Origin of the sequence: Paraburkholderia ribeironis (genome assembly GCF_900019265.1) — a bacterium.
Lineage (GTDB): Bacteria > Pseudomonadota > Gammaproteobacteria > Burkholderiales > Burkholderiaceae > Paraburkholderia > Paraburkholderia ribeironis.
Genome location: NZ_CYGX02000007.1, coordinates 1 through 57,298, shown reverse-complemented (window position 1 = coordinate 57,298; position 57,298 = coordinate 1). Strand labels below are relative to the sequence as shown.

Annotated in this window: 49 protein-coding genes and 2 pseudogenes (1 of these 51 cut by a window edge); 27 read left to right on the top strand and 24 right to left on the bottom strand. The window is 64.2% G+C overall.

From position 1 onward, the window contains the following. From aspS to BN2475_RS02855, 9 genes are all read left to right on the top strand, one after another. Positions 1-388 carry the end of an aspartate--tRNA ligase gene (gene aspS, locus BN2475_RS02895; RefSeq protein ID WP_094778075.1) on the top strand. The gene continues 1,412 nt to the left of window position 1, outside the view, so only the last 388 of its 1,800 coding nucleotides appear in the window; the start codon falls outside the window, past its left edge; it ends in the stop codon at positions 386-388. 141 nt (positions 389-529) lie between these two features. Then, entirely contained in the window at positions 530-1,069 is a 540-nt protein-coding gene (gene nudB, locus BN2475_RS02890; RefSeq protein WP_425435460.1) for a dihydroneopterin triphosphate diphosphatase, read from the top strand. Beyond that, a complete protein-coding gene (gene clsB / locus BN2475_RS02885) occupies positions 1,066-2,325 on the top strand; it encodes a cardiolipin synthase ClsB (protein ID WP_094778074.1) in 1,260 nt (419 codons plus the stop codon). The genes nudB and clsB overlap by 4 nt, the downstream gene beginning before the upstream one ends. A 299-nt stretch (positions 2,326-2,624) precedes the next feature. Further along, positions 2,625-4,184 carry a tetratricopeptide repeat protein gene (locus BN2475_RS02880; protein WP_094778073.1) on the top strand — a complete coding sequence of 520 codons (1,560 nt, stop codon included), beginning with the start codon at positions 2,625-2,627 and terminating at the stop codon, positions 4,182-4,184. A gap of 447 nt (positions 4,185-4,631) precedes the next feature. Continuing rightward, positions 4,632-5,231 (top strand): TetR/AcrR family transcriptional regulator, encoded by a 600-nt coding sequence (locus BN2475_RS02875; protein ID WP_094778072.1) that lies wholly within the window; start codon positions 4,632-4,634, stop codon positions 5,229-5,231. Between the two features lie 96 nt (positions 5,232-5,327). Beyond that, on the top strand, positions 5,328-7,115 hold the full coding sequence (locus BN2475_RS02870; RefSeq protein WP_094778071.1) for an acyl-CoA dehydrogenase C-terminal domain-containing protein: 1,788 nt from the start codon (positions 5,328-5,330) through the stop codon (positions 7,113-7,115). Between the two features lie 123 nt (positions 7,116-7,238). After that, positions 7,239-9,674, top strand: a complete 2,436-nt coding sequence (locus BN2475_RS02865) for a 3-hydroxyacyl-CoA dehydrogenase/enoyl-CoA hydratase family protein (protein ID WP_094778070.1) — start codon at positions 7,239-7,241, stop codon at positions 9,672-9,674. 21 nt (positions 9,675-9,695) lie between these two features. Further along, positions 9,696-10,895, top strand: coding sequence for an acetyl-CoA C-acyltransferase (locus BN2475_RS02860; protein WP_094778069.1), 1,200 nt, complete (start codon positions 9,696-9,698; stop codon positions 10,893-10,895). Positions 10,896-11,017: 122 nt separating this feature from the next. Continuing rightward, complete coding sequence (locus BN2475_RS02855; RefSeq protein ID WP_094778118.1) at positions 11,018-11,788, top strand: enoyl-CoA hydratase; 771 nt, start codon at positions 11,018-11,020, stop codon at positions 11,786-11,788. A 174-nt stretch (positions 11,789-11,962) separates the two neighbouring features. Here the strand turns inward: BN2475_RS02855 and fdhD are convergent, their stop codons facing one another. Continuing rightward, positions 11,963-12,802 carry a formate dehydrogenase accessory sulfurtransferase FdhD gene (gene fdhD, locus BN2475_RS02850; protein ID WP_094778068.1) on the bottom strand — a complete coding sequence of 280 codons (840 nt, stop codon included), beginning with the start codon at positions 12,800-12,802 and terminating at the stop codon, positions 11,963-11,965. A gap of 161 nt (positions 12,803-12,963) precedes the next feature. On the opposite strand from fdhD, the gene BN2475_RS02845 reads away from it, so the two are divergent. After that, positions 12,964-13,440 (top strand): nitrate reductase associated protein, encoded by a 477-nt coding sequence (locus BN2475_RS02845; RefSeq protein WP_094778067.1) that lies wholly within the window; start codon positions 12,964-12,966, stop codon positions 13,438-13,440. 305 nt (positions 13,441-13,745) lie between these two features. Continuing rightward, the gene (locus tag BN2475_RS02840) at positions 13,746-16,856 is read left to right on the top strand and encodes a sensor domain-containing protein (protein ID WP_094778066.1); all 3,111 of its coding nucleotides are present in this window, start codon (positions 13,746-13,748) and stop codon (positions 16,854-16,856) included. Positions 16,857-17,026: 170 nt separating this feature from the next. Here BN2475_RS02840 and BN2475_RS02835 read toward each other — a convergent pair whose 3' ends face one another. Then, positions 17,027-17,641 (bottom strand): glutathione S-transferase, encoded by a 615-nt coding sequence (locus tag BN2475_RS02835; protein WP_094778065.1) that lies wholly within the window; start codon positions 17,639-17,641, stop codon positions 17,027-17,029. 158 nt (positions 17,642-17,799) lie between these two features. Between BN2475_RS02835 and BN2475_RS02830 the strand changes: the two genes are divergently transcribed. Then, positions 17,800-18,732, top strand: coding sequence for a LysR substrate-binding domain-containing protein (locus tag BN2475_RS02830; protein WP_094778064.1), 933 nt, complete (start codon positions 17,800-17,802; stop codon positions 18,730-18,732). Positions 18,733-18,854: 122 nt separating this feature from the next. Here BN2475_RS02830 and BN2475_RS02825 read toward each other — a convergent pair whose 3' ends face one another. Beyond that, positions 18,855-19,250, bottom strand: coding sequence for an acyl-CoA thioesterase (locus BN2475_RS02825; protein ID WP_094778063.1), 396 nt, complete (start codon positions 19,248-19,250; stop codon positions 18,855-18,857). Between the two features lie 294 nt (positions 19,251-19,544). Between BN2475_RS02825 and BN2475_RS02820 the strand changes: the two genes are divergently transcribed. After that, the gene (locus BN2475_RS02820) at positions 19,545-21,431 is read left to right on the top strand and encodes an ABCB family ABC transporter ATP-binding protein/permease (protein ID WP_094778062.1); all 1,887 of its coding nucleotides are present in this window, start codon (positions 19,545-19,547) and stop codon (positions 21,429-21,431) included. A gap of 126 nt (positions 21,432-21,557) precedes the next feature. Here BN2475_RS02820 and murU read toward each other — a convergent pair whose 3' ends face one another. Further along, positions 21,558-22,271, bottom strand: a complete 714-nt coding sequence (murU, locus tag BN2475_RS02815; protein ID WP_094778061.1) for an N-acetylmuramate alpha-1-phosphate uridylyltransferase MurU — start codon at positions 22,269-22,271, stop codon at positions 21,558-21,560. Between the two features lie 3 nt (positions 22,272-22,274). Next, entirely contained in the window at positions 22,275-23,366 is a 1,092-nt protein-coding gene (locus tag BN2475_RS02810) for an aminoglycoside phosphotransferase family protein (protein ID WP_094778060.1), read from the bottom strand. 222 nt (positions 23,367-23,588) lie between these two features. Here BN2475_RS02810 and BN2475_RS02805 point away from each other — a divergent pair, with 222 nt between their 5' ends. The 4 genes from BN2475_RS02805 (at position 23,589) to rsmA (ending at position 29,352) form a co-directional block, all read left to right on the top strand. After that, positions 23,589-25,958 (top strand): LPS-assembly protein LptD, encoded by a 2,370-nt coding sequence (locus tag BN2475_RS02805; protein WP_094778059.1) that lies wholly within the window; start codon positions 23,589-23,591, stop codon positions 25,956-25,958. A gap of 67 nt (positions 25,959-26,025) precedes the next feature. Next, complete coding sequence (locus BN2475_RS02800; protein WP_094778058.1) at positions 26,026-27,390, top strand: peptidylprolyl isomerase; 1,365 nt, start codon at positions 26,026-26,028, stop codon at positions 27,388-27,390. 5 nt (positions 27,391-27,395) lie between these two features. Then, positions 27,396-28,406 carry a 4-hydroxythreonine-4-phosphate dehydrogenase PdxA gene (pdxA, locus tag BN2475_RS02795; RefSeq protein WP_094778057.1) on the top strand — a complete coding sequence of 337 codons (1,011 nt, stop codon included), beginning with the start codon at positions 27,396-27,398 and terminating at the stop codon, positions 28,404-28,406. A 115-nt stretch (positions 28,407-28,521) separates the two neighbouring features. Next, entirely contained in the window at positions 28,522-29,352 is an 831-nt protein-coding gene (rsmA, locus tag BN2475_RS02790) for a 16S rRNA (adenine(1518)-N(6)/adenine(1519)-N(6))-dimethyltransferase RsmA (RefSeq protein ID WP_094778056.1), read from the top strand. A 28-nt stretch (positions 29,353-29,380) separates the two neighbouring features. Here rsmA and BN2475_RS02785 read toward each other — a convergent pair whose 3' ends face one another. After that, positions 29,381-30,322, bottom strand: coding sequence for a DMT family transporter (locus BN2475_RS02785; protein WP_094778055.1), 942 nt, complete (start codon positions 30,320-30,322; stop codon positions 29,381-29,383). 281 nt (positions 30,323-30,603) lie between these two features. On the opposite strand from BN2475_RS02785, the gene BN2475_RS02780 reads away from it, so the two are divergent. Together BN2475_RS02780 and gloA are read left to right on the top strand one after the other, a co-directional pair. Next, positions 30,604-31,722 carry a porin gene (locus tag BN2475_RS02780; protein WP_094778054.1) on the top strand — a complete coding sequence of 373 codons (1,119 nt, stop codon included), beginning with the start codon at positions 30,604-30,606 and terminating at the stop codon, positions 31,720-31,722. A gap of 87 nt (positions 31,723-31,809) precedes the next feature. Then, positions 31,810-32,196 (top strand): lactoylglutathione lyase, encoded by a 387-nt coding sequence (gene gloA, locus BN2475_RS02775; protein ID WP_094778117.1) that lies wholly within the window; start codon positions 31,810-31,812, stop codon positions 32,194-32,196. Positions 32,197-32,353: 157 nt separating this feature from the next. Here the strand turns inward: gloA and BN2475_RS02770 are convergent, their stop codons facing one another. From BN2475_RS02770 to BN2475_RS02735, 8 genes are all read right to left on the bottom strand, one after another. After that, entirely contained in the window at positions 32,354-33,244 is an 891-nt protein-coding gene (locus BN2475_RS02770; RefSeq protein ID WP_094778116.1) for a M48 family metallopeptidase, read from the bottom strand. Between the two features lie 42 nt (positions 33,245-33,286). Next, a complete protein-coding gene (locus BN2475_RS02765) occupies positions 33,287-34,045 on the bottom strand; it encodes a lysophospholipid acyltransferase family protein (protein ID WP_094778115.1) in 759 nt (252 codons plus the stop codon). A gap of 38 nt (positions 34,046-34,083) precedes the next feature. Continuing rightward, positions 34,084-34,638 carry a D-glycero-beta-D-manno-heptose 1,7-bisphosphate 7-phosphatase gene (gene gmhB / locus BN2475_RS02760; RefSeq protein ID WP_094778053.1) on the bottom strand — a complete coding sequence of 185 codons (555 nt, stop codon included), beginning with the start codon at positions 34,636-34,638 and terminating at the stop codon, positions 34,084-34,086. Positions 34,639-34,648: 10 nt separating this feature from the next. Beyond that, positions 34,649-36,748, bottom strand: a complete 2,100-nt coding sequence (gene glyS / locus BN2475_RS02755) for a glycine--tRNA ligase subunit beta (RefSeq protein WP_094778052.1) — start codon at positions 36,746-36,748, stop codon at positions 34,649-34,651. Between the two features lie 15 nt (positions 36,749-36,763). Next, positions 36,764-37,771, bottom strand: coding sequence for a glycine--tRNA ligase subunit alpha (gene glyQ, locus BN2475_RS02750; RefSeq protein ID WP_094778114.1), 1,008 nt, complete (start codon positions 37,769-37,771; stop codon positions 36,764-36,766). A 283-nt stretch (positions 37,772-38,054) separates the two neighbouring features. After that, positions 38,055-39,665 carry an FMN-binding glutamate synthase family protein gene (locus BN2475_RS02745; protein ID WP_094778051.1) on the bottom strand — a complete coding sequence of 537 codons (1,611 nt, stop codon included), beginning with the start codon at positions 39,663-39,665 and terminating at the stop codon, positions 38,055-38,057. A 269-nt stretch (positions 39,666-39,934) separates the two neighbouring features. Continuing rightward, positions 39,935-41,122 (bottom strand): tRNA 2-thiouridine(34) synthase MnmA, encoded by a 1,188-nt coding sequence (gene mnmA / locus BN2475_RS02740; protein ID WP_094778050.1) that lies wholly within the window; start codon positions 41,120-41,122, stop codon positions 39,935-39,937. Positions 41,123-41,180: 58 nt separating this feature from the next. Continuing rightward, positions 41,181-41,672 carry an NUDIX hydrolase gene (locus BN2475_RS02735; RefSeq protein ID WP_094778049.1) on the bottom strand — a complete coding sequence of 164 codons (492 nt, stop codon included), beginning with the start codon at positions 41,670-41,672 and terminating at the stop codon, positions 41,181-41,183. Positions 41,673-41,964: 292 nt separating this feature from the next. Here BN2475_RS02735 and BN2475_RS02730 point away from each other — a divergent pair, with 292 nt between their 5' ends. The 3 genes from BN2475_RS02730 to BN2475_RS02720 are packed head-to-tail and all read left to right on the top strand — an operon-like array spanning position 41,965 to position 44,929. Further along, entirely contained in the window at positions 41,965-43,107 is a 1,143-nt protein-coding gene (locus BN2475_RS02730) for a Re/Si-specific NAD(P)(+) transhydrogenase subunit alpha (RefSeq protein WP_094778048.1), read from the top strand. 26 nt (positions 43,108-43,133) lie between these two features. Next, on the top strand, positions 43,134-43,475 hold the full coding sequence (locus BN2475_RS02725) for an NAD(P) transhydrogenase subunit alpha part 2 (protein WP_094778047.1): 342 nt from the start codon (positions 43,134-43,136) through the stop codon (positions 43,473-43,475). Next, on the top strand, positions 43,475-44,929 hold the full coding sequence (locus BN2475_RS02720; RefSeq protein ID WP_094778046.1) for an NAD(P)(+) transhydrogenase (Re/Si-specific) subunit beta: 1,455 nt from the start codon (positions 43,475-43,477) through the stop codon (positions 44,927-44,929). The genes BN2475_RS02725 and BN2475_RS02720 overlap by 1 nt, the downstream gene beginning before the upstream one ends. 48 nt (positions 44,930-44,977) lie before the next feature. Here the strand turns inward: BN2475_RS02720 and BN2475_RS02715 are convergent, their stop codons facing one another. The 5 genes and pseudogenes from BN2475_RS02715 to BN2475_RS02695 form a co-directional block, all read right to left on the bottom strand. Beyond that, positions 44,978-45,718 (bottom strand): helix-turn-helix transcriptional regulator, encoded by a 741-nt coding sequence (locus BN2475_RS02715; RefSeq protein ID WP_094778045.1) that lies wholly within the window; start codon positions 45,716-45,718, stop codon positions 44,978-44,980. A gap of 72 nt (positions 45,719-45,790) precedes the next feature. Continuing rightward, positions 45,791-46,174 (bottom strand): VOC family protein, encoded by a 384-nt coding sequence (locus tag BN2475_RS02710; protein ID WP_094778044.1) that lies wholly within the window; start codon positions 46,172-46,174, stop codon positions 45,791-45,793. Between the two features lie 323 nt (positions 46,175-46,497). Then, on the bottom strand, positions 46,498-47,790 hold the full coding sequence (locus BN2475_RS02705; protein WP_094778043.1) for a THUMP domain-containing class I SAM-dependent RNA methyltransferase: 1,293 nt from the start codon (positions 47,788-47,790) through the stop codon (positions 46,498-46,500). Positions 47,791-47,951: 161 nt separating this feature from the next. Then, a pseudogene (locus BN2475_RS02700) lies at positions 47,952-48,059 on the bottom strand (hypothetical protein); the annotation flags it as partial. 196 nt (positions 48,060-48,255) lie between these two features. Next, positions 48,256-49,023 (bottom strand): FkbM family methyltransferase, encoded by a 768-nt coding sequence (locus BN2475_RS02695; protein ID WP_094778113.1) that lies wholly within the window; start codon positions 49,021-49,023, stop codon positions 48,256-48,258. A 212-nt stretch (positions 49,024-49,235) separates the two neighbouring features. On the opposite strand from BN2475_RS02695, the pseudogene BN2475_RS36165 reads away from it, so the two are divergent. Then, positions 49,236-49,334 (top strand): annotated as a pseudogene (locus BN2475_RS36165) (Tn3 family transposase); the annotation flags it as partial. A gap of 16 nt (positions 49,335-49,350) precedes the next feature. On the opposite strand, the gene BN2475_RS34165 reads toward BN2475_RS36165, so the two are convergent. Genes BN2475_RS34165 through BN2475_RS02670 form a run of 5 tightly spaced genes read right to left on the bottom strand, consistent with a single transcriptional unit; the run spans position 49,351 to position 53,350 of the window. Then, positions 49,351-49,527 (bottom strand): hypothetical protein, encoded by a 177-nt coding sequence (locus tag BN2475_RS34165; protein WP_159444519.1) that lies wholly within the window; start codon positions 49,525-49,527, stop codon positions 49,351-49,353. A 45-nt stretch (positions 49,528-49,572) separates the two neighbouring features. Continuing rightward, complete coding sequence (locus tag BN2475_RS02685; protein WP_094778041.1) at positions 49,573-50,307, bottom strand: PqiC family protein; 735 nt, start codon at positions 50,305-50,307, stop codon at positions 49,573-49,575. Further along, complete coding sequence (locus BN2475_RS02680) at positions 50,304-51,965, bottom strand: PqiB family protein (RefSeq protein WP_094778040.1); 1,662 nt, start codon at positions 51,963-51,965, stop codon at positions 50,304-50,306. Before BN2475_RS02680 ends, BN2475_RS02685 begins: the two co-directional genes overlap by 4 nt. Continuing rightward, positions 51,958-52,608: a paraquat-inducible protein A gene (locus tag BN2475_RS02675; protein WP_094778039.1), complete on the bottom strand. Its 651-nt coding sequence runs from the start codon at positions 52,606-52,608 to the stop codon at positions 51,958-51,960. The genes BN2475_RS02680 and BN2475_RS02675 overlap by 8 nt, the downstream gene beginning before the upstream one ends. A 7-nt stretch (positions 52,609-52,615) precedes the next feature. Beyond that, entirely contained in the window at positions 52,616-53,350 is a 735-nt protein-coding gene (locus BN2475_RS02670) for a paraquat-inducible protein A (protein WP_094778038.1), read from the bottom strand. A 416-nt stretch (positions 53,351-53,766) separates the two neighbouring features. Between BN2475_RS02670 and BN2475_RS02665 the strand changes: the two genes are divergently transcribed. From BN2475_RS02665 to BN2475_RS02650, 4 genes are all read left to right on the top strand, one after another. Continuing rightward, complete coding sequence (locus BN2475_RS02665) at positions 53,767-54,327, top strand: cytochrome b (RefSeq protein WP_094778037.1); 561 nt, start codon at positions 53,767-53,769, stop codon at positions 54,325-54,327. A gap of 8 nt (positions 54,328-54,335) precedes the next feature. Next, entirely contained in the window at positions 54,336-54,902 is a 567-nt protein-coding gene (locus BN2475_RS02660) for a YceI family protein (RefSeq protein WP_094778036.1), read from the top strand. 140 nt (positions 54,903-55,042) lie between these two features. Further along, positions 55,043-55,612, top strand: coding sequence for a YceI family protein (locus BN2475_RS02655; protein ID WP_094778035.1), 570 nt, complete (start codon positions 55,043-55,045; stop codon positions 55,610-55,612). Between the two features lie 295 nt (positions 55,613-55,907). Beyond that, positions 55,908-57,185: an MFS transporter gene (locus BN2475_RS02650; RefSeq protein WP_094778034.1), complete on the top strand. Its 1,278-nt coding sequence runs from the start codon at positions 55,908-55,910 to the stop codon at positions 57,183-57,185. The last annotated feature ends 113 nt before the right edge of the window (positions 57,186-57,298 follow it).

The window sequence follows — 57,298 nt, the reverse complement described above, 5'->3', positions numbered from 1 at the left end:
CGAAACGGACCCGGCGCGTTGCCTCGCGAAGGCCTACGACATGGTGCTGAACGGTTGGGAAATCGGCGGCGGTTCGGTGCGTATCCACCGTGAAGAAGTGCAGAGCAAGGTGTTCCGCGCGTTGAAGATCAACGCGGAAGAAGCGCAAGCCAAGTTCGGCTTCCTGCTCGACGCGCTGCAATACGGCGCGCCGCCGCACGGTGGTATCGCGTTCGGCCTGGACCGCATCATCACGATGATGGCCGGTGCCGATTCGATCCGCGACGTGATCGCGTTTCCGAAGACGCAACGCGCGCAGTGTCTGCTCACGCAGGCGCCGAGCGAAGTGGACGAGCGCCAGTTGCGCGAGTTGCACATCCGTCTGCGTACGGCGGATCCGAAGGCTTAAGCTCAAGCCAGTCCCCGCTGTCTGAAAACGGCAGCGCGAGCGGACAAAGAGCGAAGCGAAAAAAGCGCGGGAGGAAACTCCCGGCGCCTTTTTCGTTTTTTGCGTTACAGTCGAACCAACTGCTTTCGACCGTCATCCGACATGTACCGCGCCAACGTTGCGCCCCGTTTTTACGCCATGCCGAAACCGCCGAAGATTCCGCAATCCGTGCTTGTCATCATTCATACACCTGCGCTCGACGTGCTGCTGATCGAGCGCGCCGATCATGCCGGGTTCTGGCAATCGGTGACGGGTTCCAAGGATCGGCTCGATGAACCGCTCGTCGAAACGGCCACGCGCGAAGTCGGCGAGGAGACCGGCATCGTGGTGGGTGGAGCGCAGGTGCCGCAGAGCGCGTTGTTCGACTGGGAGTATTCGATCGAATACGAGATCTACCCGGAGTTCCGCTATCGCTATGCCGAAGGCGTGATCCACAACACGGAGCACTGGTTCAGCTTGCAGGTGCCCGAGCAGCTCGAGGTGACGCTGGCGCCGCGCGAGCACACCGCGTTCCTGTGGCTGCCTTATGAAGAGGCGGCGTCGCGCTGTTTTTCATCGTCGAATGCCGATGCGATCCTGCAGTTGCCCCGGCGGCTCGGCGGGCGCCAGGCCGATGTGCCACCCGGGGAGCGTAGCCGGTGAGCGCAGGCGGCGCGAGCCGTTTCGCCCGACTGCGGCACACGCTGCTCGGCCGACGCTATTGGCAGCGTTACCGCTTCACGAGCGACAACGATGTCCGACTGCTGCGCTCGGGCGATGAGTTCTTTGCTGCGCTGATCGAGCGTATCGATGCCGCACAGCGCGACGTGGTTCTCGAAACCTATATCTTCTGCGACGACGACGCCGGCCAGGCGGTCAGCGCGGCGATGCTGCGCGCCGCCTCGCGCGGCGTGAGGGTGCGCGTGATCACCGACGGCATTGGCACCGCGCGTCTGCCGATGTTCGTCGAGTGGGCCGCCGCCGGCATCGATCATCGCATCTACAACCCTCATCTGTTTGGCCGCTTCGGCTTTTCGCGCACGCACCGCAAGCTGGCGGTTATCGACGACCAGTATGCGTACTGCGGCGGGATCAATATCGTCGACGACTACGAGAACAACGGTGCGATGCTGCCGTTCCGGCGTTGGGATTTCGCGGTTCAATTGCATGGGCCGGTGGTCGCCGACGTCCGCCAGGCGTTCGAGGTGCAGTGGCGCCGGATTCGACTCGGGCATCGGCCACTCGATTCGTTGCAGCCAGACCTGGGACAGCAGACCAATGCATCGCTCGGCAGTTTGCGACGGCGCAGGAGTCGCCGCAACGAGGAATTGTGGGCGGGTGGTCAGCCGTGCGTGGCATTCGTCGCACGCGACAATCTGATCAATCGTCGCGCGATCGAAAAGGCGTATCTGGCCGCGATCGGCCAGGCGCGTCACGAAATACTGCTCGCCAATCCGTACTTCATGCCGGGGCGCAAACTGCGGCGCGCGCTGGTGTTCGCGGCGCGGCGCGGCGTCGCGGTGAAACTGATCATCGGGCGCAAGGAGTTCAAGGCGCTCGATTACGCGGTGCCGTTCCTGTATCACGCGTTGCTGCGGGCCGGCGTGCAGATCGCCGAGTACGAGAAGACGCTGCTGCATGGCAAGGTCGCCGTGGTGGATTCGAGCTGGGGGACCGTGGGCTCGTCGAATCTGGATGCGCTGAGCCTGATGCTCAACAACGAAGCCAACGTGGTGCTGGTGAACGATCCGTCGATCGACGCGTTGCGCGAGGCGATCCTCGACGCATTCGAGGAGGCCCGCGGTATCGACGAGGCGCACTACGAATCGCGTCCGGCGGGCGAGCGGGTGCTCAGCTGGCTTGCATATACGAGCTATCGGGTGGCGATGAAGCTGTTGACGGTCGGCGGCTACGACTAGCACGAACGGGCAGGCCGCGTTTCGGAACGATCCTAGAGACTGCCCGCGGTGGCTCGAAGATACTCTTTGCTCGATTGATATCGAGCGGCGCAATGCAGCGCCATCGCATGGGCCGCCGAAATCGTTTCCTCATCAATCCGTGCGTGCCGGCTGTAGTGCTGGTTGTAGTGCCGGTTGTAGTGCCGGTTGCAGTGCCGATTGCGTGTGTCGGTCGCGCGTGTGTCGCTCAGGCTGAGTCGTCCAGTGTGAACCGTTCACCGCGTCCGGACCGGCGCGTCACGGCCGCTCGTTCATTGCCCATGTCCGTTCCACCGCCAGCCCACTCCCACGACACTTCGCAGCTTCACGACGACGCAGTCGCGGCTTATCAGGCCGGTCGCCTCGACGCGGTGCAGACGCTGATCGATCGAATCCTCTTGCTGGACGGCGAGCACGTCGGCGCTCTCCACCTGCAAGGCTTGCTTGCGCTGGCGGCAGGCCAGCTGCGCGACGCACAACACTGGCTCGAACGCGCACTCCAGATTCGCCCCGAGCCGATCCTGTACAACACGCTCTACGCGATCCGTTTGCGATTGAGCGACTTTGCGGGCGCGGTCCACAGTTTGCGCGAGGGGCTCGCGATGCAGCCGGACTTCGTGGCGCTCCACTACAACCTCGCGTTGACGCTGCAACATCTCGACCGTCTCGAGGACGCGGCGCTCAGCTACCGTCGAACGCTCGAACTCGACCCTCACCATTCGGCGGCACACAACAATCTCGGCCGCATTTACGCGGACCTCGGCGCTGCGGAAGACGCGGAGCGACACTACCGGCGTGCGATCGAACTGGCGTCCGCCAACTTCGTCGCGCGCAACAACCTCGCGATGCTGTTGCTCGCTGCCGGCCGCTACACAGAGGGGTGGCCGTATTTCGAAGACCGCTGGGTCAGCTTCAGGCAAGCCGACGGACGGCCCGCACGGGTGCCGGTGCAGGTCGCGCTGCCGCGCTGGTCTGGCGAAGAGCAGTGCGTGAGCCACGGCACGCAAGCGGGCCGTGCACCGGCAGAGCGTCTGCTCGTGCTCGATGAACAAGGCTATGGCGACAGCCTGCAATTCGTGCGCTACCTGCCGTTGGCACTCGCGCGTTTTTCCCATGTCGGCTATGTGTGTCCGCCGCCTTTGCGTCGGCTTTACGAGCAGTCGTTGTGCGCACGCTGGCCTCGCCTCGTGCTGCTCGACGCGGTGCCGGCCGACTTGCGCGGCTGGGATTGCTACTGTCCGTTGATGTCGTTGCCGATGGCGTTCGCAACACGCGTTGCCACCATCCCCGCGCCGCTGCCTTACCTGTACGCCGATGCCGCCCGCACGGCCGCATGGCGTGCGCGATTCGACGCGCTACCGGCGGAGCACTTGCCGCGCGTTGGTGTGGTGTGGGCGGGCGGTCATTCGGGCATTGCAGTGGACCGGCTGCGCAGCCTCGCGATCGCGCAGATCGCGCCGCTGCTCGCGCTGCGGCAGGTGCGCTGGGTCAGTCTGCAAAAGACCGACGATCCCGCGAAACTGGCCGACGCCGCCAGCAAGGCGCGTCTAATCGACTGGACCGACGAGCTCGCGGACTTCGCGGATACCGCGGCGCTGATCGACAACCTCGATCTGGTGATTTCCGTTGACACATCGGTGGCGCATCTGGCCGCCGCGATGGGCAAGCCGGTCTGGCTGCTCAACCGCTTCGCGGGTTGTTGGCGTTGGCTGCGCGGGCGCGACGACAGTCCCTGGTATCCCGGCCTGCGTCTTTTCACGCAGACACAGCGAGGCGACTGGGACGATGTGCTGGTACGTGTCGCTGCTGCTCTGCAGCAGAGCTTTCCGCCGATTGCATGATCTCGCGTCCTGAGGTCGGATTTCGCGTCTGACCTCACGCGTCGCGATTTTTCTGGGCGAACCCGGCAGCGTGGGGGTCCCATTGTGTCCTGCGCCAGCCATCACAACGAGCTGCGCAGCCGTCGCCCCGACCCGCCTCGACAACGCAACGCAGCGCCGCACCGCACCGCACCGCGTCAAATCAAGTTCTTCTTGGTTTGCGCCAAGTTGCTGCATCATGTCGGCCGGCTGCGCCAATCAGAGAACACGAGCGCTCCAATCAGCAACAATTGCCTCAAGGCAAACGCCTCTAAAAAATCTGATTCGTCTGATTGACGGATGTCGCAAAATTGAAACCAGGTTAGAAACCGGTTTCTAATAAAGTCCTTGTTTCGCGGACGGCAGCACTCAATAATAGTACGGCCGTTCGATTTTCTTTCGGTCACATTAGAACGGTAAAAAACAGCTATGCGAAAAGGCGAACAAACACGAGCCGCGATTCTCGACGCAGCACTCGATCTGGCAAGCCGTGACGGACTGGAAGGTCTGACGATCGGCTTGCTGGCCGAGCGCATGCAGATGAGCAAAAGCGGAGTGTTCGCGCATTTCGGGTCGCGCGAGGATTTGCAGGTCGAAGTCGTGCGCGAATATCACCGGCGTTTCGAAGACGAGGTGTTTTTCCCGAGTCTGCGCGAGCCTCGCGGTCTGCCGCGCTTGCGCGCGATGATTTCCCGCTGGATCGAGAAGCGCATCCAGGAAGTCACCACTGGGTGCATCTACATCAGCGGTGCCGTCGAATACGACGACCGCGCCGACAACCCGGTGCGCGAGCAACTGGTGTCGAGCGTGACGATCTGGCGTGCGGCGCTCACGCGTGCGATTTCGCAGGCGATGGAAGAAGGGCATCTGCGTGCCGATACCAACCCGCAGCTGATGCTCTTCGAACTGTATAGCGTCACGCTCGGCCTGCATCACGACGCGCGCTTCCTGCACCTGCCGGACGCCGTGCCTCTCACGTGGGCCGCGCTGGAAAAATTGATTGTTTCATATCAGAGCGAAAGTCGTTAGCAGCGTCGTCCGAAACCAAACGGATTCAGCGGCGCAGAAGGGCCATCCACGGACTCAGCTAACGGCCTCGCTTCTTGTCAAATTTTGGAGAGAGTCATGGGACAGTACGCCGCGCCGCTGCGCGACATGCAATTCGTGTTGCACGAACTGCTTAACGTCGAAGCCGAAATCAGGCAAATGCCGAAGCACGCGGATCTCGATGCAGATACGATCAACGCGGTGCTCGAGGAGGCCGGCAAGTTCTGCTCCGACGTGTTGTTCCCGCTCAATCACAGCGGCGACGAGGAAGGCTGCACATACGCCGGCGATGGCGTCGTGACCACACCCAAGGGCTTCAAGGAAGCCTATCAACAGTACGTCGAAGCCGGCTGGCCGGCACTGGGCTGCAGTCCGGCATACGGTGGCCAGGGCTTGCCCATTTTCGTCAACAATGCGCTCTATGAAATGCTGAACTCGGCAAATCAGGCGTGGGCGATGTACCCGGGTCTCTCGCACGGTGCGTATGAATGTCTGCACGCGCACGGCACGCCCGAGTTGCAGCAGCGTTATCTGCCGAAGCTGGTGGCGGGCGTGTGGACCGGCACGATGTGTCTGACCGAGCCGCATTGCGGCACCGACCTCGGCATTCTGCGCACCAAGGCCGAGCCGAACGGCGACGGCTCGTATGCGATCAGCGGTACGAAGATCTTCATCTCCAGCGGCGAACACGACCTCGCGGAGAACATCGTTCACCTGGTGCTCGCGCGCCTGCCGGATGCGCCCAAAGGCACCAAGGGCATTTCACTGTTCATCGTGCCGAAGTTCGTGCCGAACGAAGCGGGCGAGCCGGGCGAGCGCAACGGCGTGAAGTGCGGCTCCATCGAACAGAAGATGGGCATTCACGGCAACGCGACCTGCGTGATCAATCTCGACAACGCCAAAGGCTGGCTCGTCGGTGAGCCAAACAAAGGCCTGAACGCGATGTTCGTGATGATGAACGCCGCACGTCTGGGCGTCGGCATGCAGAGCCTCGGGCTGACCGAAGTCGCGTATCAGAACTCGCTCGCGTACGCGAAAGAGCGTCTGCAGATGCGTTCGCTGACCGGCCCGAAAGCGCCGGACAAAGCCGCCGACCCGATCATCGTGCATCCCGACGTGCGTCGCATGCTGCTCACGCAGAAGGCCTATGCCGAAGGCGCGCGGGCGTTCTCGTACTGGTCCGCGTTGCATATCGACAAGGAACTGTCGCACGGCGACGAAGCGGTGCGCAAGGAAGCGGCCGACCTTGTCGCGCTGCTCACGCCGATCCTGAAAGCGTTCCTGTCGGACAACGCGTTCGAAGGCACCAACCACGCGATGCAGATCTACGGCGGTCACGGCTTCATCGCCGAGTGGGGCATGGAGCAGTACGTGCGCGACGCGCGTATCAACATGATCTACGAAGGCACCAACGCGATCCAGGCGCTCGACCTGCTGGGCCGCAAGATCCTCGGCGACATGGGCGCGAAGTTGAAGAAGTTCGGCAAGCTCGTGACGGAGTTCGTCGAAGCCGAAGGCATCAAGCCGGAAATGCAGGAGTTCATCAACCCGCTCGCCGACATCGGCGAGAAGGTGCAGAAGCTGACGATGGAAATCGGCATGAAGGCGATGCAGAACCCGGACGAAGTGGGCGCCGCGGCCGTGCCGTACCTGCGCACCGTTGGCCATCTGGTGTTCTCGTATTTCTGGGCGCGCATGGCGCGTATCGCGCTGGACAAGCAGGCATCAGGCGACCCGTTCTACAAGGCCAAGCTCGCCACCGCGCGTTTCTACTTCGCGAAGCTGCTGCCGGAAACGGCGATGACGATCCGTCAGGCGCGCGCCGGTTCGAAGCCGCTGATGGACGTCGAAGAAGCGCTGTTCTAAGTCCAGTACAAGCACACCAACGCAGGCGCCGCGCGTATCGAAGCTGCGGCGCCTCATCCCAGCCACACATCGCGAAGCGTTCATGAACCTTCGCGACATCGCACAACTCCCCGGAGGAACGACGTGAGCAATCTGATCATTCGCAAGGTAGCCGTGCTCGGCGCCGGCGTGATGGGCGCGCAGATCGCCGCGCACCTGATCAACGCCAAGGTGCCCGTGCTGCTGTTCGACCTGCCCGCAAAGGAAGGCCCGAAGAACGGGATCGCGCTGAAGGCGATCGAGAATCTGAAGAAGCTGTCGCCCGCACCGTTCGGCGTGAAGGACGACGCGCAATACATCCAGCCGGCGAACTACGACGACGACATCGCGAAGCTCGGCGAATGCGACCTCGTGATCGAAGCGATCGCCGAACGGATGGACTGGAAGCACGATCTGTACAAGAAGGTCGCGCCGCACATCGCGCCGGACGCGATCTTCGCGACCAATACGTCGGGGCTGTCGATCACGGCGTTGTCGGATGGTTTTCCGGATGAACTGAAGGCGCGCTTTTGCGGCGTGCACTTCTTCAATCCGCCGCGCTACATGCATCTGGTCGAGCTGATTCCGACCGCGGCGACGCGCCCGGCCATCCTCGATCAACTCGAAACGTTCCTGACCAGCGTGGTCGGCAAGGGCGTCGTGCGTGCGAAAGACACGCCGAACTTCATCGCCAATCGCGTCGGCATCTTCTCGATCCTCGCTGTGATTACGGAGGCCGCGAAGTTCGGCCTGCGTTTCGACGAAGTGGACGACCTGACCGGCGCACGTCTGGGCCGCGCGAAGTCGGCGACGTTCCGCACCGCCGACGTGGTCGGTCTCGACACGATGGCGCACGTCATCAAGACGATGCAGGACACGCTGAAGGACGACCCGTTCTTCCCGGTCTACGAAACGCCGGCGGTGCTGGCCGAACTGGTGAAGAAGGGCGCGCTGGGTCAGAAGACCGGCGGCGGTTTCTACAAGAAGGAAGGCAAGGCAATCAAGGTGCTCGACCCGAAGACGGGCGAATACGTCGACGGCGGCGCGAAGGCCGACGAACTGATTGGTCGCATCCTGAAGCGCCCGCCGGCCGAGCGTCTGAAGCTGCTGCGCGAATCGGAGCACCCGCAGGCGCAGTTCCTGTGGTCGATCTTCCGCGACGTATACCACTACATCGGCGTGCATCTGGAATCGATCGCCGATAACGCACGCGACGTTGATCTGGCGATCCGCTGGGGCTTCGGCTGGAACGAAGGCCCGTTCGAAGGCTGGCAGACGGCCGGCTGGAAGCAGGTCGCCGAGTGGGTGCAGGAAGACATTGCGGCGGGCAAGGCGCTCTCCAATGTGCCGCTGCCGTCGTGGGTGCTGCAAGGCGTGGTCGCCGAGAAGGGCGGCGTGCATACCGACGACGGTTCGTGGTCGCCCGCATCGCAGACGTTCGTGCCGCGCTCGTCGCTCGGCGTGTACGACCGGCAGGTGTTCCGTGCGCCGCTCGTCGGCGAAACCGCCGCCGATCCGAAGACCTACGGCAAGACGCTGTTCGAGACGGACTCGGTGCGCGCATGGGTCGACGATCGCGCGGGCGAGGACGACGTGTTGATCGTGTCGTTCAAGAGCAAGATGAACACGATCGGGCCGTCGGTGATCGAAGGTCTGACGCAGGCAATCGAGCTGGCCGAAAAGGACTACAAGGGTCTGGTGGTGTGGCAGCCGACGTCGCTGAAGCTCGGCACGCCGGGTGGCCCGTTCTCCGCGGGCGCCAACCTCGAAGAAGCGATGCCCGCGTTCATGATGGGCGGCGCGAAAGGCATCGAGCCGTTCGTGAAGAAATTCCAGCAAGGCATGTTGCGCGTGAAGTACGCGAACGTGCCGGTGATCTCGGCGGTGTCGGGCATCGCGCTCGGCGGCGGCTGCGAACTGGCGCTGCATAGCGCGAAGCGTGTCGCGCACATCGAAAGCTACATGGGTCTGGTGGAAGTCGGCGTGGGTCTGGTGCCCGCGGGCGGCGGTCTGAAGGAAGCAGCGCTGCGCGCGGCCGAAGCCGCCACGCAAGTCGGCGCGGTGAGCGACCTGCTGAAGTTCCTGCAGAAGTCGTTCGAAAACGCGGCGATGGCGAAGGTCTCAGCCTCCGCGCTCGACGCCCGCGCAATGGGCTATCTGAAGCAGTCCGACCCGATCGTCTTCAACGTGTTCGAACTGCTCGACGTCGCGAAGAAGGAAGTGCGCGCGCTCGCCGCCGCAGGTTATCGTCCGCCGCTGCGCGCGACGCAAGTGCCGGTCGCGGGCCGCTCGGCGATCTCGACCATCAAGGCTTCGCTCGTCAACATGCGCGACGGCCGTTTCATCAGCGAGCACGATTTCCTGATCGCGAGCCGCATCGCGGAAGCGGTGTGCGGCGGTGACGTGGAAGCGGGCAGTCTCGTCGACGAAGAATGGCTGCTGCAACTCGAACGTCGTGCGTTCGTCGATCTGCTCGGCACGCAAAAGACGCAGGAACGGATCATGGGCATGCTGCAGACTGGGAAGCCGGTGCGGAACTAGGCGACGACAAAGGAGAATCAAATGGCAAAGCAATTGCAAGACGCATACATCGTCGCCGCGAGCCGTACGCCGATCGGCAAGGCGCCGCGCGGGATGTTCAAGAACACGCGCCCGGACGAACTGCTGGTGCACGCGATCAAATCGGCCGTGGCGCAAGTGCCCGGTCTCGACACTAACGTGATCGAAGACGCGATCGTCGGCTGCGCGATTCCGGAAGCGGAACAGGGGCTCAACGTCGCGCGGATCGGCGCGTTGCTGGCCGGCTTGCCGAATACGGTCGGCGGTGTCACGGTGAACCGCTTCTGCGCGTCGGGTCTGACCGCGCTGGCGATGGCCGCGGACCGCATCCGCGTCGGCGAGTCGGATGCAATGGTCGCGGGCGGCTGCGAATCGATGAGCATGGTGCCGATGATGGGCAACAAGCCGTCGCTGTCGCCGCATATCTTCGATCGCAATGAAGACATCGGCATCGCCTACGGCATGGGCCTGACTGCCGAGAAAGTCGCCGAGCGCTGGAAGATCAGTCGCGAAGCACAGGACGCGTTCTCGGTCGAATCGCACCGCCGCGCGATCGCCGCGCAGCAGGCCGGCGAGTTCAACGACGAAATCGCCGCGTACACGATCAGCGAGCGCTTCCCCGATCTGGCCACCGGCGAAGTGCGCGTGAAGACCCGCGAAATCTCGCTCGACGAAGGTCCGCGCGCAGACACGTCGCTCGAAGGTCTCGCCAAGCTGCGCGCGGTGTTCGCGAACAAGGGCTCGGTGACGGCGGGCAACAGCTCGCAAACGTCGGACGGCGCGGGCGCGTTGATCGTGGTGTCGGAGAAGATCCTCAAGCAGTTCAACCTGACGCCGCTCGCGCGCTTCGTCAGCTTTGCGGTGCGCGGCGTGCCGCCGGAAATCATGGGCATCGGTCCGAAGGAAGCGATTCCGGCCGCGCTGAAGGCCGCCGGCCTGAAGCAGGACGACCTCGACTGGATTGAACTGAACGAGGCCTTCGCCGCGCAATCGCTCGCGGTGATTCAGGACCTCGGTCTCGATCCATCGAAGATCAACCCGCTGGGCGGTGCGATCGCCCTTGGCCACCCGCTCGGCGCGACGGGCGCGATTCGTGCGGCGACCGTCGTGCATGGCCTGCGCCGCCGCAATTACAAGTACGGCATGGTGACGATGTGCGTCGGCACCGGCATGGGCGCGGCGGGCATTATCGAGCGTCTTTGATCGGTACGCTGCGGTCCTCGCGGTGATCCATTAATCCATTGAGGGGACCACAGAATGGTTCGCCGGCCGTGTGGCTTGCGAACCGTTTTCACATTCAGCACGAGCGAGAGGAGATGATGGAGATGACGATGGATATTCTGGTCGAACGCGCCGACGGTGTGCTGACGATAGCCTTCAACCGGCCAGGCAGGAAGAACGCGATCACCGCCGCGATGTATCAGACGATGGTCGACGCGTTGGTCGACGCGCACAGCGACGCCTCGGTGCGCGCGATCCTGATTCGCGGTAGCGCGGGCATTTTCAGCGCCGGCAACGATCTCGAAGATTTCATGAAGACGCCGCCGATGGGCGAAAACGCGCCGGTGGTCCAGTTCATGCGCGCGATCAGCTCGGCGGAGAAGCCGGTGGTGGCGTCGGTGGCGGGGCCGGCGGTAGGCATCGGCACGACCCTGCTGCTGCACTGCGATCTGGTCTACGCAGCCGACACGGCGAGCTTCTCGCTGCCGTTCACGCAACTTGGCCTGTGCCCGGAAGCGGCGTCGAGCTTGCTGTTGCAGCGGGTGGGCGGCTATCAGGCGGCGGCGGAAAAGCTGCTGCTCGGCGAAACCTTCGACGCCGTCGAGGCGCAGCGCATGGGCTTCGTGAATCGCGTGCTGCCGGCCGCGGAAGTCGACGCGTTCGCCGCTGCGCAGGCCATGAAACTGGTCGCATTGCCGGCGTCGTCGTTGCGCGTGACGAAGAGCTTGATGAAGCGCGCGAGCCACCAGGAACTGCAAACGCAAATCAGCGAGGAAGCCGTGCACTTCGGCAAGATGCTGCTCGCGCCGGAAGCGCGCGAGGCGTTCAAGGCGTTCTTCGAGAAGCGCAAGCCGGACTTCCGGCAATTCGACTGAGCCGTTTGCGGCGATTCGAGCAAGCCGTTTGCGGCGATTCGAGCAAGCAGCTTGCGGTGATTCGAGCAAGCCGCTTCCGGCGATTCGATTAAGCAGCTTGCGACTGATTCGAGCAAGCCGCCGCCCTGGGCTGTCAGGTGTCCCGGCGCTCGGGCATCCGGGCGCTTCAGCCGCTCAGGGCTGCGTCGGTTGCAGCGTGTCGTAATCGACGTAGCTGGTTTCGCGGCAGAAGCTGACTAGCCGCACGCCTGCTTTGCGGGCGATCGCAATCGCCAGCGACGAGGGCGCCGAGATCGTCGCGACCATCGGCACGTCGACACGCGCGGCCTTGCGCACCAGCTCGTAGCTCGCGCGGCTCGACAGAAACACGAAACCGTCGCGGGTGTCCGCGCGTTCGAGCACGAGCTGGCCGATCAGCTTGTCGAGCGCGTTGTGGCGGCCGACGTCTTCGAACGCGTAGCGGATCGCGCCCGTTGCATCGCACCAGGCGGCGGCGTGCAGCCCGCCGGTCAGACGTGTCAACGCCTGGTGTTGCGGCAACGCACGGGCGGCGCGCGCGATCGCATCCGGCGCAAGCCGTTGCAGAAAGCCGGTGTCGGGTACCCGCTGCGGCTGCAGGTCCAGCAGGTCGATGCTTTCGATTCCGCAGACGCCGCAACCGGTGCGCCCGGCAAGCGCCCGGCGTTTCTCCTTCAGCGCGACGAACGCCTGCTGCACCACTTGCAGTTGCACTTCGGCATGCGGCAAGTCGCCCTCGTCGTGCAACTCGACCTCGATGTCCTGAATGTCGCTGCCACGCTCCACGATCCCTTCTGAAATCGCGAATCCGACCGCGAAGGCTTCGAGATCGCGCGGCGTGCACATCATCACCGCATGCGAAATGCCGTTGAAGACGAGCGCGACCGGCCACTCCTGGCCGATGTGATCGGTGACGGTTTCGACCGCCGCACCGCGATGCCGGCGCACCTGGCGTTCCACCGTGCCGGGCTGGCCGGCGGTTTCCTGTTCGTTCAAGCTACGTCTCTCCTGCGTTGAGCTGCGCGGCCGTGAGCGGCTTTTCGCCCCCGGCATGCGCCGGTTGGCGCCACCCGGGCATGCCGCCGGCGCGCGAATAAGGTTCTAAAATACCTCAAGCTGCGCCTGCATGCTGTCCGCCATCCGGGAGGAACACTGTCATGGGACTCAACGAAGCACCGCTCCTGTTTAACTTCGAGGTCGAGTCTTCGGAGAATTTCACCTATATCCCGATGTCGGTGCGCTTCAATCTCGACCGTTTTGGATTGCGTATCACGCTCGCGCAGTGGCAGATGCTGCCGCTCGAAGACCGCAAGCTGCTCGCGCGTTTCCCGGTCGAGGAAGACACCGAGATCGAACCGAACTTCGATCACGCGCTGTTCGAAATGCTGCGCACCCACGCGAATGTCGAGCCGGAATGGTTTACGCCCGAAGAAGCGCCCGCATGGCGCTGCACGGATAGCGTGCCGGACGGCGTCGCGCTTCAGGCGGGGCTGGCTGGTCTCGCGACGCCGAGCGTCGCCCGCTGGGCCGAGCTCGATCCATTCAAGCGCTACGTGCTCGCCAAGTTGTCGCGCAAGCCGGAGGCCAATCACGACTTCGTACCGGCGATGAGGGAATTTGGCGCGGCCGGCTAGGTGCGGCCGGCCAGGCGCGACCAGCCAAGTGCGACCGACCAAGTGCGACCGACCAAGTGCGACCGACCAAGTGCGACCAGCCAAGTGCGACGGTCCGGGCGCGATCAGCGAAGCGCGGCTCGCTTGATACGCCCAGCCAGGCGCCCAGCGCTCCCCCAAAAATTTTTTTCACATCCCACCCTCAACCCGCTCCCGAACCTGCCGTTATCCATGGGTTGGCGCGTAAAAGAACTCGCATCGATGGGCCCGATGCAATGAAAGCGACCGCGCGCTCCCGCCCTCGGAACGATTGACGTTCGGAATCCATGACTTCTTTTTTATCGAAGCGGCTGCTGATCAATCTGGCGGTCGTGGTCGCCGCGATTGGCGCGAATGCGTTCGTCGTCTACACGCAGATTTGCGGTCAACGCGATGCCGACGCGCGCATGCTGCGTTCGACGAGTGTGCGCCAGAACCTCGACGCCTATCACACGGCGCTCGACGACGCGCTGGCCGCGCTCGGCCGCTTCGAGGCATCGGGCGAGCCGGCGCCGGTCGACGCGGCCGCCGCGATGACCACGGCGCTCGCTGGTCTGGAGCGCGATCTGCGTGCGGAGCTTGCCGGCGAGCCGCCGATGCTCGACGCGCTGGCGAGGCTGAGCGCGGACAGCCATGCGCTGCAACACGACATCGACGACGCGCTGCTAAAGAGCGCCAACGCCGAACCCAATGCCTCGCGTGCGTGGGCCGCGTCGGCCTATACGCGTCTCGGGCTCGAGCTCGATCGCGTGGAAGCCGCGGTAGCCAGATTGCGCCGCGCGGAGAACCAGGCGCTGCACACGCCGCTCGCGGTGTCGGCGAAGCAAACCCAGCGCGCGATGTTCCTGTTGATCGTGACGATGGTGGTCGGCAGCGCCCTGCTGATCTTCACGTTCGGCGCGCGTGAGAGCCGTGCGCGTGAAAAGCTGCGCATGGTTCGCGCGCTGCGCCGTAACGACGAGCGCTTTCGCGGTCTGTTCGACGACCATCCGGTGCCGATGTACATCTTCGATCGGGAGACGCTACGGTTTCTCGCCGTCAACGCGGCCGCGATCCAGCAGTACGGCTATTCGGAGGCCGAATTTTTCGACCTGACGATTCGCGCGATCCGCTCGCATGCCGAGATCGCGCGGCTCGAATCGTATCTTCAACGCATGGACGCGGTCCTGCATGGGCGCACCATGGCGGGCATCTGGCATCACCGGCGCAAGGACGGGTCGACGATCAGCGTCGACATTTCATATCACGCGCTTCACTTCATGGGCCGCTCGGCACTGTTCGTGCTGGCCGATGACGTCACCGACCAGATCAACGCCGAAGCCGAAGCGCAGCGTTCGAACCAGATGCTCGAAGCGGTGATCGACAACATTCCGCAGCGCATTTTCTGGAAGGATCTGAATTCGCGCTATCTCGGCTGCAACATGGCGTTCGCACGCGATGCGGGCCTCGCGTATCCCGAGCAGGTGGTCGGCAAGAGCGACGCCGATCTGCCGTGGCGCGCGTTCGCCGACCTGCTGAACGACCACGACAGCGAGGTGGTCAGCACCGGCATGCCGAAGATGAACTTCGAAGTCGACGTGGTGATCGACGGCGTGCATCGCACCACGGTCACGAGCAAGCTGCCGTTCACCGACGGCGACGGCCGCGTGATCGGCGTGCTCGGTTCATACACGGACATCACCGAGCGCAAGCGCGCCGATCTGGCGTTGCGTTTGCAAAGCCGGGCGCTCGACGCGAGCGTCAATGCCATTCTGATCACCGCGCCATCGCCGACGGGCAATCTGATCGAGTACGTGAACCCAGCGTTCATGCGCATCACCGGCTACGATCCGGCCGAGGTGATCGGCCAGGATTGCCGCGTGTTGCAACGCGATGACCGCGATCAGGAAGGCGTCGCGCTGATCCGCGAGGCGCTGGCGGCGAACCGCGAAGTCAGCGCGGTGGTGCGCAACTATCGCAAGGACGGCGCGCTATTCTGGAATCAGCTGTTCATCGCGCCGGTGCCGAACGCCGAGGGCATGATCACGCATCACATCGGCGTGATCAACGACGTGACCGACCTGATCCGCTATCAGGAGCAGCTCGAATACCAGGCCAACTACGACGGCCTCACACGCCTGCCGAACCGCAATCTGCTGCGCGACCGGCTGGAGCATGCGCTGGTCGTCGCGCAGCGGCATCACTCTGGCGTCGCGGTCGTGTTCCTCGATCTGGACGGGTTCAAGAACGTCAACGACAGCCTCGGCCATAGCGTCGGCGACCGTCTGCTGGAGGTGGTCGCCGAGCGCCTCGCGCGCTGCTCGCGCACGAGCGATACCGTGGCGCGGCACGGCGGCGACGAGTTCGTGATCGTGATGACCGACACCGTCGACGAACAGTCGCTGATCGCATGGATGGAGCGCGTGCGCTCGTCGATTGCCGAGCCGGTGTGGCTCGACGGCACCGAGCTGTATGTGGGCTGCAGCATGGGCGCGAGCCTCTTCCCGCAAGACGGCGACGACGCCGAAACGCTGATGAAAAAGGCCGACCTCGCGATGTATCGCGCGAAGGACATGGGCCGCAATACGTTCCAGTTCTATCAGCCGGAGATGAACGCGAGCGCGGGTGCGCGCCTGAATCTCGAACGGCGTTTGCGCCGCGCGCTGCGTGACCAGGAGTTCCTGCTGCATTACCAGCCGCAAGTGGACATTGGCAGCGGGCAGATCGTCGGTATCGAGGCGCTGGTGCGCTGGCGCGATCCGGAAGTCGGCCTGGTGCTGCCGTCGTCGTTCATTCCGGTCGCGGAAGAGTGCGGTTTGATCGGACCGCTGTCGGAGTGGGTGCTGCGTGAAGCGTGCCGCCAGAACAAAGCCTGGCAGGACGAAGGGCTGCCGCCGGCGCGGGTGTCGGTGAATCTGTCGGCGCGGGTGTTCCAGCAACGCGATATCGCCAAGCTGGTGATGCAGGTGCTGGCCGAGACGGGCCTCGAGGCGAAGTACCTCGAACTCGAACTGACCGAAAGCACGATCATGCGCAATGCCGAAGAAGCGGTGTCGATGCTCAACGAGCTGCACGCGCTCGGCATCGGCCTCGCGATCGACGACTTCGGCACCGGCTATTCGAGCCTCAGCTATCTGAAACGCTTCCCGGTGGACCGGCTGAAGATCGACCGCTCGTTCGTCTCGGACATCGGCGTATCGGGCGACGACGAGACGATCACGTCGGCGATCATCGCGCTCGCGCATTCACTGAAGTTGCAGGTAATCGCGGAAGGCGTGGAGACATCGGCGCAACTGGACTTCCTGAAACAGCGCGCGTGCGACGAGATGCAGGGCTTCTACTTCGCGAAGCCGTTGTCGACGGATGCGATTTCCGAGTTGCTGCAAGGTGGCGTGGGGCGCGAGCTGGAGATGGCGTGAGCGGCCGGTGCAGTAGACAGGATAGGGCGACGTCGCGGCGAGATTGCGCAACATGGCGCGACATGGCGCAACATGCCGCGACACAGAGCAATGCCCTGCTACACGCGCCATACGCCGCGCTCATACAGCGCCGGCTCATACAGCGCCTGAATACGCGCTAACCGCCGCGCTCAAACCGGCGGCGTAGCCACGAACACCGGCAACTTCTCCGCCGACGCGGAAAACGCCTGCAAGTGCGGGTACGCCACTTGGTCGACGATCTGCGGCAGCATCATCTGCGTGAAACGCCAGGCGACCGCCACGGTGACGTCCGCCGCGTCGAGCTGTTGCTCGTCGACCGGCAGCGCGACTGTGGCCAGGTCGCGTTCGAGTTCGGCGTAGGCGGCCAGCAGTTGCGCGCGCACGCGCTCGACCCACGGCTCGTGCTGCTTGTCGGCCGGCCGCAGATTGCGTTCGTAGACGATCTGCACGGTCTTCTCCGACGCCGCGAGCGCGAGGCCGGTGAGATGGGCGGCGCGCAACGCGTCGTCCGGGCGCGTGGAAAAGAGTCGTTGCCCGGGACCGGCGAGCGTCGCGAGATACTGGAGAATCACCGTCGAGTCCATCACGGAGCGGCCATCGTCGACGATCAGCGTCGGCGCCTTGACGACCGGGTTGATCTTCGCGAATTGGTCGTAGGTGCGGAACACCGAGATCGACTCGTGTTCGAAGTCGACTTTCAGCAACTTGAGGCAGATAGCAACCCGGCGCACGTAGGGCGAGTCGAGCATTCCGATCAGTTTCATTTGATTCCCGTTAGAAGTTCTATCATCGCGCGCCTAGGTCGATGCACTGCAGCGTTTCGCTGTCGGCACGGCTTGTCGCACGTCAGACCGATAGCTTAAGCATCTCCGCGCCGCAAAAAAAGCGACAATTACCGACGATTTGCGTCAGAATTTCTTACATGAAACCGATCCCGCCTTTAACCGCGCTGCGCTGCTTCGAGGCCGTTGCTCGCCTCGGCGGTGTCACCCAGGCCGCGCGAGAATTGCACGTGACTCACTCGGCGGTGAGCCAGCAGATCAAGGTGCTGGAAGACACGATGGGCGTCGCGCTGTTCGTGCGCGAGGCGCGCGGGCTGCGGCTCACCGAGGAAGGGCGCCTGTACGCGCTCGACATACGCGCTGCGCTGCGCGACATCACCCAGGCCACGCGCCGCGCGCAAGCGCGCCCGCACGAAAGCGAGCTGGTGATCTCGACCGTGCCGTCGTTCGCGCAGCATTGGCTGGTGCCGCGCCTCGCAAGCTTTCGCGAGGTGCACCCGTACTATCGGGTGCGTCTCTTGACCAGTCTGCAGGTCGAGGATTTTCGCCAGGGCGTGAGCGACATCGGCATTCGGATGGGGCAGGGGCATTGGCCCGACGTCGCGCAACAGAAGCTGTTCGACGACGACATGGTGGTGGTCGCGGCGCCGCATTTCGCGCTCGCGCCGAATGGCCGCTTGCCGGTGAGCGCCGAGGAGGTGGTCGCCTGCCCGCTGATCGCGAGCCCCGACGCGCCGTGGGCCGACTGGTGCCGGGCGGCGCAGGTGGAGCCGCCGCCGGCCGACGCGGTGGTGCTGTCGGCCAACGATTCGAACATCGTGATCGGCGCGGTGCTGCTCGGTCAGGGCATTGCGCTCGAACGGCGCAGTCTGGTCGCGCATGCGCTCGCGCAGCACGCGCTGGTACAGATCACCGATATCGGCGTGCCATACCGCTTTCCGTACTGGCTCGTGTGGCAGCAGCGCGACGTGCTCAACGCTCGCCAGGCGCATTTCGCGCAGTGGATCGAAGGCGAGGTCGACGCTTATCTGCGCAGCAGCGGTTCGGCGGCGGCGTCGGTTCGTGTGGCGTGATGGATGCGGCCGGTTTGCGGCGCTGCGCATAAACCCGCGCCGAAACCCGCGCCTAAGCCCGCGCATGAAACGGAACGAGGCGCCAGCGCGCCTCGTTTTCGTCGTGCGGGCACTTTGGCCGCTCAGTCGAGCACGGGCAACGCACGCGGGCGACGGTCGCTGTCGGTGGCGACGTAGGTGAGGATCGCCTCGGTGACCTTCACGAGGTCTTCGGCGAGGCTCATGCGCTGCGCGTAAACCTCGACCGACACCGTCACCGACGTATTGCCCGTCTTGACGATATCCGCGTAGAAGCTCAGCAGATCGCCGACGAACACCGGCTGTTTGAACACGAACGAATTGACCGCGATGGTCGCCACCCGCCCGTTGGCGCGGCGGCTCGCCGGAATCGAGCCGGCAATATCCACCTGCGCCATGATCCAGCCGCCGAACACGTCGCCGTGGACATTCGCGTCCGACGGTTGCGGCATGACGCGCAGCGCACAGGGCTTGGACGGAAGTTGAAGAAGATCGGACATCGGGGCACCCTCGAGAAACGGATTGGCTCGGTCGCTTCGACCAGCAGGCGCGCAATTCACGACGACGTACCGGTCAGCGGTACGAGCCGGCCTCACGACCCGCCTGCAACCAACCGCCGGGACAGCCCATGGAAAGCGGCGCCAGCCGGCTTCTGCGACAATAGAAAGATCAGGAATTGTACGGGAAAGCGCCCAGCCGGGTCGCCCGATCATCAGCCGTGTGCCGGGTCGGCATGGGATGGTCGGCGCGCCGCTGCGAACTCCGGCATTCCACACTCTCCCCAGCCGATTCCCATGCGCCGCTCGCCTTCGTCCGAACCCTCGCCGATTTCCACCCAGCCTCGCAACGACTGGCAAACGATCCTGTCGCTGCTGCCGTACCTCGCCACCTATAAGTGGCGGGTCGGATTCGCGCTGGCTTGCCTGATCGGCGCCAAGATTGCCAATCTCGGTGTGCCGATCGTGATGAAACGTATCGTCGACGGCCTCGCGTCGGTGCAGCATCTGACCGCGCTCGGCCGCGCGCACGACGCGCCCGGCATCGTGCTGCTGGGCGGGATGGGCCTGCTGGTGGTCGCGTATGCGGTGGTGCGGCTGTCCACGTCGCTCTTCACCGAACTGCGCGAGATCCTGTTTTCGAAAGTGACCGAGAACGCGGTGCGGCAACTGGCGCTGAAGGTGTTTCGCCATTTGCACTCGCTGTCGTTGCGCTTTCATCTCGAACGGCAAACGGGCGGCATGTCGCGCGACATCGAACGCGGCACGCGCGGCATCACGCAACTGATCTCCTATTCGCTGTACAGCATCCTGCCGACGCTGGTCGAAGTCGGCCTCGTGCTCGGCTTTTTCGTCGTCAAATACGAGGCGTATTACGCGATCGTCACGTTCATCGCGCTCGCGGTGTATATCGTCTTCACCGTGAAGGTCACCGAGTGGCGCACGCATTTTCGCCGCACGATGAACGAGCTCGATTCGAAGGCGAATTCACGCGCGATCGATTCGCTGCTCAACTACGAGACCGTCAAGTACTTCGGCAACGAAGGATGGGAAGCGAGCCGCTACGACGAAAACCTCAAGCGCTATCGCACGGCGGCGATCAAGTCGCAGCGTTCGCTGTCGGCGCTGAACTTCGGCCAGCAGGCGATCATCGGCACGGGACTGGTGTTCATTCTGTGGCGCGCGACGCAGGGCGTGATGGCCGGACGCCTCACGCTCGGCGACCTGGTGCTGATCAACACGTTCATGTTGCAGCTGTATATTCCACTGAATTTCCTTGGCGTCGTGTATCGCGAGCTGAAGCAGAGTCTCACCGACATGGACCGCATGTTCACGCTGCTCGGCGCGACCCAGGAAGTGCCTGACCTCCCTGATGCGCCGGCGCTGGAAGTGAGCGGTGCGCAGGTGCGCTTCGAGCGCGTGAACTTCGCGTATGAACCGGCGCGTCAGATCCTGCACGACGTGAGCTTCACGATCGCGGCGGGCACCACGACAGCGGTGGTCGGCCATAGCGGCTCGGGCAAATCGACGCTCGCGCGGCTGATGTTCCGCTTCTACGATCTGGACCGCGCGACGGGCGGCGCGATCGTCATCGACGGTCAGGATATTCGCGATGTCACGCAGGCTTCGTTGCGCGCGTCGATCGGCATCGTGCCGCAGGATACGGTGCTGTTCAACGATTCGATCTACTACAACATCGCGTACGGCCAGCCGTCGGCGACGCGTGAAGAAGTGATCGCGGCGGCGCGCGCCGCGCATATCCACGAGTTCATCGAAGGGCTGCCGAAGGGCTATGAGACGTCGGTCGGCGAGCGTGGCCTGAAATTGTCCGGCGGTGAAAAGCAACGCGTGGCGATTGCGCGGACCATCCTGAAGAACCCGCCGATCCTGCTGTTCGACGAAGCGACTTCCGCGCTCGATTCGCGTTCCGAGCGCGCGATTCAGCACGAGCTCGATCAGATCGCCCGCGAGCGCACCACGTTGATCATCGCGCACCGGCTGTCGACGGTGGTGCACGCGCAGCAGATCATCGTGATGGACAAGGGGCGCATCGTCGAGCGCGGCACGCACGCGGACTTGCTGCGCGCGAACGGCCTGTTCGCGCAGATGTGGGCGTTGCAGCAGCGCGCGGCGGCGCAACCGGAGCCGGTGGACACGGTGGGCGCGGGGGACGGCGGCCGGTGAGCGGGCCGCGTGCCGGTCGTTCGCTCGCTGGAGGCGAGGCCGGTTGCGTGGAGCGCGTGCTATGGCGGCCCTGTCAGCGAATGCCAGACGCGGCCGCATGCATGGTGTTGCCGCCGCGCTTTGCTCTCAGCGCGCGCTCAATCGCTGATCCAGCGCCTGCAATTGCGCCGACGTCCCGACGTTCTCCCACAGGCCCTCATACAGCTCGCCGCTCGCGCGAGCGCGCGCAATCGTCTCGCTGTAGTAAGGCGTGAGCGCGCGCCGGGTGCCGCGCGGCACATCGCGGAACATGCGCGAGTCGTAGAGTCCGATGCTGCCGAACGTGAAGCGCGGCTGCGCGTCGAGCGACAGCACGCCATCGACCAGACCGAAGTCGCCGCGCGGATGGAACGCCGGGTTCGGCACCATCACCAGATGCATGCCCGGCTCGGGCCGCGCCTTCAGTGCGTCGGCACGCGCATGCAATGCGGCGTAGTCGAAATCGGCATAGACGTCGCCGGCGACCGCCACGAACACTTCGCTTGCGCCGTCGTCCTCCAGCAGCGGCAATGCTTGCACGATGCCGCCCGCGGTCTCCAGTGCCTCACGCTCCGGCGAGTAGCGCAATTGAACCTGCCAGCGTGAACCGTCGCCGAGCGTGGCCTCGATCTGCTCGCCGAGCCAAGCATGGTTGATCACGATGGTCTGGAAGCCGGCCCCGGCAAGCCGCTCGATCTGCCAGACGATCAATGGTTTGCCGCCCACTTCGAGCAGCGGCTTGGGGCACGCGTCGGTCAACGGACGCATGCGTTCGCCGCGGCCCGCGGCGAAAATCATCGCTTTCTTCAAAGGCATCGTCATCGGTCAGAAGGTGTAGCCGACTTCATTCGCGCGGCCTTCGAGATCGTCGAGCAGTTTCGCGAACGGACGCAGCGGCGCGTAGCGTTCGCCGACCTTGCGCGCATAGCCGATGAAACGCGGCAGATCCTTCATGTAATGCGCCTTGCCGTCGCGGTAGTTGATCCGGCAGAACAGGCCGAGCACCTTGATGTGCCGCTGTAGTCCCATCCATTCGAGCTGGCGATAGAACTCGCCGAAATCCGCATCGACCGGCAGGCCCGTCTTTTTCGCCCGCTCCCAGTAGTACGCGAAGCAATCCAGCTCGAACTCCTCGTCCCAGCCGATGAACGCGTCGCGCAGCAGCGAAGCGACATCGTACGTGATCGGGCCGTAGACCGCGTCCTGGAAGTCCAGCACGCCGGGGTTGAGCGGGTTGGGTGCGGCGGTGATCATCAGGTTGCGCGGCATGAAATCGCGCAGCATGAACACTTGCGGTTGCGCGCGTGCGCTCGCGATCAGCAGCGCGAAGGTGCGATCGAGCACCCCGCGCGTCTTCTCGTCGACCTCGCGGGCGAGGTGCCGGCCGATGAACCACTCCGGCATCAGCTCCAGCTCGCGGCGCAGGAACGCTTCGTCGAATGGCGGCAGCACGTTTTCGCGCGAGCTCGACTGCCAGCGGATCAGCGCATCGAGCGCGTCGCGCATCAGCGTGCGTGCGCGGCGCGGGTCGTTGCCGTTCTGCGCGCCGGTCAGTGCGCCGAGGTACGACTCGGTGCCCAGATCGGTGACCAGCATCAGCCCGGCGTCGAAATCGACCTCCAGCACGCGCGGCACATGCACGCCGGCGGCGGCGAGCAACTGCGCGATTTGCACGAATTCGCGGCACTTTTCGGGCGGCGGGGCATCGACTGCGATCAGCGTGCCGGTGCTTTCGCCTTCCGGCGCCTTACCGGCGAGGCGGAAATAGCGCCGGAAACTGGCGTCGGACGAAGCGGGAACAAGCGTGTCGAGCTCGAGCGCATAGTGCGCCGCGTGGCCTTGCAGCCAGGCTTTGAGCAGTTCGAGGCGGCTGTCGGTGGAGTCTTGGGTGATGTCTTGGGAAGAGGGCAGCGTCATGAAAACCGGCGGCAAATTCAGAGGGGCAACGTCTTGCCATATAATACCCCACGACTTTTTTGACGCGACTCGCGCCAGCTTACGCGTGTTGCGCTTTACCGCCCGCCGCATCGTTCGACAGATTGTAAATCGTGATGTGCAGCCGACAGTCACGGTCGGGGTGCGCAGGCGGTGGACCGTGACTGCAGAAGCTGACCGACGGGCCGATTCGCCAATCGATACATGCCGCCTAGAAAGCCTTCCCTTCCGACTCCCTCTTGTGCCGTCGTACCGCGCAAAAGGCGGCTCGCCGCGGCGTTGATCGCCGCTCCGGGCCTGATGCCCGCGCTTGCGCACGCCCAGTTGGTGGGGGAAGCCGCGCAGCCGCAACCCATCGACGCGCCCTGGGGCATGCAGCTCGCGCCGCAGCTCGAGGATCATCCGCTGCGTACGGGTCAGAGGCCGGCCACCTTCGTGCTCGGCGACAGCGCCAGCGGCACCATCGACCAGGATCTGGCGGCCAAGGGCTCGGCCGAGGTGCGCCGCAATACGGCTGTGATCAAGGCAGACGCGCTGCATTACGATCAGGACACGGACATGGCCGACGCGTACGGCCAGGTCCACGTGATCAACAGCGGCAATACGTTCATCGGTCCGGAAGCGCATATGCGCGTGGATTCGACCGAAGGCTTCATGACCGCGCCGAAGTACCACTTCAACCTGACGGGCGGCTCGGGCAGCGCGGAGCGCGTCGACGTGCTCGACTACGAACGTTCGGTGTTCACGAGGGGCACCTACACGGCGTGCGCGTGCACGGACAACCCGGCCTGGTACATCAAGGGCAGCGAGTTCGACTTCGATACCGGCGCGGACGAAGGCGTCGCGTACAACAGCGTGCTGTTCTTCCAGGGCGTGCCGGTGTTCGCGTCGCCGTGGCTGTCGTTTCCGCTGTCGGGCGACCGGCGCAGCGGGCTGTTGCCGCCTACCTTCTCGCTGAGTTCGACGAACGGCGTCGAACTGTCGGTGCCGTATTACTTCAACATCGCGCCGAATCGCGATCTGACGCTCACGCCGCGGCTGATCTCCAAGCGCGGTGTGCAGCTGCAGAGCACGTTCCGCTATCTGTCGCCCACTTACTCCGGCTCGATCACCGGTGAGTTCCTGCCGGACGACCGTCTGACCAAGACCAACCGCTACGCGCTGTACATCCAGCACAACCAGAACTTCGGCAACGGGTTCGGCGGGTACATCTACTACAACAAGGTTTCGGATAACACGTATCCGCAAGACCTGTCGTCGTCGGTCAACCAGTTCATGAACGGTACCCAGCTCCTGTATCAGCAGGAAGCAGGGTTGACCTACAACAACGGTCCGTGGTCGGTGCTTGCGCGTGAACAGCACTGGCAGACTTTGGAGCCCTCGGTCGCGCCATATGGGCGTGAGCCGCAGTTGAATGTGAAGTACGCGAAGTACAACGTCGGCGGCTTCGACTTCGGCGCCGAAGCCGACTACACGAATTTCCGCATCACCACCGCGGACATGACCCAGGGTCAGCGGGTGCTGTTCAATCCGTACGTGTCGTATTCGGTGGTCGGGCCGGGTTACTTCGTCACGCCGAAGGTGCAATGGCACTTCGCGTCGTACAACCTGAACAACCTCAGCACTCAGGACATCGCGGCCGGCACGCCGAAGAATTTCACCGAATCGATTCCGACGTTTACTTTCGATACGGGGCTGATATTCGAGCGCTCGGTGCGGGTGTTCGGCGCGGATTTCATCCAGACGCTGGAGCCGCGCCTGTACTACGTGTACACGCCGTATTACAACCAGAACAACGCGCCGTTGTTCGACACCGCCGAATCCGACTTCGGTCTGGCGGAGATTTTCCAGCCGAACACCTTCGTCGGTAACGACCGGATCGCCGACGCGAACCGTCTGACCGCGGCGATCACCACGCGCTTCATCAACCCGGCCTCGGGCGACGAACGAGCGCGCTTCGTGATCGCGCAGCAGTACTTCTTCCAGGATCAGCGCGTCACGCTGCAGCCGGGCCAGACCAGCACGCAGGCCACGCACTCGGACCTGATCGCCGGTGCGGCGATCAAGCTTGGCGCCGGTTTCGCGTCGGAAACGGCGTTCCAATATAATGCCGACAACAACCAGCTCGTGAAGACGAGTGTCGGCTTCGGGTTTAGTCCGGCTACCGGCAAGGTGCTCAACGTCGGGTATCGCTACACGCGGGCGAACACCACGCTGGACAACCAGCCGATCAACCAGATAGTGATTTCCGGGCAATGGCCGCTGACGCATCGGGTGTACGGGGTGGGCCGCCTCAATTACGACCTGAACGGGCACCGGATCGTCGACGGTCTGGTCGGCATGCAATACGACGCCGACTGCTGGACGCTCGGCGCCGGCATCCAGCGCTATGCGAACGGCGTGAACACCTCGGGGCAGAATCAGTCGAGCACGCGGTTCCTTGCGCAGTTGACGTTCAAGGGGCTGTCGAGCGTCGACAACGGGCTGATGACTGCGTTCCGCAACAGCGTGGCGGGCTATACGCCGTTGCCGCCACCGCCGCCACCGGAATCGCGTTTCACCAATTACGAATGACGTTCGCCCGATCATTCTTGGAATGCGAAAAGACGGGCCAGGCGTGCCCGACATCATTGGAGTATCTGTGGCAATCATGAAAAAGCTTAGCTTGGCAACGCTTGGGGCGGGTCTCGTCGCTGCGGCGTCTTTCCTGTCGGTCGCGCCGGTTCAGGCGCAGGCGCTGGGCGGCGGTGGCGGCCAGACCGTCGACACCATCGCCGCAGTGGTCAACAACGGTGTCATCACGCGGCGCGAACTCGATGAGCGCATCAGCCTGATCACGCGCCGGCTGAATCAGCAGAACGCGCCGGTCCCGCCGATGGATCAGCTGCGCCAGCAGGTGCTGAACCAGATGGTGCTGGAGCGCATCCAGTTGCAGAAGGCGAAGGAAGACGGCATCACCATCGACGACGCCACCGTGCAGAAAACGCTCGAACGTCTCGCGCAGGCGAACAACATGTCGTTGGAAATGTACCGTGCGCGGATTGAGGCGCAAGGCGTGCCCTGGACCACCTTCACGAGCGACGCGCGCACCGAGTTGACGCTGTCGCGTCTGCGCGAGAAGGAAGTGGACAGCAAGATCACGGTGACGGACGCCGAGGTCGCGAACTACATCGCCAGTCAGCGTGGCCCGAACGCCGGCCAGACGAGCGACCTGCATATCCAGCACATTTTCGTGAAGGCGCCGCTGAACGCGTCGCAGACCGACATCGAGGCGGCGCAGCAGAAGGCGCAGGCACTGTTGGCCGAAGCCAAAGGTGGCGCCAACTTTGAAAAACTCGCGAAGTCCAGCTCGCAGGCGCCGGACGCGGCGAAGAACAGCGGCGACCTGGGTTTCGTCGCGCCGTCCAGGCTGCCGCCTGAATTCGTCAAGGCTGCGGCGACGCTGCGCCCCGGCGAAGTCAGCCCGGAACTGATCCGCACCAACGACGGTTTCGAGATCGTGCGTCTCGTCGATCGCCGCGTCGGTCAGGGCAACAGCTCGGATGCGCCGAAGCTCGTGCAGACGCACGTGCGCCATATTCTGCTGCGCGTCGGCGACGGCACGTCGGAACCGCAAGCGCGTCAGAGGCTGCTCGACATCAAGAGCCAGGTTGCCGCGGGCGGTGACTTCGCGAAGTTCGCGCACACCTACTCGCAGGACGGTTCGTCGTCGCAAGGCGGCGACCTCGGCTGGATCAGCCCGGGCGAGACGGTGCCGGAGTTCGAGCGGGCGATGAACTCGCTGCAGGACGGCCAGATCAGCGACCCGGTGCGCAGCGAATACGGCTATCACCTGATTCAGGTGCTGGGCCGTCGCGAAGCGGAAGGCTCGGTTTCGCAGCAGATGGATCTGGCGCGCCAGGCAATCGGTCAGCGCAAGGCGGAACAGGCTTACGCCGACTGGCTGCGCGAACTGCGCGACACCGCTTACATCGAAGTGAAACCCACGCTGTCGAACCTGCAATAACCATCATGACGCGCGCCGCCCAGCCTGCCAGCCTGCCGTTGCAGATCGCGATCACGACCGGCGAGCCCGCCGGCGTCGGCCCCGAGCTGACCGCGCAGGCGCTGGCCGGAGCGGCGGCGCACTGGCCCGCCGCACAGTTCACCGTGCTGGGCGACGCCGGTCTGCTTGCCGAGCGCGCGCACGCGGTCGGTGTCGATTGGGCCGCGCTGCTCGCGCACGGCAAGCGCGTGCAGGTGGAGCACCGGCCGCTCGGGGCGCCGTCGCAGGCGGGCAAGCTGGACGCCGCCAATGGCCGCTATGTGCTCGATCTGCTCGACAGCGCGATCGACGGCGCGGTAGCGGGCACGTTCGACGCGATCGTCACCGCGCCGCTGCAGAAGAGCACCATCAACGATGCCGGCGTGCCGTTCACCGGCCACACCGAATATCTGGCCGAGCGCACCCACACGCCGCGCGTGGTGATGATGCTGGCCGGCACCGGCAAACGCCCGCTGCGCGTCGCGCTCGCGACCACGCATCTGCCGCTCAAGGACGTCTCCGCCGCGCTGTCGATCGACGGCCTCGTCGAGACGCTGCGCATCATCGATCACGACTTGCGCCATCACTTCGGCTTGCCGGCGCCGCGCATCCTCGTGACAGGGCTGAACCCGCATGCGGGCGAAAACGGTTATCTGGGCCGCGAGGAAATCGAAGTCATCACGCCGGCGTTGAAGCGCGCGAACGATCAGGGCATCGACGCACGCGGTCCCTATCCGGCCGACACGCTGTTTCAGCCGCGTTATCTGGAGCAGGCCGACTGCGTGCTGGCGATGTTCCACGACCAGGGCCTGCCTGTGCTGAAGTACGCCACCTTCGGCGAAGGCATCAATGTCACGCTCGGCTTGCCGATCATCCGCACCTCGGTCGATCACGGCACCGCGCTCGATCTGGCCGGCACCGGCCGTGCCGACGCGGGCAGCCTGATTGCGGCGATCGACACGGCGGTGTCGATGGCGCAGCACCGCCGCGCGGGCTGAGTCAGGTGGCGGGGCGGCGCGCTTGCGGCCGCGTGTTGCCGCTGCGTGTTCCCGCTGTGTTTCCGCTGTGTTTCTTTTCTTTTCTCAAGCAGTCCTCTTTCTTAGCGTTTCTTCGATGTCCACCAGCAGACAGCAACAGGGCCGGCACCAGGGCCATCTCGCGCGCAAGCGTTTCGGTCAGAACTTTCTGGTCGATATGGGCGTGATCGATGCCATCGTCGACGTGATCCGGCCGCAGCGCGGCGAGCGCATGGTCGAAATCGGCCCGGGGCTCGGCGCGCTCACCGAGCCGCTGATCGAACGGCTTGCGACGCCGGAAGCGCCGTTGCACGCGGTCGAACTGGACCGCGATCTGATCGGCCGTCTGAAGACGAAATTCGGCGACCTGCTCGAATTGCATGCGGGCGATGCGCTCGCGTTCGATTTCGGTTCGCTGGCTGCGCCTGGCGAGAAGGCGTCGCTGCGCATCGTCGGCAATCTGCCGTACAACATTTCGAGTCCGCTGCTGTTTCATCTGGCGTCGTTCGCCGATCGTGTGATCGATCAGCACTTCATGCTGCAAAACGAAGTGGTCGAGCGGATGGTCGCTGAGCCGGGCACCAAGGCGTTCAGCCGGCTGTCGGTGATGCTGCAATACCGCTACGTGATCGACAAGCAGCTCGACGTGCCGCCCGAAGCATTCCAGCCACCGCCGAAGGTCGATTCGGCAATCGTGCGGATGATTCCATACGAGCGGCATGAACTGCTACCCGTCGATGAGCGCGTGCTCGGCGAAGTGGTGACGGCGGCGTTCTCGCAACGCCGCAAGATGCTGCGCAACACGTTGGCGGCGTATCGCGATTCGGTCGATTTCGACGCGCTTGGCTTCGATCTGCAACGCCGCGCCGAAGACGTGCCGGTTGCCGAATACGTGCGCGTCGCGCAGATCGTGGCGGCGAAACCGTAAGCCCTCGTTACCACCCGCGCCACACTGCTCACGCCCGAGGCGAAGGCCGCTGCGCCGGTGCATTGACTAGCGCGATGCCGGTCAGCACCAGCACCCCGGCCGCCAGAAAGCGCGGGCTGAACGACTCGCCGAGCAGCAGCACGCCGAAGGTCACGCCAAACAGCGGCGTGAGAAACGAGAACACCGACAGGCGCGACGCGATATAACGCCTCAGCAACCAGAACCACAGCAGATAGCTGACGAACGCGACCACCACCGCCTGATACGCGAGGCTCGCCAACGCGAGCGGCGTGACCGCTTCCACGCGTGCCTGGCCGAGCGCGAGTGCAAGCGCCAGCAATACCACTGCGGACACCGCCAGTTGATAGAACAGCGTCTTGCTGGCGCTCGAATGGGCGAGACGCGACCCGCGTACCACCACGGTGGTCGCAGCCCACGCGATGCCGGCCAGCACGCCGAGCGCGTCGCCGGCCGCACCCGCGAGCATCGAGCCGCGCGCCGCCGGTCCGTGGAGGAAACCGTCCGCAAACGCCAGCCCGATGCCCACGAACGCCGCCACGATACCGAGCCATTGAATCCGCCGCATCCGTTCGCCGCCGCCGAACCAGTGCAGGCCGAGCGCCGTGAAGCACGGCGCGGTGTACAGAAAGACCGCCATCCGTGACGCGCTGGTCAGCGTCAGGCCAAAAAAGATGCAGACGAACTCGGCCGCGAACAGCACGCCCGCGAGCAGGCCGGCGCCCAGCGTGCCGTCGTTGCGAAAGAGCGGCGTGCCGCGTGAGCGCGCCCAACCCCACACGAGCACCGCCGCGATCGCCGAACGCAAGCCCGCCTGAAAGACTGGCGGCAGCGCCGCGTTGGTGGTTTTGATCACGACTTGCTGGAGTCCCCAGATCGCGCACAAGCCGATCATCAAGAGAATCGCAAAGCTATCCAGGGCGCGACGTGCGGGCAGAGTAGTGGTGCTCATTAGCGGTGTAGTGGTGAGATTGGCGAAGCGGTGACGGGGCGGCGAGCCAGAGCCATACGATAGCAAACCCGCACCGAGAGCCAGCGAAGCTGCTGGCTTCTACGCGTGCTTCTTGCGCACTGCAAGCGCTTTGCGCACTTAACAACACCTACTGCAGACGAATTCCTTGACACCGCCATTTCGCGCTAAGGTTCGAACATCAGCGTTTCGTCAGGACATTCTGCACCGCTTACATCGACGAACCCCAGCCGCGCGCAGCGGAGCCGGTACGAGGAGAGGACATGAAGAACGTAGGCAGGTGGGCGGCGGTGATGCCGGTAGCGATGGCTTCATTAGGATGCCAAATGGCACACGCGCAATCGAGCGTGACGCTCTACGGTGTGGTCGACGAAAGCGTGCGCTATCTGACCAACGTGAATAAGGCCGGCGACTCGTCGATCGGGCTCGGTTTCGGCGGCCTGACCCAGAGTCGCTGGGGTATGAAGGGTGTCGAAGACCTGGGCGGCGGCTGGTCTACCTTCTTCAAACTGGAAAATCGTTTCAACATCAACAACGGCCAGAGCGATCCCACGCTGCCATTTTTCAACGAAGCGCAGGTGGGCGTGCGTTCGAATGCGTTTGGCCAGGTGATTCTGGGCCGTCAGTACAACTTGATGATCGAAGGCGTCACGGCGGGCGGCTACGGTAGTAACTGGTGGATTCCGTACGATTTCAGCTTCCAGCCGGAAGTGACGATGACGGGCGGCATCTGGACCAGCAATCAGGTGCAATATCAGGCGAGATTCAACGGCTTCAGCTTCGCGGCCGGCTATGCGTTCGGCGGCAACGCGGGCAACTCATACGGCAGTCAGATCGGCGCGGCCGCCGCTTATGGACCGGCGGGCGGTCCGTTTACCGTGGGCGGCGCGTACCAGGAGTCGAAGGATTCAGTCAACGGCGCGGCCGCGCAAGCGTGGACCTTCGGCGGCTCGTACACGTGGAACCTCACGCGCTTCTCGGTCGGCTACATCGTCAATCAGAACGACGCGGGCTTTTCGAATTTCGCCAACGGACCCTTCTCCGCACCCGTGCTGGCCGCGCTCAAGTACACGGACTTCGCGCGGCGCCGGATGATCATGGGCGGCATCACGCAGCAGGTCGGCAACACGTGGCACTTTGCGGCGAACATCTGGCGCACGTTGCAGGATGGCAAGACCGCCAAACAGGACGGCTCGGCGTGGCAGTATCAACTGGTTGTCGACTACAACCTGTCCAGACGCACCGACGTCTATCTCGAAGGCGATTACGCGCAGTACCGCGGCGATCTGATCGGCGCGCAGCTGCAAGGCATCAATGGCATCGGACTCGCGCAGAAGAGCACACAACTCGGCTTGATGGCGGGCCTGCGGCACCAGTTCTGAGTGCCGGGCCGCGTGTGCCGCGCGCTGCAGCAGCGCGTGATTCCGGGTACATTGACGGTCTCGCTATCACGCAACAGGGAGTGCATCATGCGCCTGCTTCACACCATGCTCCGGGTCGGCGACCTGGACCGTTCGATTGCCTTCTATACCGATCTGCTGGGCATGAAACTGCTGCGCCGCCACGACTATCCGGAGGGCAAATTCACGCTGGCATTCGTCGGCTATACGGACGAACGCGATGGCACTGTCATCGAATTGACGCACAACTGGGATACGCCTTCATACGATCTGGGCACCGGCTTCGGACACCTCGCGGTTGAGGTCGACGATGCCTATGCCGCGTGCGAAAAGATCAAGGCTCAAGGCGGTACAGTCGTGCGCGAAGCCGGCCCGATGAAACACGGCACCACCGTGATCGCTTTCGTCACGGACCCGGACGGCTACAAGATCGAGTTCATCCAGAAGAAGAAATGATGTAGCTGGGCCACCGGGCTCAATCGGCAAATAGCGATAGTCCCTGCTTCATTCAAAGACGTCGCGGTTGGCCGGCGCTGGTTGTCGATGGGAGTTTCTCGTTGATGAGACCGCCCGGCGCTTCATGCCGAAGCGCCGGCTTCAACGCGCGAAGATCTTAGAGCGTCGGCAGCAATTCCGGCGGATGCGACTTCAGCGTCTGCCGCGCTTCGCGGAATTCCGGAAAAATCGATTCGACCGTTTGCCAGAAGCGCGGGCTGTGATTCATTTCACGCAAATGCGCAAGCTCGTGCGCGACGACATAATCGATGATGGAGAGCGGGAAATGAATCAGCCGCCAGTTCAATCGAATCTTGCCGTCACTCGAACAACTGCCCCAGCGCGTCGCCGCTGAAGAGAGCGCATACGCGCGGTAGTTGACGCCGAGCTTCTCCGCGTAAATGGCGAGGCGCTCGCCGAACAGGCGCTTCGCTTCACCCTGCAACCAGCCTTGCACGCGGTCCTTGATCTGCTGCGGATCGGCCAGCAACGGCAACGGCACTTGCAGCGCCGCGTCGTGCGCGCTGAACGCCAGCGTGCCTTGCGGCGAACCGAGCTTCACCCGCACCGGCTGACCGAGGTATGGCACTTCAGCGCCGTCTTTCCAATCGACCTTCGGCAGTGCGCGTTGTTCGACACGCGTTTGCCATTCGATCAGCTTCGCGAAAATCCAGCGCTGCTTTTCGGTGATCGCGGTTTCGATATCGGTCAGCGTGACCCAGCGCGGCGCGGTGATCGTCAATCCGCTGCTGTCGATCGCAAAGCCGATCGAGCGGCGAGCCGAACGTTTGAGCGCGTAGTGCAGCGTGCGAGAGCCGATGGCGAGGCTGCGCAGCTTGCTGCCGTCGGGGGCGAGCGGCACGGCCGGCTGCTGCGCGGCGGATGAGTCCGGTGACGGCGCGGAGGGTGAAGGGGACGACGATGTCGACCCTGGCTCGGCGAAGAGCGGCAGGTCGAGCTGTCGGTTGTCGAGCGCCGCAGCGGGCTGCGACGGAGGAGACTTCTGCATCGGATTCGCTTCGCGCAATGCGCCTTCGAGGGCGCGGGCGCGTCAGATTGGTGCGGCGGCGGAACTGCTGTCCGCCGCGCGGTACGCAGTTGGATCGATGCGGCGCATTTCAGCTTCGATCCACTGTTCGACGCGCGTGTTCACTTCGTCGGGCGTGAGCCCCGTTGTATCGATTGGCTTGCCGATCGACACCGTGACTATACCCGCATATTTAAAGAACGAGTTGCGCGGCCACACGCGTCCTGCATTGTGTGCGATCGGCACGACAGGGGCGCCGGTGGCGATCGCGAAGCGCGCGCCGCCGGTCTTGTACTTGCCCTGCTTGCCGGTCGGCGTGCGCGTGCCTTCTGGAAACATGATGATCCACGCGCCTTCGGTCATGCGGGCCTTGCCTTGCCTGATCACCGACTCGAACGCGAACTTGCCTTCCTTGCGATTGATGTGAACCATCTTCAGCATGCCGAGCGCCCAGCCGAAGAACGGCACGTACAGCAGCTCGCGCTTGAACACATAGCACAGCGGCCGTGGCATCAGCGCCGGAAAGGCCAGCGTCTCCCATGCCGATTGATGCTTGGACAGCAGCACCGCCGGACCATCGGGCAGGTTCTCGTAGCCTTCGACCCGGTAGCGGATGCCATTGAGCCAGCGCACCGTCGTTAGCGTTGCACGGCACCAGCCGGCAGCCATCCAGTAGCGATTGGCGGCGCGCATGAATGGGAACGCGATGAAGCACGCGGTCGCGTACGGCACCGTGAACAGGACAAAGTAGATCAGCAGCAGCAAAGAACGGATGAAGCGCATCGGCGTGGTCAGTAAGAGGTGGGGACGCGCGGCGCGCGTCACTCCTGGATGTCGGCGAGGAAGTCGAGCGCAAACGCGCGCAGGTCGTCGTGCACGATCGTGCCTTCGGGCAAGCCGCCGGCCGCGAGCGTTTTGCGGCCTTTGCCGGTCAGCACCAGATGAAGCGGATGACCGAGTGCTGCGCCCGCTTGCAGATCGCGCATCGCATCGCCGACGACCGGAGTGTGCGCCGGATCGACCTCGAAACGCTCGGCGATCATCTTCAGCATGCCGGGCTTCGGCTTGCGGCATTCGCAGTGATCCTCTGTCGTGTGCGGGCAGAAGAACACCGCGTCGATGCGCGCGCCGACCGCCGCCGCCATCCGATGCATTTTCAGATGCATCGCATTGAGCGCGTTCATGTCGAACAGACCGCGACCGATGCCCGACTGGTTGGTCGCGATCGCCACGCGATAGCCGGCCTGGTTCAGACGCGCGATCGCTTCGAGCGCACCAGGCAGGGGGACCCATTCGTCGGGCGACTTGATGAACGCGTCGGAGTCGACGTTGACCACACCGTCACGATCGAGGATCACCAGTTTTTTGATCGGCATGGCGCGGGGCTCAGGCGGCGAGTCGGGAAATGTCGGCGACGCAGTTCATCTGCTGATGCAGCGCGCCGAGCAAGGCCAGACGGTTGGCGCGCAACGCCGGGTCTTCGGCGTTGACCATCACGTCGTTGAAGAACGTGTCGACCGTTTCGCGCAATGCGGCGAGCGCGGTCAGCGCACCCGTGTAGTCGCGTGCGGCCAGTTGCGATTGCACGCGCGGCGTCACCTGTTCGAGCTGTGCATTGAGCGCCTTTTCCGCCGCTTCGGTGAGCAGCGCGGGTTGCACGCCGCCGTTCGTCGCGCCTTCCGACTTCTTCAGGATGTTCGAGATGCGCTTGTTGGCCGCCGCGAGCGATGCCGCTTCGACCAGCGTCGCGAACTCGCGCACCGCATCGAGGCGCGCGACGATGTCGTCCAGACGCGTGGGGTTCAGCGCCAGTACTGCGTCGATTTCGCCGATCGCGTAGCCGCGCTCGCGCAGCAGGCCGCGCAGGCGGTCCATGCTGAATTCGTAGATGGCCTGGGTCGAATCGGCGACGTTCGGCAACGCGGCGAATTGCGCATAAGCGGTGCGCAACAGTTCGACGAAGTCGACCGGCAGTTGCTTTTCGATCAGAATCCGCAGCACGCCGAGCGCATGACGGCGCAGCGCGAACGGGTCTTTCTCGCCGGTGGGTTGCAGGCCGATGCCCCAGATCCCGACCAGCGTTTCGAGCTTGTCGGCCAGTGCGACGACCGTGCCGGTCGCGGTGCTGGGCAACGCATCGCCGGAGAAACGCGGCTGATAGTGTTCCGAGCACGCCAGCGCGACCTCTTCGGGCTCGCCGTCGTGGCGCGCGTAGTACGTGCCCATCGTGCCTTGCAGCTCGGGGAATTCGCCGACCATGTCGGTGATCAGGTCGGCCTTCGCGAGACGCGCGCCACGCCTGGCGAGCGCGACATCCGCGCCGATCATTCCGGCGATCGCGCCGGCTAGCGCTTCGACGCGCTCGACACGTTGCAGCGCCGAACCCAGCTTGTTGTGATAAACGACGTTCGCGAGCAACGGCACGCGCTCCGCGAGGGGCTTTTTCTTGTCCTGCTCGAAGAAGAACTTCGCGTCGGCCAGACGCGGGCGTACCACGCGTTCGTTGCCTTCGACGATGTCGCCCGGCGTCGTCGTTTCGATGTTCGACACGATCAGAAAGCGCGAGCGCAGCTTGCCGTTCGCATCGGTCAGCGCAAAGTATTTCTGGTTCGTCTGCATCGTGAGGATCAGGCATTCCTGCGGCACCTGCAGGAACTCGTCCTCGAAACGGCACGCGTAGACCACCGGCCATTCGACCAGCGAAGTCACTTCCTCCAGCAGCGCTTCCGGCATCACCACCTGGTCGCCGTTGGCGTGCGCAAGCAGATGCGTGCGGATGGTTTCCTTGCGGTCGGCGAAGTTCGCCACCACGCGGCCCTTGTGCAGCAGCGTCTCCGAGTACGCATCCGCATGCTGGATCTGCACGAAGCCTTCGGAGAGGAAGCGGTGGCCGAGCGTGGTGTCGTCGGCGTCGATGCCGAACGCAGTGACCGGCACGATCTGGTCGCCATGCAGCGCGGTCAGGCGATGCACCGGACGCACGAATTGCACATTGGTGCCGTCCGGGCGCTGATAGGTCATGAACTTCGGGGTCGGCAGCTTGACGAGCGTTTCGTCGAGCGCGCTTTGCAGCCCTTCAGCCAGCGTCGCGCCCGGTGCCGCATAGCGCAGGAAAAATGCTTCGGCCTTGCCGTCCGGCGCGCGTTCCAGGTCGCTGACCGAAAAGTCGGGGAAGCCGAGGGCGGCAAGTTTCTTCGCGAGCGGCGCGGTGGGTTGGCCGTCTTTGTCCAGCGCGACGGAAACCGGCAGCACTTTTTCGCGCACGTGTTTTTCCGGCGCGACCGCGCGCACGTTGCGGATGGTCACGGCGAAGCGGCGCGGCGTCGCGTAACGTTCGAACGACAGTTCGCCTTCGATCAGGTCGCGCGCCGCGAGGCGCTGCGCAATGCCTTCGGCGAACGCGTCACCGAGACGCGCGAGCGCTTTCGGCGGCAGTTCTTCGGTGAGCAGCTCGACGAGCAGGGTAGCTTGATGGGGATGAGTCATTGGTTGATGTTCTCGTCAGTCCTGGTCGATCTTGCGTTCGACTTTCAGCGGCGGCGCCCACGCGGGCATCGCGGCATCTTGCGCGTCGGTGGTGAGGCCGGGTACGCCGTGCACCGGATTGCCGAGCATCGGGAAGCCGAGCTTTTCGCGCGAATCGTAGTAAGCCTGCGCGACCAGACGCGACAGCGCGCGAATCCGGCCGATGTACGCCGCGCGTTCCGTGACCGAAATGGCGCCGCGTGCGTCGAGCAGGTTGAACGTGTGGCCCGCCTTGAGCACCAGCTCGTACGCGGGCAGCGCGAGCTGCGCGTCGATCATGCGCTTCGCTTCCGCCTCGTAGCTGGTGAAGAACGTGAACAGCAGATCGACGTTCGCCTGCTCGAAGTTATACGTGGACTGCTCGACTTCGTTCTGGTGATACACGTCGCCGTACGTGAGGCGCCGCAGTTCAGGGCCGTTCGGGCCTTGCTCTTCCCACTCGGTCCACACCAGGTCGTAGACGTTTTCGACCTTCTGCAGATACATTGCGAGGCGCTCGAGCCCGTACGTGATTTCGCCGAGCACCGGCTTGCAGTCCAGACCGCCCACTTGCTGGAAGTAGGTGAACTGGGTCACTTCCATGCCGTTCAGCCACACTTCCCAGCCGAGACCCCAGGCGCCGAGGGTGGGGTTTTCCCAGTCGTCTTCGACGAAGCGCACGTCGTTCTGCTTCAGGTCGAAGCCGAGCGCTTCGAGCGAGCCGAGATACAGGTCGAGGATGTTTTCCGGCGCCGGCTTGAGCACCACCTGATACTGATAGTAATGCTGCAGACGGTTCGGGTTCTCGCCGTAGCGGCCGTCTTTCGGACGGCGCGACGGCTGCACATAGGCGGCGCGCCACGGCTCGGGGCCGACCGCGCGCAGAAACGTGTGGACGTGGGACGTGCCCGCGCCGACTTCCATGTCGATCGGCTGGAGCAACGCGCAACCCTGCTTGTCCCAATAGGACTGCAGTGTCAGGATGATTTGCTGAAACGTGAGCATGAAGTGCCTTTCGGGCATGGGGCCGTGCCGTAAGCGCCGAAGCGTGCGAGGCGGCCGTGGAGCGAAGTGCTAAACCCGAGATTTTAACGGAAAGGCAAGGGGGTGTCCGTTTTGCGGGTCGGACGCGAGCGGATGGGGCGCCTGAACGACAAAGGGCCGCTGGTGGCGGCCCTTCGTTGGTGGTGGATAGATTGTCAGTCGGCCCAGCGGTCAGCGCGTGAGCGGGAGCATGAGCGGCCCGTGGGTCGGTCCGTGAACCGGCCCGGCGGTCAGATGCCGCCGGTCAGCTCGCCGCCAGTTCCACCTTCGGCGAGAACGAATCGCTCTGCGCGACCGGCCAGTACTTCTCGAACAACGAGTAGCGATAGTTGCCGTTGAGCAGATCGTTCGGTTCGAGATACTTCAGCAGCTCCGACATCAACCGCACCTCATGCGACGATACGCGCCGCACGATGTGATGCGCGCGCAGTTGCGCCGGATGCGCGAGCCCCGCGGCCTGAATGATTTCCTTCAGCGCATGCAGCGTGTTGTGATGAAAGTTGAACACGCGGTCGGCCTTGTCGGGCACCACCAGCGCGCGCTGGCGCACCGGGTCCTGGGTCGCGACGCCGGTCGGGCAGCGTCCCGTGTGGCAGGTCTGCGCCTGGATGCAGCCCACCGCGAACATAAAACCGCGCGCCGCGTTGACCCAGTCCGCACCGATCGCCAGCGTTTTGGCGATATCGAACGCGGTGATCATCTTGCCGCTCGCGCCGATGCGGATGCGTTGCCGCAAGCCGATGCCGACCAGCGTGTTGTGGACCAGCAGCAGTCCTTCCTGCAACGGTACGCCGACGTGATCGGTGAACTCCAGCGGCGCTGCGCCAGTGCCGCCTTCGGCGCCGTCCACGACGATGAAGTCCGGCACAATCCCCGTTTCGAGTATCGCCTTCGCAATGCCGAAGAATTCCCACGGATGCCCGATGCACAGCTTGAACCCGGTGGGCTTGCCGCCCGACAGCGTGCGCAGACGGTCGACGAATTCGAGCAGCCCGCGCGGCGTCGAGAACTCGGAGTGGGTCGCCGGCGAGATGCAATCGCGGCCCATCGGCACGCCGCGCGTTTCCGCGATTTCCGGCGTGATCTTGGCAGCCGGCAGCACGCCGCCGTGACCCGGCTTGGCGCCTTGCGAGAGCTTCACCTCGATCATCTTCACTTGCGGCTCGGCCGCCTGCTTCGCGAACTTCTCCGCGCTGAAAGTGCCGTCGTCGTTGCGGCAGCCGAAGTAGCCCGAGGCGATTTCCCAGATGATGTCGCCGCCGTGCTCGCGGTGATACTTCGACATCGAACCTTCGCCGGTGTCGTGCGCGAAGTTGCCTTTCTTCGCGCCGAGGTTCAGCGCCATGATCGCGTTCGCCGACAGCGAGCCGAAGCTCATCGCGGAGACGTTGAAGATCGACATCGAATAGGGCTGCGCACGCTCCGGTCCGACGACGATGCGAAAGTCGTGACTGGCGAGCGTGGTCGGCGCGAGCGAGTGGCTGATCCACTCGTGCGCGACCGCCTTGACATCGAGCTCGGTGCCATACGGGCGGCTGTCGACGTCGTTCTTCGCGCGCTGATAGACGATGCTGCGTTGCGCACGCGAGAACGGCTTTTCGTCGGTATCGTTTTCGACGAAGTACTGGCGGATCTCCGGGCGGATGAACTCGAACAGGAAGCGCAAGTGACCCCACAGCGGATAGTTGCGCAGAATCGCATGGCGCTGCTGCGTGAGGTCGAACAGGCCGAGCGCGACGAGCGCGAGCGGCACGCTGATCCAGAACCATGCAAGGTGATGCGTGGCGGCGAGTGCCGCGCAGGCGGCAAACAGTACCACTGCGCAGTACATGGCCAGATAACGTCGAGAAAACATGGGGACTCCGGTGCAGTGAAATTCGTTGCGGCGGGATCGCCAACGCCGTCGGCGCGGACGGAATCCACCGCGAAAGAAAGCTGGCGGTTGCCTGTTATGGTGGAGCCAGCGTCGACGCGTGAGAGCGGCGTGAAGATCGAAATCGGCCGGTGCAGCGCACTGTTCAGGGTCAAAGGTCAGGCAAGTGCGGCGGCTAGTGTGGCGACAGGTGCAGCGGCGAGTGTGACGGCGAGTGTGGCCGAACCGCGAGACTCGCCGGTGCGCATCGCTCAACGCGCGTTCAGCAGCGCCGCCTTTTGCGGCTCGCGCGTAGCCGGTTGGCCAGTCACCGCGCGTTCGATGATGCCGCCGCCGAGACACACGTCGCCATCGTAGAGCACCGCCGATTGCCCGGGTGTGACAGCCCATTGCGTGGTGTCGAAAGTCAGCTCGAAGAGACCTTCGTCGCCGTTTGCATGGCTGCCTGCCGCACGGTTGTGCGCCGCCCGGATGCCCGCCACGCTGAATGTGCACGCGGCGTCCGCCTGCCGGTAGCGCGTTTTCGCGCCGCACGCGAAGCCCTCCGCCGGCGGCTCGCCCGCTACCCAGCTCGTATTGCCCGCGCTCAGCGTATGGCTGAGCAGCCACGGATGATCATGACCCTGCGCGACGTACAGCGTGTTCGACGGGATATCCTTGCCGGCCACGAACCACGGTTCGCCGCTGCCGTCTTTGCTGCCGCCGAGACCGATGCCCTTGCGCTGACCGAACGTGTAGAACGCGAGGCCGATGTGCTGGCCGACCACGGTGCCTTCGGTGGTTTTCATCGGGCCGGGCTGGGTCGGCAGATAGCGGTTCAGAAAGTCGCGGAACGGCCGTTCGCCGATGAAGCAGATGCCGGTCGAGTCCTTCTTCTTCGCGTTCGGCAGTCCGATCTGTTCGGCGATTTCGCGCACTTTGGTTTTCGGAATCTCACCCAGCGGAAACAGCGTCTTCGACAATTGCGCCTGGTTCAGCCGGTGCAGGAAGTACGACTGGTCTTTCGTATGGTCGAATGCCTTCAGCAGTTCGAAACGGCCGTTGTTCTCGCGCACGCGCGCATAGTGGCCGGTTGCGATGGTTTGCGCTCCGAGCGACATCGCGTGGTCGAGAAAGGCCTTGAACTTGATTTCGGCGTTGCACAGCACGTCGGGGTTCGGCGTGCGGCCGGCCGAATATTCGCGCAGGAATTCGGCGAACACGCGGTCCTTGTATTGCGCGGCGAAGTTGACCGCTTCGACGTCGATGCCGATCAGGTCCGCCACCGACACGACGTCGATCCAGTCCTGCCGCGTCGAGCAGTATTCGCTGTCGTCGTCGTCCTCCCAGTTTTTCATGAACAGGCCGACCACGTCGTAGCCTTGTTCCTTCAGCAGCCACGCGGTGACCGACGAATCGACGCCGCCCGACATGCCTACTACGACTTTCTGCTTGCTCATAAGATGCTCACTGGGTGCTGCATGACTGCATGGATCGTGGGGTCGCCGCTCGTGACGGCTACCGTTTGTGCCCGACCGAATGCGTGTGCACGAAGTCGAGCGGGAAACGCCGGCCTGCGAGGTAATCGTCGACGCACTGCATGACGAGCGGCGTGCGATGCCGGTCGCGACAGGCGCGCAATTCGTCGGCGCTCATCCACAACGTGCGGACGATGTCGGGGTCGAGTGCGCGCGCCGGGTCGGGTGTGCCGCTCGCGCCGCAATAGGTGAAGCGCAGGTACGTGACGCCGCCGCTCACGTCTTCGCCGCCGGGCCGCTCGAAGTGGGTCATGTACATGCCGACCAGCGCCTCGGGCGCGAACGGATGGGCGGTTTCCTCGAGCGTTTCGCGGATCACCGCCTGCTGTAGCGTTTCGCCGGCCTCCAGATGCCCGGCGGGCTGATTCAGGCGCAAGCCGTCGGCGGTATGTTCCTCGACCACGAGGAAGCGCCCGTCACGCTCGACGATTGCCGCGACGGTAACGTGCGGCAGCCAGGTTTCCGGTTTCATGGCTGCGCATTTTACCGGTTATGGGCTTGGGCTGCCGGGAAGCGGGCGATGAGCAGCGGGCAAGCAGCGTACGACCGGCAGCGACCGCCCGCGCCCGCGCGCCACCGCGGCCACCGCCCCACAACCCACCGCCGCCAAAGCCAAACGAAGGCCCCCGCATTGTCCCCGCATTGTCCCCGATTTCGACGCGGCGGCGGTTTCGGTTAAAGTGAGGCGTTAGCCGTTGCAAAATGCAAGCCGGCGTGCCTCGTCGGCCGAATGTCGTCAAACAGGAAGTCGAGGAGGAACCACGATGCACATCGGAGTGCCAGCCGAGACGCGCGCGCACGAAACCCGCGTCGCCGCGACGCCCGAAACGGTCAAGAAGTACGTGACTCAGGGCCACCGGGTCACCATCCAGAGCAGCGCCGGCGTTGGCGCGAGCTTCACTGACGAAGCCTTTGCAGCCGCCGGCGCGGAACTCGTCGATGCGGCCAGCGCGTTCGGCGCCGATCTCGTCCTCAAGGTCCAGTCCCCCACCGATGCCGAATTGCCGCTTCTGAAGCGCGGCGCGACGCTGGTCGGCATGCTCGATCCGTTCAACGCCGACAACTCGCAGAAGCTCGCCGCCGCCGGTGTCACCGCGTTCGCGCTCGAAGCCGCGCCGCGCACCACCCGCGCGCAGAGCCTCGACGTGCTGTCGTCGCAGGCGAACATCGCCGGCTACAAGGCGGTGCTGCTGGCCGCGACGCTCTATCCGCGCTTCATGCCGATGCTGATGACCGCGGCCGGCACCGTGAAAGCGGCGCGGGTGCTGATTCTCGGCGCGGGCGTGGCCGGCCTGCAGGCGATCGCGACGGCGCGGCGCCTGGGCGCGGTGATCGAGGCGTCGGACGTGCGCCCGGCGGTGAAAGAGCAGATCGAATCGCTCGGCGCCAAATTCCTCGACGTGCCCTACGAAACCGACGAAGAGCGCGAAGCCGCGCAGGGCGTCGGCGGCTATGCGCGGCCGATGCCGCCGTCGTGGCTCGCGCGCCAGGCGACGCTGGTCCACGAGCGGGCCAGACAGGCGGACGTGGTGATCTCCACCGCGCTGATTCCGGGCCGCGCCGCGCCGACGCTGATCTCGGTGGACACCGTGCAGGCGATGAAGCCGGGCTCGGTGCTGGTCGATCTCGCGGCCGGGCGCGGCGCGGAGTATGAAGGCCGGCGCGGCGGCAACTGTCCGCTCACCGAAGCGGATCAGGTGGTGGTCAGGAACGGGGTGCAGATCGTCGGCTATACGAACCTGGCCTCGATGGTGCCCGCCGACGCATCGTCGCTGTATGCGCGCAACCTGCTCGACTTCGTGAAGCTGATCGTCACGAAGGAAGGTGCGTTGAATATCGATCTCGCGGACGACATCGTCGCGGCCACGTTGTTGGCCCGTGATGGGCAGGTCGCGCGCAAGGCATAAAGCGAACTCACCCAGGAGAAACGGCGATGGAAGTCCTCAATCACACCGTGATCAATCTGATCATCTTCGTGCTGGCAATCTACGTCGGCTACCACGTGGTCTGGAACGTCACCCCCGCGTTACACACGCCACTGATGGCGGTGACCAATGCGATCTCGGCGATCGTGATCGTCGGCGCGATGCTCGCGACCGGACTCACACTCGGCAGTCCCGGCAAATTCTTCGGCACGCTCGCGGTCGCCCTCGCGGCGGTCAACGTGTTCGGCGGCTTTCTCGTCACGAGACGCATGCTCGAGATGTTCCGCAAGAAAGAGCCGAAGAAGCTTCCCGCTGACAAGACACAATCCACGACCAGGGAGAACGCGTAATGAGTCTGAACGTCGTCACGCTGCTGTATCTGGTCGCGTCGGTCTGCTTCATCCAGGCGCTCAAGGGGCTGTCGAATCCGAAGACAGCGCGCACCGGCAACACCTTCGGCATGGTCGGGATGGCGATCGCGATCCTCACGACCGTCGCGCTGATCGCCAGACAGGCCGCTGAGCTCGGCTCGAATCTCGGTCTCGGGCTCGGCCTGCTGCTGTTCGCGCTGGTGATCGGCGGCGCGGTCGGCGCGTTCGTCGCGGCGCGCGTCGAGATGACCAAGATGCCCGAACTGGTCGCGGCGATGCACTCGCTGATCGGTCTCGCAGCCGTGTGCATCGCGTATGGGGTGGTGTCCGAGCCGGCCGCCTTCGGCCTCGTCGATCCCGAGTATCCGGTGCCGGGCTTCCTGCCCTACGGCAATCGCATCGAGCTGTTCATCGGCACGTTCGTCGGCGCGATCACGTTCTCCGGTTCGGTGATCGCGTTCGGCAAGCTGTCAGGCAAGTACAAGTTCCGCCTCTTCCAGGGCGCGCCCGTGGTGTACAGCGGCCAGCACCTGATCAACCTGATGCTGGCGCTCGCGATGCTCGGCTTCGGCGTGATCTTCTTCCTCACGCAGTCGTGGCTGCCGTTCATCCTCATGACGATCATCGCGTTCGTGCTCGGCGTGCTGATCATCATCCCGATCGGTGGCGCGGACATGCCGGTGGTGGTGTCGATGCTGAACTCGTACTCGGGCTGGGCGGCGGCGGGCATCGGGTTCTCGCTGAACAATCCGATGCTGATCATCGCGGGCTCGCTGGTGGGTTCGTCCGGCGCGATCCTCTCGTACATCATGTGCCGCGCGATGAACCGCTCGTTCTTCAACGTGATTCTCGGCGGCTTCGGCAGCGAAGCCGGCGCGGCGGTGGCAGGTGGCGCGGCCGAGCAGCGTCCGGTGAAATCCGGCTCGGCCGACGACGCGTCGTTCATGCTCGGCAACGCCGAAACCGTGGTGATCGTGCCGGGGTACGGGTTGGCGGTGGCGCGCGCACAGCATGCGCTCAAGGAGCTGACCGACAAGCTGGTCGAGAAGGGCATCGAGGTGAAGTACGCGATTCACCCGGTGGCGGGACGCATGCCGGGCCACATGAACGTGCTGCTCGCCGAAGCCGAAGTGCCGTACGACATGGTGTTCGAAATGGACGACATCAATGGCGAATTTGGCCAGATCGACGTGGTGCTGGTGCTCGGCGCGAACGACGTGGTGAATCCGGCCGCGAAGAACGATCCGAAGTCGCCGATCGCGGGCATGCCGATCATCGAGGCGTACAAGGCGCGCACGGTGATCGTCAACAAGCGGTCGATGGCGGCGGGGTATGCGGGCCTCGACAACGACCTGTTCTACATGGACAAGACGATGATGGTGTTCGGCGACGCGAAGAAGGTGATCGAGGATATGGTGAAGGCGGTGGAGTAGGCCCACGACGCGAGGACTCGCGGTCAGCCATGACGGGGGCCGCGATTCCTACCTCGGCTTCGCGTTCACATGCCGCAACAGGTCCGCGAGCCGTCGGCCTTCCTGATCCGGATAGTGTTCGAGCACCTGAAGATCGCGGATCTTCTCCAGCCCGAAATTGCGGAAGTCACCGCGCAATTCACACCACGCGCCGAGCGTCCAGCGCGCGCCCCAGTAGGCTAGCGCGAGCGGCCAGACACGGCGCTCGGTGGCCGCGCCGTTGGCATCGGTGTAGGCGAAATGCACCACCTGGCGTGCGTCGATCGCGCGATGCAGCGCATCGAGTTGTGCCGAGAAATTCCCCTTGATGTGAAACGACGGCGCGAAGATCGCCAGCTGTTCGAGCCTGGCGCGTTTGCCGGCGGGCATCGCCGATGCGATCTTGGCGAGCGCGCCGCGCGCCCCGCTCGCGAAGTCCGCGCCGCCCCACGATTCGAGCATCCGCGCGCCGGCGGCGAGCGCGGCCAGTTCGTCGGCGGTGAAGGTCAGTGGCGGCAGACTCGCCGCCCGGCTCAGCCGGTAGCCGATGCCGGCCTCGCCTTCGATCGGCACCCCCGACAATTGCAGATCGCGCACGTCGCGATAGACCGTGCGCAGCGAGATGTTCAGCCAGTCGGCGAGCTGTTGGGCGGTGGTCAGACGCCGTCCGCGCAGCAGCTCGGCGATCTGGAACAGGCGGTCGGCGCGGCGCGTCATCGTGGGCGTCTTGTAGAAAAGGACGGGAACCGTCCCGCGATGATAGCGCCGCATGCCGCGCTCCGCTCGTGGTTCGCTGCGGCGTGCGCTGGTGCTCCCTCTGCGCCCTCTGCGCCGCGCCGCGCTTCAGCCGTTGGTGCGCGAATGCAGGCCGAGGCGGTTGCCTTCGGTATCGATGAAGAACGCGATGTAGCCGATGTCCTGCGGCAGTTTGATCACCGGGCCATCGGTTTTGCCGCCGGCTTGCTCGACGCGGGCGAGGGTGGCGTCGACGGTCGGTTGCGCGTTCAGATAGACGAGCACGCCGTCGCCGGTCGGCGTCATCGACGGGCTATGGACGATCGCGCCACCGGTCGCCGGTTCTTCGTAACCAAACACCGCGATCGGCTGGCCGCCGATTTCCTGGCGATTCAGTTTGACGTCGAGCGCGGCTTCGTAAAAGCGGACTGCGCGATCGAAATCGACGGACGGAATCTCGAACCATGCAACAACTTTGGACGATGCGGACATGACACTCTCCTTTGAATGGCGGTAAGCCGTGCAATGCGCCGGATGGCGTGAGAAGGAGTGTGCGGGGGTGCTGCTGACAGCGTGGTGTCAGTAGGGTGGGGTGGGCGATGGGTGCGCCGCGCCGGAGAGAGGAGTTGGTGAGTTGACCTCGCACAGCCAGTGAGTTGACCTCGCGCGTGACGAAAAAAAGCCGCGGAACGAGATCCGCGGCTTTCATTGTCGTGCCATCGTGCGCATTAAGCGCATTAAGCGCATCAAGCGCATCAAGCGCATCAAGCGCATCAAGCGCATCAAGCGCATCAAGCGCGCTGCGCGCCTTCGCGTCAGGCCGCCGGCGTATCGCCTTGCGGCCGCTGACGCACGCTGCCCGCGATCAGATCGAAGCGGAACAGCCGGCATTCGAGCGCGCCGTTAAAGAGCGGCGTCTTGGCCGACTCACGCAAACGCAACTGCCCCGGCAGCTTGCGATCCGAGGTCAGGATGAACGCACGCCAGCCGGTGAAGCGCTGTTTCAGCGCATCGCCGAGCGAGTGGAAAAATTCGCTGTCCGGCGTTTCCTCCTGAGCGCGGCGAAACCCTTCGTCTTCGCGGTTGTCGCGATTGCCGCGGCCTTCGCGGATCTCGCCGCGTGCATTGCGCCCACGCACTTCGATGCGCTCGCCATACGGCGGATTCGCGACGAGGATGCCCGCCGTGGACGTCGGCGGCGTGATGCCGCGTGCGTCGACCTGCTTGAGCGCTATCGCCGGCAAGCCGGCGCGTTGAAAGTTCGCACGCGCCTTGTCCAGCATGTCGCCGGAAATATCGCTGCCGAAGATTTGCAGATCGGCGCGCGAGCTGCGCGCGGCGTGCTTCGCGTCGAGCGCGGCCGCCTTCAGCGTCTGCCACGTTTTGGCGTCGTATTGCCTGAGCTTTTCGAAGCCGAAGCGGCGTTCCGCGCCGGGCGCGATGTTCAGCGCCACCTGGGCAGCTTCCGCGAGGAACGTGCCGCTGCCGCACATCGGGTCATACATCGGCGTGCCGGGGCTCCAGCCGGTCAGACGCAGAATGCCCGCAGCCAGATTCTCGCGTAGCGGCGCCGCGCCCTTGTCGAGGCGCCAGCCGCGTTTGAACAACGGGTCGCCGGATGTGTCGAGGTACAGCGTGCAATCGGTGGCGGTCAGAAACGCGAACACGCGGACATCGGGCATGCCGGTGTCGATGCTCGGCCGCGCGCCGCTGACTTCGCGCAGACGGTCGCAGATCGCGTCCTTGACACGCAGCGTCGTGAATTCGAGGCTGCGCAGCGGCGATTTGATCGCGGTTACGTCGACCCGCAGCGTTTCGTTCGCCGAGAACCACTGTTCCCATCGCTGTTCGACCGCGAGTGCGTAAATGTCCTGCTCGCTGCGATACGGCCGATGCGCGATCTTCAGCAGCACGCGGCTCGCGAGGCGCGAATGCAGGTTGGCGGCCATGCCGGCGGCCCAGCCTCCGCGGAAATGCACGCCGCCCGGCACCTGTGCGCCGGCCGTAAACGGTGCGCCGTTCAGATGTTTGGCGGCAATTTCGGCGAGTTCGGCGGCGAGCGAGGCTTCAAGGCCGCGTGGGCAAGGGAGGAAGAAATCAAAGGACATTGAGTTGCCGGAAGGCGTTGAATAAGGCGCTATTGTACGCGGTCGAGGTGGGGCGCCTTACGTGCAGACGGCGGCGATGGCATGACGGCTGGTCCCGCCGGTGCGTCGGCTGGTGCGCGGTCTAGTGCGTGGGTTGGTGCGTGAGCTAGTGCGCGGGTCGGTGCGTGGGTCGGCGCGGTCATCGCCGGCTGCCTGGTGGCGAGCGAGAAGTGCAGAAAGTGCATCAACAGGAAGCTGGCGGCGTAGTTGATGCCCACCAGCCACCCTTCCTTCGCGCAGCAGCGGGTCTTGCGGGCCGCCGGCCACGGAGGTCTGATGCGCGGCTTCGACCGCGAGCATCGCGCGTGTGAGCCGGTAGAACGGTTGCTTGTCCATCGCGACGCGCACGTCGGTGGCGTCGGCCGTTTCGCTGTCGTTATCGATATAGTTGTAGTTGCCGCTGTCGTGGAAGCCGGGCTGCGGGCCTTAACGCTTCGCCAATGGATGAGCTGTTGCGTCCACGATTTCTTCGCAGCCTTGGGGCGTCAGATCTGACTCTTGCGGCAATCCCACCATGTTGAAAGCAGACAGCCTCGGGTAGCGATTGTCCGCCTTAGCCCGGAAATTTTGGGGATTGAAGAGCGGGCTGATGTGCCACCATAGACGGTAGTCTTGCCCCCACAAGTATTCGATGAGCGAGGGAGATTGGGCGATCCGATCATTCTCGACATACAACACCGGCCGGTTGATTGCGAGCGTCTCTTGGGCACCCTGCAGCACCTGCAATTCGCTCCCTTCGACATCCACTTTCATGAGGTAGACATTCCGCCCACGAGTCATGTCGTCCAGTCGGACGCACGGCATTTGAATGCCTCCCGCCATCGTTTCCGTTTGAACTGACACACCACCAAAGTTGCCTGGCTGCCGGTAATCTGGACGCCCGAACCAGACCGTACCAGCCTGCGTCGCACAAGCGAAAGGCCATGCCGTCACATTGTCCACTGCATTTAACGCGAGATTCGCGCACAGGTTCTGGAACACAAATGGCTGAGGTTCGAACGCGACGACGTCAGCACCCACTGCTTTCGCGGCTTTTGCCAGCGCCACAGTTTGGCTACCGATGTTGGCACCGACTTCAACGATTGTACCTGGACGGTTAATCCATTGCTCCAGGAACTGCGTTTCAAGCTCACAGTACTCGCCGTATTCAATTAATGCTTGACCGATATATGTGTCACATTGGTTCGCGAGCATTGTCCCATGTCGTGTATCGACAAGGACATACGGTTCTGCGGCTTGTACCATTCGGCTACCACCTTGATGTGTTGAAGATACCGGAAGGCAACGATGCAACGGTTGTATCGATTCTACTCGACAGGACCACATGTGACTCGATCCGGCGATCAGCATGCCGACGAATTCTCACGCAGCTCTATCGCTAACTTTTATTATCGATGGGGTAACGCGATACGCAGGCGCATAGCGGTCCGGTCTTCGGTCTGTTGTACGTGGTGGGCATCAATCTGATGCCGCGCATGCGCAACATCAAGGATCTCGTGCTGTACAACAAGAGCGAGCAGTTCAACGACTTCGCTCAGTGGCTGATGTTCGGTGGCGAAGGCCGAGTTCGATCAGCCAGACGCTGCGCTCAGGATAGGGCGCGTTGCGGTCGGCGATCGCCAGCAGCGCGTCGAGCTGATGGCCGCCGTCGCGCGACACGCGCCACTTCCTGATGAGCCGTTTGATCGAGTCGAACATGGATTGGCCTGCGGATGCGTGCAGTGTGGGCGCCCGCGAGGCCGTTCAGGCGCCAGTCCCTGGGGTCGCGCCCGCAGACGGACACGCCGGCGCGACCACCGCGAATGCCTTGCCGGAAGAGCCGCTGGTGGTCCCGCGCGCAACCGCGGCAGCCATGCCCTGCACGGCGGAGCCGATCTGTGCGGAGATCTGCGCCAATGCGCGCCGGTGCCCGTCGACCAGCGCGTCATAACCGCCGCTGACCGGCTCGCTCACCACGCTGCGGCACGTCATCACAGTGTTGCTGCGCACGGCCCGCACGCTCCACACCGCGTCGATCAACGCATGCGAGCCCGGCCACGATTCGAATCGCTGCACGTTCATGCTGACGCGATAGACCGGTGTCGTATCCGCATGCGCGGTGCCATAAACGTCGATGGTGCCGAGCTGCTGAGTCAGATGCGTCGACAACGCGCGGCGGATCTCGTCACCGGGCAGCGACGCCCAACGTTCCTGTTCGAGCACCTGCACCTGGGTCGGCCCGGTCTGCACGACCAGCTGATTCTTCGCCACCTGCGGCGGCACGTCGATTGGCGCGACCTCGATCAGCCACGCGGGGGCCGCCGACGTACTCGTGCTGAGCGGCGCCGCGGCGCCGGCCGCGCCATCGGCGCCCAGCGTGTAAAAGCGGCTCGGCGGCGATGAGCACGCCGCCATGGCCACCGCCGCGGCCAGCGCGCCGGCGGATAGGGCGCCACGCACAAGCCCGCGCGGCGAGCGGGGGAGCCGGGCAAACATCATGGTTTATCTCCTGATTTACCGCGCAACAGCGATTCGGGGTGACGCTCCAGATAATCCGACAGCGCATTCAACGACTGCAGCGTGCGCGTCAGTTCCTGCAACGCCTGATGAACATCGGACTGCATCGGCGAGTCCTGCTGCAACGTCGCCTCGGCCGAGCCGAAGGTCTGCTTCGCCGCCGCGAGCGTATCGCGGGCCTGCGGCACGACTTCCTTGTCGAGCCGCGTGAAGAGTTGATCGGCGTTCTTCAGCGCGCTGCTCAGGTTGTTGCCGATCTGGTCGAACGGCACCTTGTCGAGCTTCTTCGCGATGTCGGCGACCTGAATCTGCAACTCGTCGAGCGAGTTCGGGATCGTCGGCAGTTCGAGCGGATCGCTCATGACGTCGACGGTGGCCGGCGGCGCTTTCGGGAAGATATCCAGCGCCACGTACAACTGGCTCGTGATCAGATTGCCGGTGCGCAACTGGCCGCGCAGTCCATGCTTCACGAGTTGTTGCAGCATGCTCTGACCCGCGAGACTGCCTGGCTGTGGCGCGGTCTCGCGGAAGCGCTTGCCGAGGCGGTCCGGGTACACGTTCATCGTCACCGGCATCGTGAAGCTGCGCGTCTTCGGGTCGTAGTCGACGCCGATGTTGGTCACCTGGCCCAGCACGATGCCGCGGAAATCGACCGGCGCGCCGATCGACAGCCCGCGCAGCGACTGATTGAAGTTCATCACCACGCGCAGCGGCACGCCGTCCGGTTCGCGCATCGCGTCCACTTCATCGGAGCCGAGGCGAAACACCATGTTGTTCGGCGCCTGCGTGCCCACGCCCTGACCCGGTGGCGACTGGAACGACAGGCCGCCGACGATCACCGTCGCGAGCGATTGCGTGTTCAGCTTGAAGCCGCTCGAATCGAGCCGCAAGTCGACGCCGCTCGCATGCCACCAGCGCGAGTTGGTGCCGACGTACTGATCGAACGGCGCGGACACGAACACCTGCATGGTCACGCCGGTGCCGTCCTTGTCGAGCGAGAAGCGGACCACCTGACCCACCTGCACGCGCCGGTAGAAGATCGGCGAGCCGATGTCGATCGAGCCGAGCGAGTCGCCGTGCAGGATGAACTGATGGCCCTTCTGATCGCCGGTGATCGGCGGCGGCGTTTCGAGGCCGACGAAAGTGTCCTCGCTCTCCGTGGAGCGACCGGCGTCCGCGCCGATGTACGCGCCCGAGAGCAGCGTGGTGAGACCCGATACGCCGCTCGCGCCGACCCGTGGCCGCACCACCCAGAAGCGTGAATCCTTGACGGCGAACTTCTGGCCTTCCTTGGTCAACTGCACCTGCACCAGCACATGCGACAGATCTTGTGACAGCGTGATGGTCTTCACCGCGCCGACGTCGACGTCCTTGTACTTGACCTTGGTCTTGCCTGGCTCGAGGCCTTCGGCGCTGATGAAGCTGATCGTGATGGTTGGGCCTTTCTCGGTCACCGACTTGATCACGAGGAAGACGCCGATCAGCGCGGCGATCAGCGGAATCACCCAGACGAGCGACGGCAGCCAGCGGCTGCGCGGCTCGATGTCGGGATCGGGGAGTTGGGGCGGCAGGCTGGGTCCGTTCGAATCGTTGCGCGGCGCATCGTTGGAGGCGGGCGTCGGTCCTTGCGGGCTAGTCATGGTCAAGATCCTGAGGTTTTTGGCTACGGCTTTCCACGTGGTCCCAGATGAGCCGTGGATCGAATTGCATGGATGCCATCATGGTGAGGATCACCACCGAGCCGAACGCGATCGCGCCCGGCCCGGCCGTGATCACGGCGAGCGATTTGAAGCGCACCAGCGCGACGGTGAGCGTGATGACGAACACATCGAGCATCGACCAGCGCCCGATCCGTTCGACCATCCGGTACAGCGTGGTGCGCTGATCCGGCCGCCAGCGCGAGCGGCGCTGGGCCGTGACGGCGAGCAGCGCGAGCACGCTCAGCTTGAGCATCGGCACCATGATGCTGGCGACGAACACGATCATCGCGAGCGGCCAGTCGCCCGAGGTCCAGAAGTAGACGACGCCGCTCATGATGGTGTCGTCTTCGGAACCGAGCAGCGACGACGTGTGCATCACGGGCAGCAGATTCGCGGGAATATACAGCAGCGCCGCCGCGATCAGCAGCGCCCAGGTGCGCATCAGGCTATCGGGGTGGCGCGAGTGCAGACGCGCGCCGCAGCGTCCGCAGTGCTGCGGCGTGACCGAGCGGATGCGCGGCTCGACGCGTCCGCACGCGTGACACGACACGAGACCCGCGCGTTTCGCGGTGACGTATTTCATCGTGCGGTCATCCCCGGTGCGACGTCGGCGGCGTGTCCGGGGGCACATCGCCTGGCGGCGCGGGCGGTCCGGCCTGCGAGCCGATGGCGGCCGCCGCGCTATCCGCCGAGGTGCGCGGCAGCGGCCGCTGATCGCGTTCGCCGAGTTCGTCGGCGAGATCCCACAGCACCTGCGGATCGAACGTGACGACCACCGCGAACATCAGCGTCAGCACACCGAACGCGAACAGCGCGGCTTCGGGGATCACGCGCGCAAGACTGACCATCTTCACGAGCGTGACCAGCACGCCGAGCATGAACACTTCGATCATGCCCCACGGGCGTACGAACTGGATCGCGCGCAGCACGCGGTTGAACGCGGCCGGCATGTAGCCGGAGCGCAGCGGCAACAGCACATAGAGCAACGCGACCAGTTCGGTCAACGGAAAGAGAATGGTCGAGCAGAACACCATCACCGCGACGATCTGCATGTCTTCGCCCCACAACGCAACGAGCGCGCCGAACAGCGTGGTCTGCGAGGTGATGCCGTTGGTCTCGAGCTCGACGATCGGAAAGGCCTGGGCAATCAGAAAGGTGATCAGCGCGGCCAGCGTCATCGCGCAGATGCTGTCCAGCTGCCGCGAGACGCCGCGATAGAGCGTCGCGCCACAGCGCGGACAGCGCGCGGCGGTGCGCCCGACAAGCCGTGGCTTGCGGAATAGCGCGTCGCATTCGTGGCACGCGATCAGGTTGTCATGGTCCATACGGCAGAAGGGCTAACGACGTGAAGGGCAGCGTGCAACGCCAGTTGTCATCGCAGGTCTGGCTGGGCGAGAGGAGCAATAGTACCAAACGCGGCATTGGGGCCGCGCTGACCATCGCATGGGGGGCGCGAACCACCGCCTGGCCGCGGTTCGCATTCGGAAGCCTTACACGGTTTTGCATTGCTCTGACAGTCTCGGTCGCTGATTGTTCAACGGCGGTCCGCATTGGCGCAAAATTGGGCCCCGATCTGTTGAAACCCGATATGTCAGCTTTTTGCGCATGGGGTAGCATGGCGGCCGTGACGTGTACCGCAGCGAACCAGCTCTCGCCCTACGTATCAATGCCTTTCGCATCGATGGCGGGAATAGCGTCGGACGCTGCGCCGTTAACTTCTCTTAGCTGGCGTTGATCTGTGATGGCACTCAATCCTTCTTTCGGTGGCCGGGAGTCGTACTCAGGCACGGCCATCGCCTTTCACTGGCTGATCGCGTTGCTGATCGTGTGCGGCTTCGCGCTCGGCTGGGTGATGACCGATATCCCGGGCTTCACGCCGACCAAACTGCGTTACTTCTCGTGGCATAAATGGATCGGCGTGACGGTCTTCGCGCTCGCGGTCGTGCGTATCGTGTGGCGCGCGACTCACACTGTTCCGCCGATGCCGCGCCGCATGCCGGCCTGGCAGCGCGGCGTCGCCCATCTCGTGCACGTGTTGCTGTATGTGCTGATGATCGCGATTCCGCTGTCCGGCTATCTGTACAGTTCGGCGGCCAACGTGCCGGTGGTGTATCTCGGGTTGATCCCGCTGCCGCGTCTGATCGCACCCGACCCGCACCTGAAGGAATTGTTGAAGAGCGTCCACATCGTGCTGAATTACACATTGCTCGTACTGGTCGCGCTGCACGTCGCGGGCGCGGTCAAGCATCAATGGCTGGATCGTGACGGCCTGCTGTCGCGCATGATCCCCTTCCTCAAATAAGGACACCCATGAAGGTTTCGTTTTATCGCTACATGCTCGCCGCGTTCGCGGCGACCTCGTTGAGCGCGGCCGGCAGCGCGCTTGCGCAGGTCGACGTGGCGAAGAGTTCCGTGACGGCCACCTCGAAGCAGATGAACGTGCCGGTGGAAGGCAAGTTCGGCAAATTCACCGCGCAGGTCAAGTTCGATCCGGCCAAACCGGCTGACGGCAGCGCGCAGATCAGCATCGACATGGCCAGCTACGATCTCGGCGACGAAAGCTACAACGACCAGGTGCGCGGCAAGGAGTGGTTCGACGCGAAGACCTATCCGAGCGCCACCTTCGTATCGGGCGCGATCGCGCCGGCAGGCGCCAATCAGTTCAAGGCGACCGGCAAGCTGACCATCAAGGGTAAATCGCAAACGGTGGTGGTGCCGGTTACGGTGAGCCAGCAGGGCGCGACGCAAACCTTCGACGGCTCATTGCCGGTCAAGCGCTCGCAATTCGACATCGGCACTGGCGAGTGGAAAGATACGTCGTTGGTCGCCGATGAAGTGGTGATCAAGTTTCATATCGTTGCCGCCGCTCATCAGTAACGCGGAACGCGGCCGATGTTCGTGACGTGTGTGACGTGTGTGACGTGTGTGATGTTTGTGACGTGTGTGACGTTTGCCGCGGGGGTCAAGCGCGGCTTCTTCCTATTCACCTGAACCTGGAGCATGAATTGAAAACATCCATGTTGATCGCCGTCGGTGCACTGGCTTCTGCTTTCTCGCTCGGCGCGCTGGCCGCCGCCGACACCTATCAGCTCGACCCGGCCCACACTTTCCCGAGCTTCGAGGCGGATCACTTCGGTGGTCTGTCGGTGTGGCGCGGCAAGTTCACGAAGAGCTCGGGCACGGTGACGCTCGATCGCGCGGCGAAGACCGGCACGGTGGACGTGACCGTCGATCCGGCTTCGATCCAGACCGGCAACCCCAAGCTCGACGATCATCTGAGATCGGATGAGTTCTTCGACGTCGCGAAGTTTCCCGCGGTGAGCTATAAAGGCACCGATATGAAGTTCGACGGCGACAAGCCGGTCGAAGTGGTCGGCAACCTGACGATTCGCGGCGTCACCAAGCCGCTGAATCTGAAGGTCGAGTCGTTCAAGTGCATGCAGCACCCGGTGCTCAAGCGCGAAGTGTGCGGTGTCGAAGCGGGCGCGCAGTTCAACCGCGCCGATTTCGGCATGGATTTCGGCGCCAAGTACGGCTTCAGCATGGTGACGAAGCTGCATATCCAGTCCGAAGGCATCAAGCAATAAGCGCTCGACGCGCGCCGGGATACCGGCATCGAATCGCGCATCGCCCTTGCGACGCAACCCAAAAACCGCTTCGTTCGCCTCGCGACGCAGCGGTTTTTTCTGGCCGCTCGGTACGCAGGCTGCCTGATACGCCGAACCCTCGATGCGGCGCCGCTTTCCATCTGCCGCTCGCGTCGGATTATTTTTTCAGTTAAATAGAGCGCTGGCACCGTACCGGCGATGCGCGCGTCCGGGCCGGCGAGTTCGGGCGCAGCCAGCCCTTATCAATAACATTGCGCGCGAACTGGAGATCTGCATGAATGCAACCACAGCAGCAAGCATCGCGGGGAGCCGGCAGAGTTCGTGGCGCGCGGTGATCGCCGCCTCGATCGGCAATGCGCTGGAATGGTTCGATCTGGTCGTGTATGGCTTTTTCGCGGTGACCATCGCCAAGCTGTTTTTTCCGGCGGGTAACGACACGGTCTCGCTGCTGCTCACGCTCGGCACCTTCGGCGTGTCGTTCTTCATGCGTCCGCTCGGCGCGATCGTGATCGGCGCCTACGCGGATCGCGCCGGGCGCAAGGCCGCGCTCACGCTGTCGATCCTGCTGATGATGAGCGGCACGCTGATCATCGCGATCTCGCCGACCTATCAGAGCATCGGCCTCGCCGCGCCGCTGATTCTCGTGATCGCCCGTCTGATGCAGGGCTTTTCGGCGGGCGGCGAGTTCGGCAGCGCGACGGCTTTTCTCGCGGAACACGTGCCAGGGCGGCGCGGTTTTTTCGCGAGCTGGCAGATCGCGAGCCAGGGCCTCACCACGCTGCTGGCCGCCGGCTTCGGCGTGCTCCTCACCGGCGAACTCGCGCCGCAACAGATGGCGTCGTGGGGCTGGCGCGTGCCGTTCTTCTTCGGACTCCTGATCGGGCCGGTCGCCTGGTACATTCGCACGAAGCTCGACGAGACACCCGAATTCCTCGCGGCGCAAACCACCACGACGCCGTTGCGCGATACCTTCGCGAGCCAGAAGCTGCGCCTGCTGATCGCCATCGGCGTAGTGGTGCTCGGCACCGTGTCGACGTACCTGGTGCTGTTCATGCCGACCTATGGCGTGAAGCAGTTGGGCCTCGCGCCGTCGGTCGCGTTCGCGGCGATTGCGCTGACCGGCGTGATCCAGATGGTGTGCTCGCCGGTGATCGGGCATCTGTCGGACCGGCACGGACGCACCACCATCATGCTGATATCGGCGCTGCTGCTGCTGATCCTGATCTATCCGGCCTTCGTGTATCTGGTCGCGCATCCGGATTTCGGCACGCTGATCGCGTTGCAGATCGTGTTCGGCTTTCTGATGACGGGCTACTTCGGCGCGCTGCCGGGTTTGCTCTCGGAGATCTTTCCGGTACAGACGCGCACGACTGGCGTGTCGCTCGCGTATAACATCGCCGTGACGATCTTCGGCGGCTTCGGGCCGTTCATCATCGCGTGGCTGATCAGCGTGACGGGTTCGAAGGCCGCGCCCAGCTACTACCTGATTTTTGCCGCGCTGGTGAGTCTCGCGGCGTTGCTGGCGGCGCGTCGCAAGCTTGGCTTTCGCTGAGGCGGTGCGGCGGTAAACGCAAAAGGCCGGTTCACAGAGAACCGGCCTCAGACTGCTGACGAACCCCACGTTTTTCGGAGCGTGGGGTTTTGTTTTTTCAGGCGATGCGAGAA

Excerpts from the sequence above, each read along its gene's own strand:
- nudB (WP_425435460.1), top strand. The coding sequence starts at position 530 with ATGTACCGCGCCAACGTTGCGCCCCGTTTTTACGCCATGCCGAAACCG.
- BN2475_RS02880 (WP_094778073.1), top strand. The coding sequence starts at position 2,625 with ATGTCCGTTCCACCGCCAGCCCACTCCCACGACACTTCGCAGCTTCAC.
- BN2475_RS02875 (WP_094778072.1), top strand. The coding sequence starts at position 4,632 with ATGCGAAAAGGCGAACAAACACGAGCCGCGATTCTCGACGCAGCACTC.
- BN2475_RS02870 (WP_094778071.1), top strand. The coding sequence starts at position 5,328 with ATGGGACAGTACGCCGCGCCGCTGCGCGACATGCAATTCGTGTTGCAC.
- BN2475_RS02860 (WP_094778069.1), top strand. The coding sequence starts at position 9,696 with ATGGCAAAGCAATTGCAAGACGCATACATCGTCGCCGCGAGCCGTACG.
- BN2475_RS02855 (WP_094778118.1), top strand. The coding sequence starts at position 11,018 with ATGACGATGGATATTCTGGTCGAACGCGCCGACGGTGTGCTGACGATA.
- BN2475_RS02845 (WP_094778067.1), top strand. The coding sequence starts at position 12,964 with ATGGGACTCAACGAAGCACCGCTCCTGTTTAACTTCGAGGTCGAGTCT.
- BN2475_RS02840 (WP_094778066.1), top strand. The coding sequence starts at position 13,746 with ATGACTTCTTTTTTATCGAAGCGGCTGCTGATCAATCTGGCGGTCGTG.
- BN2475_RS02835 (WP_094778065.1), bottom strand. The coding sequence starts at position 17,641 with ATGAAACTGATCGGAATGCTCGACTCGCCCTACGTGCGCCGGGTTGCT.
- BN2475_RS02830 (WP_094778064.1), top strand. The coding sequence starts at position 17,800 with ATGAAACCGATCCCGCCTTTAACCGCGCTGCGCTGCTTCGAGGCCGTT.
- BN2475_RS02825 (WP_094778063.1), bottom strand. The coding sequence starts at position 19,250 with ATGTCCGATCTTCTTCAACTTCCGTCCAAGCCCTGTGCGCTGCGCGTC.
- BN2475_RS02820 (WP_094778062.1), top strand. The coding sequence starts at position 19,545 with ATGCGCCGCTCGCCTTCGTCCGAACCCTCGCCGATTTCCACCCAGCCT.
- murU (WP_094778061.1), bottom strand. The coding sequence starts at position 22,271 with ATGACGATGCCTTTGAAGAAAGCGATGATTTTCGCCGCGGGCCGCGGC.
- BN2475_RS02810 (WP_094778060.1), bottom strand. The coding sequence starts at position 23,366 with ATGACGCTGCCCTCTTCCCAAGACATCACCCAAGACTCCACCGACAGC.
- BN2475_RS02805 (WP_094778059.1), top strand. The coding sequence starts at position 23,589 with ATGCCGCCTAGAAAGCCTTCCCTTCCGACTCCCTCTTGTGCCGTCGTA.
- pdxA (WP_094778057.1), top strand. The coding sequence starts at position 27,396 with ATGACGCGCGCCGCCCAGCCTGCCAGCCTGCCGTTGCAGATCGCGATC.
- rsmA (WP_094778056.1), top strand. The coding sequence starts at position 28,522 with ATGTCCACCAGCAGACAGCAACAGGGCCGGCACCAGGGCCATCTCGCG.
- BN2475_RS02785 (WP_094778055.1), bottom strand. The coding sequence starts at position 30,322 with ATGAGCACCACTACTCTGCCCGCACGTCGCGCCCTGGATAGCTTTGCG.
- BN2475_RS02780 (WP_094778054.1), top strand. The coding sequence starts at position 30,604 with ATGAAGAACGTAGGCAGGTGGGCGGCGGTGATGCCGGTAGCGATGGCT.
- gloA (WP_094778117.1), top strand. The coding sequence starts at position 31,810 with ATGCGCCTGCTTCACACCATGCTCCGGGTCGGCGACCTGGACCGTTCG.
- BN2475_RS02770 (WP_094778116.1), bottom strand. The coding sequence starts at position 33,244 with ATGCAGAAGTCTCCTCCGTCGCAGCCCGCTGCGGCGCTCGACAACCGA.
- BN2475_RS02765 (WP_094778115.1), bottom strand. The coding sequence starts at position 34,045 with ATGCGCTTCATCCGTTCTTTGCTGCTGCTGATCTACTTTGTCCTGTTC.
- gmhB (WP_094778053.1), bottom strand. The coding sequence starts at position 34,638 with ATGCCGATCAAAAAACTGGTGATCCTCGATCGTGACGGTGTGGTCAAC.
- glyS (WP_094778052.1), bottom strand. The coding sequence starts at position 36,748 with ATGACTCATCCCCATCAAGCTACCCTGCTCGTCGAGCTGCTCACCGAA.
- glyQ (WP_094778114.1), bottom strand. The coding sequence starts at position 37,771 with ATGCTCACGTTTCAGCAAATCATCCTGACACTGCAGTCCTATTGGGAC.
- BN2475_RS02745 (WP_094778051.1), bottom strand. The coding sequence starts at position 39,665 with ATGTTTTCTCGACGTTATCTGGCCATGTACTGCGCAGTGGTACTGTTT.
- mnmA (WP_094778050.1), bottom strand. The coding sequence starts at position 41,122 with ATGAGCAAGCAGAAAGTCGTAGTAGGCATGTCGGGCGGCGTCGATTCG.
- BN2475_RS02735 (WP_094778049.1), bottom strand. The coding sequence starts at position 41,672 with ATGAAACCGGAAACCTGGCTGCCGCACGTTACCGTCGCGGCAATCGTC.
- BN2475_RS02730 (WP_094778048.1), top strand. The coding sequence starts at position 41,965 with ATGCACATCGGAGTGCCAGCCGAGACGCGCGCGCACGAAACCCGCGTC.
- BN2475_RS02725 (WP_094778047.1), top strand. The coding sequence starts at position 43,134 with ATGGAAGTCCTCAATCACACCGTGATCAATCTGATCATCTTCGTGCTG.
- BN2475_RS02720 (WP_094778046.1), top strand. The coding sequence starts at position 43,475 with ATGAGTCTGAACGTCGTCACGCTGCTGTATCTGGTCGCGTCGGTCTGC.
- BN2475_RS02715 (WP_094778045.1), bottom strand. The coding sequence starts at position 45,718 with ATGCGGCGCTATCATCGCGGGACGGTTCCCGTCCTTTTCTACAAGACG.
- BN2475_RS02710 (WP_094778044.1), bottom strand. The coding sequence starts at position 46,174 with ATGTCCGCATCGTCCAAAGTTGTTGCATGGTTCGAGATTCCGTCCGTC.
- BN2475_RS02705 (WP_094778043.1), bottom strand. The coding sequence starts at position 47,790 with ATGTCCTTTGATTTCTTCCTCCCTTGCCCACGCGGCCTTGAAGCCTCG.
- BN2475_RS02695 (WP_094778113.1), bottom strand. The coding sequence starts at position 49,023 with ATGCTCGCGAACCAATGTGACACATATATCGGTCAAGCATTAATTGAA.
- BN2475_RS34165 (WP_159444519.1), bottom strand. The coding sequence starts at position 49,527 with ATGTTCGACTCGATCAAACGGCTCATCAGGAAGTGGCGCGTGTCGCGC.
- BN2475_RS02685 (WP_094778041.1), bottom strand. The coding sequence starts at position 50,307 with ATGATGTTTGCCCGGCTCCCCCGCTCGCCGCGCGGGCTTGTGCGTGGC.
- BN2475_RS02680 (WP_094778040.1), bottom strand. The coding sequence starts at position 51,965 with ATGACTAGCCCGCAAGGACCGACGCCCGCCTCCAACGATGCGCCGCGC.
- BN2475_RS02675 (WP_094778039.1), bottom strand. The coding sequence starts at position 52,608 with ATGAAATACGTCACCGCGAAACGCGCGGGTCTCGTGTCGTGTCACGCG.
- BN2475_RS02670 (WP_094778038.1), bottom strand. The coding sequence starts at position 53,350 with ATGGACCATGACAACCTGATCGCGTGCCACGAATGCGACGCGCTATTC.
- BN2475_RS02665 (WP_094778037.1), top strand. The coding sequence starts at position 53,767 with ATGGCACTCAATCCTTCTTTCGGTGGCCGGGAGTCGTACTCAGGCACG.
- BN2475_RS02660 (WP_094778036.1), top strand. The coding sequence starts at position 54,336 with ATGAAGGTTTCGTTTTATCGCTACATGCTCGCCGCGTTCGCGGCGACC.
- BN2475_RS02655 (WP_094778035.1), top strand. The coding sequence starts at position 55,043 with ATGTTGATCGCCGTCGGTGCACTGGCTTCTGCTTTCTCGCTCGGCGCG.
- BN2475_RS02650 (WP_094778034.1), top strand. The coding sequence starts at position 55,908 with ATGAATGCAACCACAGCAGCAAGCATCGCGGGGAGCCGGCAGAGTTCG.